This is a genomic window from Pedobacter sp. AC379 (assembly GCF_979258145.1).
In genome coordinates this window covers 3,863,808-3,921,478 of sequence record NZ_OZ409839.1, presented here as the reverse complement: position 1 = coordinate 3,921,478, position 57,671 = coordinate 3,863,808, and the positions used below count along the sequence as shown (strand labels likewise).

The following is a 57,671-nucleotide window of genomic DNA, read 5'->3' as shown; positions in this document are numbered from 1 at the left end:
TTTTAACACGGTCGTCATTCTCGCGTATGCGGGAATCTTAATGCGATTGTTATTTTGCTTTATCACATCCGCCACTGTGAGGCAAAATGTAATCTCATTAGTTATTTTGGTTGGTTTATAACACGGTCGTCATTCTCGCGCATCCGGGAATCTTAATGCGATTGTTATTTTGCTTTATCACATCCGCCACTGTGAGGCAAGAAACAATCTCAGCAGTTATTTTGGTTGGTTTTTAACACGGTCGTCATTCTCGCTCATGCGGGAATCTTAATGCAATCTTTATTTTTTCCCTTTAATACATCCGCCACTGTGAGGCAAGAAGCAATCTTAATGCAATCGCAACGTTCCATATACTTTCAAAAAAAGCCATAAATAGCAAAATAGTGTTCTTTCGTATTATAATTCTGACAAATTTGCTTTATTCTGTTAAATATGAGCTCGTTTTGACTAATAATTCTGCTTAATTTGTAGATTTGACGAAATGTCACCCGACAAACTGCGCGATAAGGAAGAATTAAAGTATCTAGAAGACCTTAAAAATGGCCATCGCCATGCTTTTGACTTTATTTACGCCAGGTATAGTAAAATGTTGTTGCCAAAAATGCAGCGCATGATTAAGCTCAATGAAGTCGTTGATGAGCTTATGCAGGATGTTTTTTTAAAAGTTTGGACGAGCAGGGAAGAAATAGACCTTGATAAATCTTTCAAAGGTTGGATTTTTACCATTGCACAAAATGTTATTTACGGCTATTACCGAAGGTTAGCACTTGATGTAAAAATGCAAAGGCACTTGATTAAAACTTTTGCTGAATTTTATAACCAAACGGAAGATTACATTTTCAACAAAGAAAGAATTGAATTACTTAATCAAGCCATAGAAAAACTCCCTGCGCAACGTAAAGAGATATTTAAACTTTGCAAAATAGAAGGTAAAAGCTACCAGGAAGCTGCCGAAATCCTATCATTAAGCCCATCTACCGTAAGCAACCAATTGGTTAGTGCTACAAAATACATTAAACGTTACGTCTTTTTTCACGCTCAAGAATTTATTATTTTCTGTATTGCAGCCTATTTAAAGGGTTAAAGAAAATATTTTTAAAAAAAAAATCAAGGTGCGATAGTGTGTTTGTCCAGCTCGTGCATATTATATATTGACAACGATGGAAAAAAAACCTTTAAGCCCAGAATTATTTGAAAGATTTATTGCCAACAAAAGCAATGCTGCAGAACTTGAGCAACTGTTTGATTATTTTGGAATTGCAGAAGAAAGGGAACTGCAAAAACTGATTGGTGCTAGTTTTGAACAAAACGACACCTTGTTTGATGGTGCTGAAGATGAACGCCTTGCTACCATCCATGCCGGATTATCTGATAAACTTTTTCCAAAGCCTGAAAAAAACAGCTTAAAAGTGTTTAAACCTAACCGCTTTATCAGGGTGGCAGCAGCAATTCTGCTAGTGGTTTCTGTTACTTTGCTCATTGTTAAGTTTTGGAATTCAAACCAAATGGTTGTTCCGGGTTCGGCTAAGGCCATGTTAAACCTTAGCGGAAAAGCAGTGTTGCAAGCTGGTAAAAAAGACACGGTATTGTACCACGGCGTAGGGATTACAGTGAGCACAAAAGCAGATGGAACAATGGTTTTTATGGCCAATGGTGCAGATTCTACCGAAGCATCGAAGCTGAACACCTTAACTACTCCAAACGGTGGCGAGTACCGTGTTACTTTGAGCGACGGCTCAATTGTGATGCTGAACGCTGGCTCGAAACTTAGTTTTCCAACTGATTTCCGCGGATCAGAAAGGAGAGTTTACGTAGAGGGCGAGGCTTTCTTTAATGTGGCCAAAAATCCGCTCAAACCTTTTGTTGTTAGTGTGGCAGGCAATGAAATCCGAGTGCTGGGTACGCAGTTTAATGTAAGCAGTTATCCTGAAGATGAAGGTACGCAAACCACACTGCTGGAAGGAAGCATCCGTTTTACAAATCCAAACAGGGATGAGGTGGTTTTAAAACCAAATCAACAGGTTATTTCTCAACATGGCAAACTCGCGCTTTACAATGTTTCGGCAAAAGACTTTAATGCCTGGACGAATGAGGAGTTTCTGTTTAATGATGTGCCTTTATCAATTGTGATGCAAAAACTGGCAAGGTGGTACAATGTAGCTGTAGATGTGAAATCTATCCCACAGAAAAACCTGTACCTGAAAATATCCCGTAAGGCGGATATTGATGCGGTATTGGATGCCATTTCTACAGCAACAGCTTACAGGTTTAAAATCAGAGAGAATAAAATTGTGCTTAAGGAATAAGGTTGCTCCAACGTTGATCAATTAACCAACCAAACTAAATTTTTATGACAAACCATTACTTTCGCCTCGTCCGATCTGGATGCAGGTATTTACTGAACTGGCCAATTGTTTTTTGTCTGTTTGCAATGTTATCAATGCAGGCAAAAGCACAAAATATCCAGTACACTTTTAAACAAGCCTCTCTAAATACCGTTATATCGCAAATTTCGGCTAAAACAAACTATGAATTTGTTTATGATGCAGCTTTGGTTAAACAAGCCAAACCCATCAGCTTTAACTTGAATACTGCCGATATTAAAACCATAATGGAAGCGGTTGTTAAAGGCCAGGATTTCGATTATGAAATTAATAACAACCGTACCATCATCTTAAAAGTACCCAAAGCGGATACTGAAGATGAATATGTGCTGCATGGTATGGTTACCGATAGTTTAGGTTCTCCATTGCCTGGTGCCTCAGTAAAAATCAAAAATACCAACAAATATGTACTTACAGACGGTAACGGACACTTCAATTTAACTTTATCCAACCAATACAATACGCTCGAAATCAGTTATATCGGTTATCTTTCGAGCACCCGGCGGTTTGATAAAAATGCCGCTTTAAAGGTGGTAACTGTTAAGTTGGGTGCCAACGCATCTTTATTGGCAGAGGTTATGGTAAATGGTTTTCAGTCGCTTCCGCTTGAAAGAAATGCAGGCGCATTTGCGATTGTTGACCAAAAGAAGCTGAATGAGCAAATTAACCCTGATCTTGTAGGTGCTTTAGAAGGTCGTGTGGCGGGTTTGGCTTATAATAAAAATCCTTATGGTATAGGTGCCGATCAGCAGGTGATTAGGGGGAGAGGTACATTTTCGATATCCCAAACTGGGGTTAGAACTGATCCTTTGATTGTTATTGACGGATTGCCATCTGAAACCGCTTTGGAAGATGTTAATCCTTACGACATCGAATCGGTAACGGTTTTAAAGGATGCTGCAGCAGCCTCAATTTATGGTTCAAGATCGGCCAACGGGGTTATTATCCTAACCACTAAAAAAGGAAATACCCCTGCTAAAATTTCCTTAAACACCGATTTTTTTGTTGATGCTAAGCCGAGTTTTAATTCAATGCATTATGCTTCAACAAGTGATATACTCGATTTAGAAACCGATGTATACAATAAGGAACGTGCCAGGTACACTACAACAGAATCGATGTTTGCCGCATATGGAACCGCTGCAAATGGTTCGATTAAATATTACAGTCCGCTTTACCAACTGTACCGCGATCGTGACGCAGGTAAGGTTACAGCCGATCAGGTAAATCAACAATTGGCCTCCTGGCGCAATGCAGATTATTACGAGCAGTACAGAGATAATGTTTGGCAGAAAGCTTTCCGTCAGCGTTTTAACCTGTCTTTCAGTTCTTCTAGTGCAAAATCAAATACTTTCACATCGATAAACTTCGATAATTCGGCACAAAAAATAATTCATAACAATGATCAGAAGCTGAACATCTATTTTAAGAACACTTATAACGTAAGCAAGTGGCTAACCACAACTTTGGGCTTTAATGGCACATACACCAAATCGGTAACTACTGATGGTTCTTATGATGCTTACACCACGATTAGCCCACGTTATGCTTCTATTGTAAATGCAGATGGCAGCCTTGTTTATGCAGATTATGTAAACCTGCCAGATGGAATTGCTGGCGGAAATATTAACGGTGCTATGGTTGATGCGTTGAAAAATAATGCGCAGTTCCGTTCATATAGATTCAATATTCTGGAGTCGTTAAACGAAGGACTGGTCAATTCTACCAATATCTCATTAAGGGGTTTTGCCAATGTACAGGCCAGGCTTATGGAAGGTCTAAGTCTTTCAAGTCAGTTACAGATCGAAAATGAAAGTGCAAAAACGGATCAGTACTATGATGTTAATTCTTATAAAATGAGATCTGCCTACAATGCATTGGTTGGTTACACGCCTGCCACAAATGTATATGCTTTCGGACTTCCTACAGGGGGCAGGTATAGTCAATCGGATAGAGGAAGTAACAGTTATACTTTTAGAAACCAGTTGAGTTTCGACCGTTCTTTTGATAAAGGAAAGCATGCCATATCTGCCATTGCAGGCTTTGAGATGCGCCAAACCTTTTCGCCCAGAGGCATTGAAGATTTAAGGTATGGTTATGATCCGATAACGCTTACCTCTACACTGATTAATACGCAAACGGCAAGCCAAACAGGTTTTCCGAGCTACATTTATGGTGGTACCAAAACATTATCTACTGTAGGCCGTACACAGTTAGAAAGTAAACACCGTAACCTTTCTACTTATGCAAATGCAGGTTATACTTATTTAAATAAATATAATATTACGGGTAGTGTGCGGGTAGATCAGGCTGATTTTTTTGGTGTAGATCCTGAATTTAAAAACCGTCCGTTGTGGTCAGTTGGTGGAAGCTGGAATGCCAGCAATGAAGCTTTTATACAAGAGCAGAAATGGATCAATTTGCTAAAACTGCGCGCCACTTATGGCGTAAACGGAAATCAGAACTCCGAAAGCTCTAAATATTTAACTGCAAGAAGAAGAAGCGATAACCTTTTTACATCATTGCAATATATTGATATTACTGCATTACCAAATCCCAAATTGCGTTGGGAAAAAACAGAGACATATAATGGTGGCGTAGATTATGCCTTTTTATCGAACCGTTTAAGGGGAAGTGTTGATGTTTACTATAAAAAGAGTACCGATTTAATTGTAAATGCAGAGTTAGATCCTACTGTGGGTGTAGCCACACGGATGATTAATAATGGTACATTGATTAACCGTGGTATCGAATTCACCCTAAATGGCGACTGGTTAAAATCAGGCGATTTAACTTTGAGTTCTACCTTTATCCTGGGTTTTAACAGAAGTAGAATTGGTAAAGTTAACAGCTCACTTTCCAGCGCAGGCAATTACGTGTCATCTCCGGCAATTTATTACATAGAAGGTTCTGCCTATAACACTTTATATGCTTACCGCTATGGAGGGATGGTAAATGGCTATCCGTATTTTTTGGATGAAAACGGTAAAGCGAGTATCGATTTTGATGCAAACGGCAACCCCATTGTATCAAGCATTAAAAGCTTTAACAATTTTGGCAGTTTGGTAAACATGGGCAGCTTAACGCCAACGTATACAGGATCGTTTTCTCAACGGGTTTCGTATAAAAGTTTCGAACTAGCCGCTTTACTGGTATTTTCTGGTGGCAATGTAATCAGAAGAGATGTAACCAATATCAGTGTTTACGATGTTAATGATGAAAACATTACCCAACGTTTTAAAAATGGAAATGTACCTGATGTACCTCGCTTATTAGTCGATTATCCTGAAGCTTTAATTAACAGTGCCAGTACCATTAATACCATGTGGCAAGCTGCAGATGTAAATGTGGTGAAGGGCGATTACATTAAACTCAGAAATATTTCGCTATCGTACAATTTGCCTAAAAGCCTAACCGGCAGGTTCAAACTTCCATCTGCCAGGTTTACTGCGCAAGTAAACAATCTGTGGTATGCAAGTGCCGCGGGTGATGATATCGATCCGGAATCTTATTCGGGCATTACAGGTACCAGAGCCCTTGAAAATCCTAAATCATTTGTATTTGGCCTAAACTTAACCTTTTAACAAAATGAAAAGAAATATCATATTTATAGCATTTATCTTCCTTTTTGCAATGGGCGGATGTAAAAAATATACCGATTTAACACCAACAGGCTCATTGCTTGTAGAAAATGCACAGGATTATTACGACCTGGTTTCTTATCCAAACAGGGCTTACATCATCAGCAATTTCCAATACCTGGTTGATGACATGTGGATTAAGGAATCGAATTTTATTGGCGTAACACCTAATTTAAACACGGTACATTTTAGTTTTAACGAAAACATCGATCGTGTTTCGTTGATACAGAGTTCTAATTTTTATGAACGGGCATACGTATACATCAACCGTTGGAATACCATTATATCCCTAGTTGATGGCAGCAAAGGCGACGACCGGGTTAAAGCCTTGGCCAAGGCAGAAGCTAAAGTTTTAAGGGCTTTCGATCACTTTTTATTGGTAAACGTATATGCCAAAGCTTATAATGCGGCAACAGCAGCTACTGATGGCGGCATCTGCATTATGGATAAATACGATTTAGAGGCACAGCCGGTAAAATCGACTGTAGCCCAGGTGTATGATTTTATCCAAAAAGATTTAGATGAAGCACTTCCATTATTGCAAGAAAAACCAGCAGATCCTTACCACCCCTCATTGGCTTTTGCCTGGGCACTAAAGGCTAAAGTGCATTTGTTTAAAAAGGAAATTGCACAGGCTAAAGCAGCGTGCGAGAAATCACTTTCTTATAACAACCAGATTTTTGATCTCGTTAATTATACTACCAAACAAGGAGGCCCTTCGGTAACTCCAATTGTTGCGCCCAATAACCCTGAAGTATTAAGTTACATGTACATCCAGGGCTATAATGAAACCAATTTTGGTTATACCTGGCTAATCAGTCCCGAATTAAGAGCATTGTTCGGTACCAATGATGCACGTTTCAATATGTTTTTTAACACCACCAGTGCAAGCTTTTTAGATATTGGTGCTAATGCAGCATATTATAGTATAGCGTATACCAGGTTTTTTTATCCAACTGTTGGTTTAAAAACAACAGAAGTATATTTAATGCAGGCCGAATGTTTGGCCAGAGAAGGTGATTTTGCTGGTGCAATGGCAGTGGTAAACAAACTCCGCGAAAAGCGCATCCTTTCGGGTACAATTTTACTCCCGGTACCGGCAACCATGAAAGAAACCATGGATATTATTATAAATGAACGTAGAAAAGAGCTGTTTTTAGGTTTTAACAGGTTTATGGATTTAAAACGCTTAAATACCGAGCCTGAATATGCTAAAACGGTAGTGCGGAAGTACCCGATAGTAAATAAAACGGTTCCACAACAAACTTATACGCTATTGCCTACATCAAGGTTGTATATTATTCCTTTTCCGCTTAACGTACTCAAGAAAAATCCCAATCTTACTTTAAATACAGACGAAAAGCTCCCGTTTTAACATGAATATTAAACACATTATATTTCCAATCGCACTCTTACTCTCTATAACTGCTTACGCACAAAAAACACCTGTTGTTAAGGCTGATAGCACCAGCCGTAAAGCACCGGTTGATTACAGCAAGCTGATTCCTGCAAATTCTTTTAGCGAAACAGGGCTTTTTGATGTTAAGCGTGTAGAGCAGAAATGGTATTTCGAAATACCAGATAGTATGCTTAACCGCTACATTTTAGCTGTTACACGTTATGTAAGCACGCCACAGGGCATGGGGAGTTTTGGTGGTGAAGCGGCCAATGAGCAAACCATTTATTTTGAAAAAGGGAACAACAATAATTTATTGCTAAGATCGGTGCTTTACAGGCAGGATGTTAAAAGCAATGATGAAGCCATTTACAAAGCGGTGCTGCAATCGCAGGAAAACCCAATCGTTGCTGCTTTCGATATCAAGGCAAAAAATCCCTTAACAGGAAATTATGTAATTGAGGTTACCGATTTTATTAAAAAAGACAATCCTGTTATTTCAATCGCTGCTGATGAAAAATCGAACAAGAAACTGGGAAGCGTGGCTGATGACCGTTCTTTTATCGAGAAAATAAGCACTTATCCCATTAATATTGAGATTAAGAGTACTAAAACCTATTCTACCTCTGCAGGCATCATCCCATCAGGTGCACTTACGGGGGTTGTAACACTAAGGTTGAACACCTCTTTTGTGCTTTTGCCTAAAATACCCATGCGCAAACGTTTTGCAGATGACCGAGTAGGTTTTTTTAACAACAAGTACATTCTTTTTGATGAGGAAAGGCAACACGCTGATGTTAAATATTTTATTGAACGTTACCGCTTGGAGCCTAAAGCTGAGGATTTGGATAAGTATAAAAAAGGCAAACTTGTTGAACCAAAAAAGCAGATTATTTATTACATCGACCCGGCAACACCAAAAAAATGGCGACCTTATTTAATTGCAGGCATTAACGATTGGCAAAAAGCTTTCGAAAAGGCGGGTTTCAAGAATGCCATAATTGGCAAGGAATGGCCAGAGGCAGATACCACCATGAGCCTTGAAGATGCACGTTTCTCGGTAATCAGGTATTATGCTTCTGAAACGCCAAACGCTTACGGACCAAGAATTAGCGACCCCAGAAGTGGGGAAATTATAGAAAGTCATGTAGGCTGGTACCACAATGTAATGAAGCTGGTGCAAAGCTGGTACATGATCCAGGCGGGTGCGCTTGATGAGCGGGCAAGAAAGATGAACTTCGACGATGAGCTGATGGGCCAGCTGATCAGGTTTGTTTCTTCACACGAAATTGGACATACACTTGGCTTAAAACATAACATGGGAGCTAGCAGCCAAACTCCCGTTGAAAAACTTAGGGATAAGAAATGGGTAGAGGCAAACGGACACACGGTTTCTATAATGGATTACGCACGGTTTAATTATGTGGCGCAGCCCGAAGATCATATTTCGCCTGCTGGCATTTACCCGCGTATTGGTGCTTATGATAAATGGGCAATTAATTGGGGCTACCGTTATTATGCTGGAATTAAAGATGAATATTCGGAAGAAAAAATCACTAAGAAGATGATTCTTGATTCGCTTTCTGCCAACCCTAAACTTTGGTTTGGTGGCGAAGGGAAAGAAGAAGATCCGCGCAGCCAAACAGAAGATATCGGTGATGATGCCATTGCCGCAAGTGATTACGGGATAAAAAACTTAAAGCGCGTGGTGCCCAACCTGGTTAAATGGACTTATGAACCTGGCGACCTTTACGATAATTTAAGTGACATGCATAAAGCGGTTGTTCGCCAATACAGCAGGTACCTTTATCATGTAATGAAAAATATCGGCAATAGTTATGTAACCAAAAGAAGTGCTGATGAGGCTGGAGTTGTAATTACCGAAGTGCCAAAAAAACGTGTTAAGGCTGTTGTAGATTATGTAGGCCGACAGGTATTTGAAGCACCGTTGTGGTTGTACCCTAAAGATATTACCAGCCGGATTAATATTAAACCGATGGATGAAATGGTAGATCAGCAGAACCAAATGCTGAATATGTTTTTAAGTCAGGGGCTATTGTACAATTTAAGCCAAAAAGCACTTGCCTCAGCAAATCCTTATCCGGTAAAAGAATTTTTAGTGGATTTAAAGCATGCCACCTGGGTTAAGTTTACCGGAGTGGAAAGCAGTGATGTTTACCGCCGCAGTCTGGAACGCTCATACATTGAAAAGTTAAACACGCTGATTAATCCGAAAGATATAGCTGATGGCAAAGCGATGACTACAGCCCAAAGGAGCGATGTAAGGTTGGAAGCTATTGTACACCTTAATGATGTAAAGGAAACAATTAAGTTGTTAATGCCGCAAACTACAGGCATTAACCTGTTGCATTTGAAAGATATGCTTTTAGAAATAGAAAAAATTAACAAGAAATCAAACACAATCTCATAATATGAAAAGTTATTTAATTGCTTTGCTGGGTGCAGCATTACTTTTAAACTCAGGATTAAAAGCACAGGTTAAAACATCGGCTCAAGAAGTGGCCACGCCAGAACTGGCGCAGAAAAGAGAAGCTTTAAAAGAAGCGATCATCTCCAATTACCTGGGTATGAAAAACAGTCTGGTAAAATCCGATTCGGTACAAGCGGCTAAATCTGCCACAGAGTTTGTTGCTGTATTAAACCAGTTTAAGTTTAAAAAACTCTCGTTAGCTGAAATGAATGCGGCCACAACAACACGTGAAGAGATTAAAACACTTGCTTTGGCTATTGCTGCTACAAAATCAATCAATAAACAACGCAGCGAAATGGATAAACTTTCTGTTAAAATGTGGTCGATTATTGAAAGGTTTAAACCAGAGAAAACCACACTTTACAAACAGGTTTGCCCTATGATGGGTACTACATGGATTAGCGATGAAAAGGCGATACAAAACCCTTATTACCCAAAAAACATGCTTACCTGTGGCGAAGTAAAAGCAAGTATTTAATACGACATCAAAATAATAGTTAATGATTAAAAGCGGTTTCCCGGATAGGAACCGTTTTTTTTGTTTATCATAATGATGTTATTTGGTTGTTAATTACACTTTTATTAAAATAAGCTAATTCTTAAAAATTAGTCTTATAAACATCATCGAATATATATTATAACGTTTTGAGATTAAATGCAGCTAATTTTTCCCTATTTCTGAGCAAATGATGATGAAATTTTCAAAACCTTTGCGTTTTCAATATTATATAATCATTTTTATGGCTATGCTTTTATGCTGTTCCATATATAATGAGGTTATATGCTAAAATTTTTATCAGATTGTTAATATGACGGAAGAAAGCCCATATTTTACGCCTGATTATTCGGTTAATATTTATGGATTGAATGAGCAATCGGTTACCGTTGAGTTCGGAACAGTAATTAGTGAAGAAATATTGCAGCTTATTACAAGCTACAACCGTGTTTTAATGCAAAATCCTTTTCCAGGTTTAATCACTACGGTGCCTGCATATTGTACACTTACCGTATTTTTTGATCCGCTTTTAGTACACACATCCAATCTTCCGGGCGAAACTTGTTTTGATAAAGTATCGTACTTCCTGAATCACATTAAACAGTCAGAAAGCAGACAAGCTATAAATAAACCCGTTGAAATCATTATTCCGGTATGTTATGGAGGGAGTTTTGGGGCTGATATTGAAACAGTTGCAAAAATAAATCAACTTAGTATAGCAGAAGTTATCGAAAGGCATTCCTCCATGCAATACATTGTGTACATGATAGGTTTTGTACCTGGTTTCGCCTATATGGGTGGCATGGATGCAAGTTTACAAACCCCACGCAAGCAGGTGCCAGATGCAACAATACCAGCAGGATCAGTTGGTATAGCGGGGATGCAAACGGGTATTTACCCGATTGAAACACCCGGCGGATGGCAGATTATAGGGAGAACACCCTTAAAAATGTTCGATGTAAACAGGGCCGAACCTTCATTATTAAAAGGGGGCAATTTGGTTCGCTTCAGAGCCATCAATATTGATGAATTTAATACTTATGGCAAACAATGAGTATGAAAATCAGTATCCTAAAAGCAGGTTTGTTAACCACAGTACAGGATATGGGCCGATATGGCTACCTTTCACAAGCTGTACCCATTTCTGGTGCGATGGATCAACTCGCTCATCGGCTGGCCAATAAAGCGGTTGGTAATGATGATGATTTGGCAACCATTGAGTTTACTTATGCTGATGCTTCTTTTAAAGCAGAAACCGATCTTTTGCTTGCATACTCTGGCGATGGGGCATTTCTGGTTGATCATGATCAGGTGATGCCTGCAGAAAAGCCGTTATTTATCCGCGCAGGTTCGGTAATTAAATTAATCAATAACCCTGTAGGGATTAGAATTTACCTTGCAATTGCCGGTGGGTGGGAGGTGCCCGAAGTAATGGGAAGTAAAAGTACATTTCTTGCTGCTGGTTTCGGCGGTTTTAATGGAAGGGCACTAAAAAAGGGCGATGTATTGAGCAATAATCTTTGTTTAGCAAAGGTTTCGGAAGCGATATTTAAACAGCTTAAAAATAATCAGTTAAGCTATCCGAACTGGCGTATCTCCCGCGAAAGTTTAATACCCGAAAACAGGCACACCATTAGGGTGGTATTGGCTAACGAAATCAATTGGTTTGATGCCACATCCATTATCTCTTTCCTAACCAAAACATATCAAATAGATAAAAGAAGTAACCGGATGGGATACCATTTAAACGGCAAAGCCCTGGTTAGAAAAGTTAAAAAAGAATTGCTCAGTACCGCTGTAACTCCCGGAATAATCCAGGTTACAGGAAGTGGCGATTTGGTAATCCTCATGGCCGATTGCCAAACAACTGGCGGTTACCCGCGCATAGCCCATGTTGCTGCTGTTGATCTACCTTTGTGTGCACAGTTAAAGCCTGGCGATGAAATTCGCTTTTCTGAAATATCCAGAGATGAAGCAGAAGAGCTATATCTGGAACGCGAACATGATTTATCGTTGATTACCACAGCGATAGGCCTTAAATATTTAAATTTATGAAAACAATAGACCTCAATTGCGACATGGGGGAAGCATTTGGAAATTATGCCATGCCCAATGATGAAAAACTGATGGATTATATCTCTTCAGCCAATATTGCATGTGGTTTCCATGCAGGAGATGCATCAGTAATGCAGCATACTGTTGCTTTGGCGGTAAAAAAAGGAGTTGCAATAGGCGCACACCCGGGTTTGGCAGATTTACAGGGCTTTGGCAGAAGAGAAATGAAGATATCTGCAAATGAGGCTTACCAGCTTACCTTATATCAAATTGGCGCATTAAGTGGTTTTGTTAAAGCTGCAGGAGGCAAACTCCATCATGTAAAAACACATGGTGCATTGTATAATATGGCAGCAAAGGATGAGGTTTTGGCCAAGGCAATTGTTCAGGCAGTTTACGATTTTGATCCTGGTTTAATTCTATATGCACTTGCCGGTAGTAAAATGATCAGCGAAGCACATAAGAAAGGTATTGTTACTTCATCAGAAGTTTTTGCCGACCGTACCTACCGGGATGATGGTTTGTTAACCCCGCGTACAGCTACCAATGCGCTAATTACGAGTGATGAAGAGGCTGTTGCGCAAGCACTAGGTTTCGCCATTAAACAAGAGGTGAAAAGTGTAAATGGAAATAAGATTACTGTGAGTGCAGAAACACTTTGTTTGCATGGAGATGGTGAACATGCGGTTGCTTTTGCTAAATTAATTTCTGAACGCTTAACAAAAGAGGGCATATCTATTAAAGCACCCACGGCATGAAACCAAAATACAATTGGAGTGTACTTTTAGGAGCTGCTTTTTTAATGGCTTCATCGGCTATTGGTCCGGGGTTTTTAACGCAAACGGCCGTATTTACCCAACAATTGGGTGCCAGTTTCGCTTTTGTAATTTTGTTATCCATCATACTGGATGCCATTGCACAACTAAACATCTGGCGGATTATTGCTGTTGCAGATAAACCCGCACAAGATATTGCAAATAAGGTATTTCCTGGCTTGGGCTATTTTATATCATTCCTCGTTTTTTTAGGTGGCATGGCATTTAATATCGGCAACATAGCCGGGGCAGGTTTGGGTTTAAATGTGCTTTTTGGCATTAGTGTAGGTAAAGGTGCAGTAATCAGTGCTATAATGGCTATTGGTATCTTTATTTACAAAGAAGCCGGTAAAGCCATGGATGTTTTCGCCAAAACCATGGGCTTAATCAAAATCGTACTGGCTTTAGTTATCGCCTATACCAGCTCTCCGCCTTTGGCCGAAGCTGCATTAAGGGCGATAAACCCAACGCAATTTAGTTTTACCGCGGTATTAACCATTGTTGGGGGTACGGTTGGTGGCTACATCACCTTTTCAGGCGCACACCGTTTATTGGATGCCAGGCAAACAGGTATACAAAACCTGGCTGCGGTAAATAAAGGCGCATTAAGTGCAATCGGCCTTGCGTCAATTATGCGTTTATTGTTGTTTATTGCCGCTTTGGGGGTGGTGAGTAAAGGTTTAGCCTTAGATCCTGCCAATCCGGCTGCTTCGGTTTTTAAACTGGCCAGTGGTGAAATTGGTTATAAAATTTTTGGTGTGGTCATCTGGGCGGCAGGTATTTCATCTGTTGTCGGTTCGGCCTATACCTCCATATCTTTTATCAAAAGTTTCCATCCCATAATCTTAAAATACAACAGGGAAATTATTATTGCTTTTATATCCATCTCCTGTGTTATTTTTATCCTTATTGGCAAACCTGTTAAAATATTACTTACAGTAGGGGCCATAAACGGTTTTATACTGCCAATTGCCTTGGGCATTATGCTTATCGCTGCTTATAAAACCAAAATTATTGCCAATTATAAACAACCGCTCTGGCTTACGCTTACTGGTTTGGCTGTGGTACTTACCATGGTTTGGATGAGTTATGGCACCATTTTACAAATGGTTAACGGAGAATAAAAATTTATACGATGAATACGATTACAAAATATACCTGCCTTTTTTTATTATTGAGTGCTTCCTGCTTTGCGCAAAATAACACACCAGCTATCCCTGTAACACCAGGGGTTTCACTTGCGCTGGCAACATCAAGAAGTGCTTCCATCAGCAATATTCAGTATAAACTTCATTTTAACATTCCTGCAGAACAAACAGCAATAATAAACGCTACAGAAAGTATTGTTTTTAAGTTAAATAAGCTGGCTCAACTGCAAATAGACTTTAAGCAAAATGCCGATCATTTAAAGCAGGTTTTAGTTAATGGCAAAGAGATAACGCTTAATTTTAAGGAAGAACATATTCTGATCGATCAGCAATACCTAAAAGCCGGAAATAATACTATTAAAATCGAATTTGTTGCAGGCAATGAATCATTAAACAGAAATAAGGATTTTCTTTATGCACTCTTTGTTCCCGATCATGCCCGAACCGTGTTTCCCTGTTTTGATCAACCTGACTTGAAAGCTAATTTTTTACTTTCATTAACGGTACCAATTGATTGGAAAGTAATGGCCAATGCAATTAAAAAGGATTCACTGGTAAATGGAAATGCCGTTACGTATCATTTTAAAAATTCAGATAAACTGCCTACTTACCTGTTTTCTTTTACAGCAGGAAAATATGCTTTTATTAAAAATAAGATGAATAACCGCGACATGGAATTTCTGCACCGCGAAACCGATTCTGCTAAAATTAAACTCAGTGTAGATTCTGTTTTTGTGGCACACCGTGATGCAATTGACTTTTTGGAGGAATGGACGGGCATTAAATATCCTTTTCAGAAAGTGGGTTTTGTAGCAATTCCTGATTTCCAGTTTGGCGGTATGGAACATCCCGGAGAAGTACAGTATAAAGCATCGGCCCTGTTTCTGGATCAGGGAGCAACCAAAGATCAGTTTATTTCGCGTTCCAACCTCATCTCGCACGAAACGGCACACATGTGGTTTGGCGATCTGGTTACCATGAAATGGTTTAACGATGTTTGGATGAAAGAGGTTTTTGCAAATTTTATGGCTGATAAGGTGACAGAAAAACTGATGGGTAAAAGTACTTTTGACTTAAAGTTTTTGCAAGACCATTACCCCGCAGCATATGGCGTAGATCGAACATTGGGTGCAAATCCCATCCGCCAGCAATTGGATAATCTGCAGGAAGCAGGTTCAATGTACGGAAATATCATTTACCATAAAGCCCCGATTATGATGCGCCAGTTGGAGTTATTAATGGGAAAGGAGAGTTTTCAGAAAGGAATACGGGAATACTTAAAAAAATACAGTTATGGCAACGCTACCTGGAACGATCTGATAGCGATTTTAAGTAAATATAGTAAAAGCGACCTGTACAGTTGGAATAAGGTTTGGGTAAATGAACCTGGCAGACCAATTTTTAGTTATGATATTAAGTTTGATGGCGACAAAATAAACGATTTAACCATCAGTCAGAAAAGCGAAGTGGGCGCGCAAAGAATATGGCCTCAATCTTTCACAGTGAAACTGGTATATGCCGATAGCAGTAGGGTATTAATGGTTAATTCGATGAATGCAAAAACGTTTATAAATGAGGCAAAGGGACTTTCGAAGCCTCAATACATTTTGTTTAATGCGAATGGTGCCGGTTATGGTCTTTTCCCAATCGACCAGCCCTTAACCGCTAATCTTTATAGTTTGGTAGATCCTTTAGAAAGAGCATCAGCCTATATCAATGCATATGAGAATATGCTTTCGGGCCGCGGCAATAAACCTGATGCACTTTTAAATGTTTTGCTTAAAGGACTCAATGTAGAACAAAATGAAATGAACCTGAGGTTGCTTTCAGGGTATTTAACAAATATTTACTGGACATTTCTCACCCCAGCTAAAAGAAATGCCTTACATGTTGGTGTGGAGAAAACAATATGGACCGCCATGGAGAAGCAGCAAATGCAAAACAATAAAAAGATTTTATTTAATGCTTACCAAAATGTTTACTTGAGTGCCGAAGCAGGTAAAAAAATGTATAATTTCTGGCTAAAACAATCTGCACCTGAAGGAATTAAACTTTTGGAAGATGATTATAGTGCCTTGGCTTTAACTTTAGCCCTCAAAACGGATACAGCGAACAGCATTTTAAAAGAACAGTTGGCAAGGACTAAAAATGATGACCGTAAAAACCGCCTACTTTATTTAATGCCAGCACTATCAACCGATATTAAAGTAAGAGATGGTTTTTTTAATAGTTTGAAGGAGCGGAAAAACCGTAACAAAGAAGCATGGGTTACAACGGCGTTATTTTACCTTCACCATCCAATCAGGCAGGCTAGTTCAGTGAATTACCTTGCCGAAAGTTTAAATTTATTGGAAGAGATACAAAAAACCGGGGATATATTTTTCCCTCAATCATGGCTGGCTTCCATATTTTCGAATTACAATACCAAGCAGGCAAATAGAATAGTGAAAGATTTTTTAAACGCGCACCCAAATTACAACCCCAAATTAAAGGATAAAATTTTGCAGGCTACGGATAATTTAAGGCGAGCACAGTTTATCGTAAACTAAGTATGCTGTAATTAAATTATTCAAACGTTCTGAAATAAATTCAGGTTGATAAGTTAAATTTATTCAATTGCTGCAAGTCATTTCGAGCGGAGTGCAATGAAACCGAGAAATCTTTTAAATTAGATTTCTCCGTTCAGCTACCTAATGAAAAATCGACTTGCTAAAATCAAAATAATGATTCAAGTATTTGTTAAACCTAAAAGCTTGTTGCGCCCTAAATTTCACAAAATAAAACCTATGAATTACTCTCTAATTAATGATTCAGTTTCGCTGTTCAGGTTATCTAATAAACCATTTAATAAAATTTCTCTTTTGTCTTCGATCGAATGATCATCCTGGATATAAACGGTTAGGTTCGTGTTTTCTGTCGATTGAGTATACATGGCTTCGGTAATTTATGTTTGTCAATTAATTGTCTACATTTATTTAACGTAGCTTTTTAAATATAGTTTGTAACTTTTTTATTCGAACTTAGGGTGAGCACTTTCTTTCGATTAATCAGATAATAACTAGCCATGATCAAACATTGAGCTGGCTATTGAGGTTATAAGTGTCAGAACAAAACAAATCCTTTTAACCTAAGAATCAATGAAACATTATGATGCAATAATTATTGGAGCAGGGCAGGCTGGCACTCCATTGGCTAAAAAACTGGCCGAAGCGGGTAAAAAAACAGCCATTATCGAAAAAAGGCTTGTTGGCGGTACCTGTATAAACGATGGTTGTACACCAACCAAAGCTATGGTAGCCTCTGCAAGGGCCGTATACCAGGCAAAAAAAGCTATTGATCTAGGTGTTGAGGTAGGTACTGTAAAAATTGATTTTAAAAAAATTAAACAGCGTAAAGATGATATAGTAACACAATTTAGGTCTTCATCAGAAAAAGGCATTAAAGGCACTAAAGGACTTGACCTTATCTTCGGTACAGCCAGGTTTAGCGGAAAGAAAGAACTTACCATATCACTCAACAACGGCGGTGAAGAAAAACTGACTGCCGATTTAATTTTTATCAATACAGGAGCAAAAACCTCCATACCGGATATTGAAGGATTAAATGAAATTGATTTCCTCACCTCAACAACAATTTTAGATCTCGAATCCGTTCCAGCGCATTTGGTGGTTATTGGTGGAAATTACATCGGCCTCGAATTTGGACAAATGTTTAACCGTTTTGGAAGTAAAGTAACCATTCTCGAAAAATCAACCGGAATATTGGCTAAAGAAGATCAGGATATCTCATCAGCGTTAACCGAAATCTTAACTGATGAAAAGATTGAACTCATTACCGGGGTTGAAATCGATAAAATTGAAAAAGACAAAAATCAGATTCACATTGAGCTCCTTTCCGGTAAGCGCAAGAAAAAAATCAGTGCAACGCATTTGTTGGTTGCCGTAGGCCGAACGCCTCAAACAGCAGATTTAGGACTTGAAAACTGTGGCGTAAAGCTCGATGACCATGGACATATTCTGGTTAATGAAAAACTGGAAACCAACATAGAAGGAATTTATGCGCTTGGTGATGTAAAGGGAGGTCCGGCGTTTACCCATATTGCCTATAACGATTATACCATAGTTTACCGCAACCTGATTGAGGGCACCGATTATTCTATTCACGATCGCCCGGTGCCTTATTGTATGTTTACTGATCCACAACTTGGACGAATTGGCATCTCGGAAAAAGAAGCAAAAGAAAAGAAACTGAATTATAAAGTAGCAGTCCTTCCGATGACGAGCGTGGCCAGGGGCATAGAAACAGGTGAAACACTTGGCCTGATGAAAGCCGTGGTAAATGCCGATACAAAAGAGATATTGGGTGCTGCCATATTAGCTTCAGAGGGTGGAGAAATTATGTCGGTTTTGCAGATGGCCATGGAAGGCGGAATCACTTACGATAGGATCAGGTATTGTGTTTTTGCGCATCCTACCTATTCAGAATCGGTGAACAACTTATTTATGAAACTCGACAATTAAATATGATCGAACTCAAGGAGATAAGCAAGAAATTTGGCCATACTCAGGCTGTAAATACCATTTCATTTAAAGTAGAAGAAAAAGAAACGCTCGTACTATTGGGTACAAGTGGTTGCGGTAAAACAACTACCTTAAAAATGATTAACCGTTTGATTGAGCCAGATACCGGGCAGATTATCATCAATGGAGCCGACATTACCAATCAAAACCCTGATGAATTGCGGAAAGGCATTGGTTATGTGATGCAAAACATCGGGCTTTTTCCGCATTATACCATTGCCGAAAATATTGCTGTAGTACCGAAACTGTTGCGGTGGGAAAAGGAGAAAATCAAGAGCCGTACACAAGAACTTATTGGTAAACTTCATCTTCCTGAAAATGTACTAAAAATGTTTCCCCATCAACTCAGTGGCGGGCAGCAGCAACGGGTTGGCCTGGCACGTGCTTTGGTTACCAACCCGGCTGTATTGTTAATGGATGAACCCTTTGGTGCACTTGATAATGTAACCCGGAGCAGCATTCAGAAAGAGTTTAAAGCACTCGAGGAGTTAAAACGTAAAACCATTGTTATGGTTACACACGATGTTCAGGAAGCTTTCGAACTGGCAGACAGGATCTGTTTAATGGATAAAGGAAAAATTATTCAGATCGGTACACCAAAACAATTGCTCTATCAACCGGTGAACGATTTTGCGAAGAAATTCTTAGCCAGTCAAAAACTTGCTTTAGAATTTAAAGTGGTTAATATACAGGATATTTGGTCGTTTTTACCTAAAGGAACACTTCAAGATGGAAAAGCTTTTCCGGCAAACCTTAATATATGGGAAGCTATGGAGTTGCTGAGGAATACCGACAGGCATGAATTGTTAATATCTGCAGATAATAAGGAAAGCAAAACGGTTACTTTTGAGCAATTGACACAAGGTTTTAATCAGTTTCAAACTTCGCAACCGCATGAATGAACAACAGCAAACCTTATGGCAGTTTATGCAGGGGCAATCTGATAAATTGCTTAACCAAACCTTGCAGCATGTAGGTTTAACTTTTATTTCGCTTTTACTGGCCATAGCCATTGGTTTGCCCTTGGGTATCTTAATAGCACGAAAAAGAAAGCTTTCGGGTACAGTTTTGGGTATTGCAGGTGTGCTGCAAACCATTCCAAGTATTGCCTTATTGGGCTTTATGATTCCTGTTTTGGGTATAGGTGCCAAGCCCGCCATTGTGGCCTTGCTTATTTATGCCCTTTTGCCCATTATCCGCAATACTTACACTGGTATTATTGGTATTGATCAGCATATAAAAGAAGCTGCAAGGGCTATGGGGATGAGCAGAAGTCAGATTTTATTAAAAGTAGAATTGCCTTTAGCCATGCCGGTAATTTTGGCGGGCATCCGTACCGCTACGGTAATTAATGTTGGTGTAGCCACATTGGCCTCTTTTATTGCCGCCGGCGGATTGGGAGAGTTTATTTTTGGAGGCATTTCGCTTAATAATACCAACATGATCCTGGCAGGAGCAATCCCCGCGGCACTGCTTGCAATTATTCTGGATGCTTTACTTTCATTAATTCAGAAAATGGATTTTAAAAAGTTAAGGCGGGCACTCTATGTTTTTCCTGTTGTAATTTTAATTTTAGGTGGTTTTTACGCGCTCCCATCTGCTTATGGTTCTACGCTAACAGCCGGATTTACCCCCGAATTTATGGGTAGGCAAGATGGAGATCTAGGCTTAAGATCGGTATATGGTTTAAAGATTCATACCATCGTAATCAGTGATGCGGTAATGTATAAAGCAGCGTACGCTAAAGAACTCGATGTAATTAGTGGTTATTCTACCGATGGCCGTTTAAAAGCTTTCGACCTTAAAATTCTTAAAGATGATAAAAACATTTTTCCACCATATTACGCAGCACCAATAGTTCGGAACGAAGCATTAAAGCAATTTCCTCAGTTGGAGGAAACATTAAATCTCCTTGCAGATAAAATTACGGATGCTGCGATGACCGATCTAAACTATAAAACGGATTACCTGCACCAGTCTCCAGAACGGGTAGCTAAGGATTTCCTGATCAGTATCGGGTTATATAAAGCCCCTAAAAATGGCCATAACGGCACAATAAGAATTGGTTCCAAAATTTTTGGTGAGCAATATATCCTCGCAGAAATGTACAGTATGCTGATTAAAGGCTACACAGATTACGATGTATCAACCAAAACTGGACTTGGTGGAACAAAGATATGTTTTGATGCACTAACCAATAACCAGATCGATTTTTATCCTGAATATACCGGAACAGGCTTGCTGGTTTTGCTGCAGCCAGATGCAAAAGTAGCAAAAGAAATGGCCCACGATAAAGAAAAAACCTACAATTATGTATCGGCAGAATTTGAAAAGAAATTCAAAATCAAATGGCTTAAACCTATTGGTTTTAACAATTCTTATGCATTAATGATGCGGCGAAAACAATCAAAAGATCTGAATGTTAATACCATCACAGATCTTAAAAACTATCTAGATAAAAATTAATGACACTGGCAGAAGAATACTTGGAGATAAGGAAATGCTCCGAACAAATTTGCGAACCGCTGCAAACAGAAGATTATGTGGTACAGCCTGTGGCAGATGTAAGTCCTCCGAAATGGCATTTGGGGCATACCACCTGGTTCTTCGAAACCTTTATATTAAATCCGTTTGCTGTTAATTACCAGGTATATAACGATGACTATAGTTTTGTTTTTAATAGTTATTATGAAACTGTAGGCAATCGGGTAATCCGTACAGACCGCGGAAATTTAAGCCGCCCGAGTGTAAATGAAATTTACCAGTACAGGGCTTACGTGGATGAAGCCATGGTAAAATTTTTAGCTCAACCAATCGCCGATGAAATTAAAGCTTTATTGGTTTTAGGTTTTAACCACGAACAACAACATCAGGAACTTTTGCTTACCGATATTAAATACATTTTAGGCAATAATCCACTCTTTCCGGTATATTCTACGCTTAAAAAGGAAGTTTTGCATCACAGTAATGGGGATGATGGTTTTATTGATATTAAAGAAGGTATTTACGAAATTGGCTATAACGGAAATGATTTCAGTTTCGATAATGAACTGAACAGGCACAAAGTTTACCTGCAAAATTTCTCCATCAGTAAAACACTGATAAGCAATGCCGAATTTATTCGATTTATTGAAGCCGGAGGTTATGAAAACTTTAATTACTGGCATGCTGAAGGTTGGGATTGGTTAAAAACCAACCACATTGCCTCACCCATGTATTGGCACTTAATTGATGCAAAATGGTTCAATTATACATTAAGCGGCCTTTTACCTGTTGATCTAAATGCCCCGGTAACGCACATTAGTTATTACGAAGCCTATGCTTTTGCAAGCTGGAAAGGAATGCGTTTACCCACAGAGTTCGAATGGGAAATTGCCGCACAAAACTTCAACTGGGGCGAACGGTGGGAGTGGACAGAAAGTGCATATCTGCCTTATCCCGGTTTTAGCAAAGCACCAGGCGCAATAGGCGAGTACAATGGTAAGTTTATGGTTAACCAAAAAGTACTTCGGGGCGCATCAATAGCTACACCCGATAACCATTCGAGAATCACTTATCGAAATTTCTTTCACCCACTTTTAAGATGGCAATATACAGGCCTCCGCCTGGTAAAATAGTATAGATATGACCACCACCACTATCGAAACAACAACCGACCAAAAAACACAGTTTCTCCAAGAAACCTTAACGGGTTTGCAATCTGAACCGAAATTTATGCTTTCCAAGTATTTTTATGATGCTACCGGAGACCGTATTTTTCAACAGATTATGGATATGGAGGAATATTATTTAACCAATGCCGAAATGGAGATTCTTCAATATCAGGCCGATCAGCTTTCGCAGGCAATTGCTGCAGATGGAAGTTCTTTTGATCTGATTGAATTGGGAGCCGGGGATGCCACAAAATCTATACATCTGCTTAATTCATTGATGAGCAGTAATTTGGAGTTTAGTTATTTACCCATCGATATTTCAGCGCATGTAATTGATGATCTTGAAGAAAACCTTCCGAAAAAGCTTCCGGGCTTAAATATGACTGGCTTAAATGGCGATTATTTTGACATGCTCAAAAGGGCTGCAGAACTATCAAACCGTAGGAAAGTAGTATTGTTTATGGGTGCAAACATCGGAAACATGAATATCGCCGATGCAGAAAAATTCTGTATTTCATTAAAAGAGATACTTTCGCCTAACGATTTTTTAATTATTGGTTTCGACCTGAAGAAAAACCCGCAAAAAATCCTTGCAGCCTATAATGATCAGGCGGGTATTACAAAATCGTTTAACCTTAACCTGCTAAACCGCATTAATAAAGAACTCGATGGTAATTTTAATCTTGAATATTTTGATCACTATGCAAGTTATGATCCTGCATCAGGTGCCTGTAAAAGTTACCTCATCAGTTTAAAAAACCAGATTGTGAACATTGGGAACCAGGCCGTACATTTTGCTGAAAATGAACATGTTTACATGGAGATATCACAAAAATATTCACTTGCTGATATCGATCAATTGGCTGAGAAAACAGGTTTTAAGCCGCTTCAACGCTTTTTCGATCAAAATCAATACTTTGTAGATGCCATTTGGAAGGTAGATTAATTTCTGCCATCCAAAACTGTTAAAAGGCGGTTTAAATCTTCCTCTGTATTGTAAAAATGGAACGAAATCCGGGTTCCCGTTCCCCTGGGTGAACATATTATTTTTGCCTCGGCAAGTTGGTTTACTTTGTTTTCATGCAACGGCATACTCATAATAGTTGATTGGTATTTTCTATCCAGCATCCAGTCTGGAATTAACCCCCTCGAATTTAATTCGAATCTGGCTTTGTTGCTTAACGTTTGTGTCAGTTTCTCAATCGAATCGAAACCGATTGCAGCAAGCTCCGCTAAACTTTCGTTTAATGCACCAAAGTTTAACGTATCCAAATGCCCCGGTTCAAAACACATTGATAAATGGGTTTTTCCCTTCAAAAATGGAGTATTTGGTAATTCTGCCAGTTTCTTTTGGCTGTAAACTGCCTCTTTCATTTGATCGGAAAGAAAAACATATCCATTTCCAAAGCCACCTAAAAGCCATTTATAACCACTTCCAATCAAGGCATCCAATCCTGATTTTTCAAAATCAAACGCTGTTGTGCCTGTAAACTGTGTGCCGTCACCAACTAATAAAAGTTTAGGGTAGTTACTTTTAAGTTTCTGAATAAACTCATCGTCCATTCTTAATCCGCTGATGTACTGCACCATGCTAAATGAAAATACTGTGGGCTTAAAAGTATCAATTGCATGGATAATATTTTCCTCTAAATTTTTATCAATTGCCACTGTACGGTATTCGAAACCACCACTGCGCACAGGATAACTCACTGATGGATATTCTTCTTCCAATAGCAGAAAACGATGGTTTTTATCCAATCCGGCCAACAAAGTATTAAACCCGACCGAGAAATTTTGAACAAGAAAGGTGTTTTCAGTTTTTGATCCGAAAAGGCCGCTTATAGTATTTCTCAGCTTATCGATTAATGGCAGGTTTTCCGTTCTGAACATGCTTCCTCCGGCAATAAAATCGTCATCATGTTTGGTTCTCCAATCAGCAATATTTTGAGATAAGATACCAGCGTTTGCAGTATTGAGGTAAGTATAGGCTTCGAGGATCGGAAAAGATAGGTTCATGCTCAAAATTAGCAGAAATACGTATAAAACAAACAGTCTAAGTTTTTAAACTGAATTTTATACAAACCTATGAGAAACACGATTGTTATTTATACAATTCGAGACGTTACTATGGACAATCAAACATCAATACTGATTACAGAACTGAAAAAGCTATTAAATGGAGGAGGGGCCCATGTAGGTTTTAAAGATGCCGTTGCCGATCTGCCATTTAATTTATTAGGAGAAAAGCCCCATAATTTGCCTTATAGCATTTGGCAACTGGTAGAACACATAAAAATTGCCCAATGGGATATGCTCGAATTTAGTAAAGACGGTTCGCACCAATCGCCAAAATGGCCCGATGAATATTGGCCTAAAGCACTTGCTCCAACAGATAAAGCAGCCTGGAACAATACACTGAAGCAGATTGATAGTAATTTAAATGAATTTATTGCGCTTTTGGATGCTGCTGATTTATTTGAGGCAATTCCACATGGCGATGGACAAAGTGTATTGCGTGAAGCTTTGCAGATTGCTGATCATAATGCTTATCATGTTGCTGAAATTGTAGTCATCAGGCGTTTATTGGGGACCTGGAAAAGTTAGGTGTTTCAACACGGATTTACATGGATTTAAATTTGTTTGTATTTCACAACAACATCGCTGAGAAAGATGTCTCATTCAGGCCTTATTATTGACGCTTATGCAACCAAAATTTGTAAAAATAACCCGCTACATTTAATCATGCGATTTTACATAACTGAATTAATTAAATAACTATGTTACAAAATTCCAAAGCATTCAGCTCATTTTCTGTAGATGATTTACAGAAAGCAAAAGATTTTTACCAGGGTATATTGGGTATTGAGGTTAAAGATAACCCGATGGGATTGATTGAGTTAGTAATATCGGGCTCAACTAATGTATTACTATATCCAAAGCCCAATCACGTTCCGGCAACGTTTACTGTGCTTAATTTTCCGGTTGATAATATAGATCAAACAGTGGATGAACTTATAGCAAAGGGGGTGCAATTCGAGATTTACAATCAGGACACGATTAAAACAGATGAAAAAGGTATATCCCGCGGAAATGGAGGACCAAATATTGCCTGGTTTAGAGATCCTTCCGGTAATATATTATCTATTCTGGAAACGGCTTAAAAGCTTTAACACTTCCGAAGTTCGCACAAGGCCAACTTCGGATTCATTATGCTAAAAGTTCAAAACACTGATAAGCAATTTCATATTCTTCATTTGTGGGTATTACCAAAATCTTAACTTTCGAATTAACAGTATTAATTTCTTTTAATTCGCCTTTGTAGGCAATATTTTGATCTTGATCCAGTTCAATACCAAGGTAATTGAGTTCAGCACATACAGCCTCTCGCATATTGCTATCATTTTCGCCAACCCCCGCAGTAAATATCACCGCATCAATACCATTTAACACTGCTGCATAAGCACCAATAAATTTCCTAATCCTGTAAGCGTACAGTTTTAGGGCTAAAACAGCCGCTTGATTTCCTTCGCTTACCAATTTTTTGATATCACGCATATCGCTCGAGCCACCTACACCTAAAAGCCCTGATTGTTTATTAACCAGTGTGCTCAATTGCTCCAATGTATAACCCGCATGCTCCATTAAATGGAAAATAACCGAAGGATCAATATCTCCGGAACGTGTACCCATCATTAATCCACTTAACGGGCCAAAACCCATACTGGTATCGATAGATTTACCGTCTTTTATGGCTGTAATGCTGCAGCCATTGCCCAGATGGATACTGATAATTTTACTGTGCAACTTGTTTAACCATTTTATAGCCTGTTCGCTTACATATTTATGGCTTGTACCATGAAAACCATACACCCTGATGTTATGCTCTTTATAATACCATTCCGGAATGGCATAGCGGTAAGCCTGCTCGGGTATGGTTTGATGAAACGCAGTATCAAATACTGCAATTTGCCTTGCATTAACAAAAGTTTGTTCTGCTACCTCTATGCATTTGTAATTAACAGGATTATGGAGCGGTGCCAGCGAAAATAGCTTTTTGATCAGCTTTTTTACATCATCAGTTATAATTACCGGACCCGAAAAGTTTTCGCCACCATGTACTACACGGTGTCCAACGGCATCAATATCATCCGGACTATTAATTACCGCATGTAATCCTTCCGTTAATAAGGAGAGCACTTGTTTTAAACCTTCTCCATGGTTGGCAATAAAACCAGTTTCTTCAATACTGTGTTTTTCTGCTCCCTTGTAAACGGTGTGTTTTATAAATGAACCTTCAATGCCAATACGTTCTACTAAACCACTGCAAACAGGGGCTTTTTCTGGCATTTTAAAAAGCTGGTATTTTAAGGAACTGCTTCCTGAATTAATTACTAAAATGTTCATGTTAAATATCTTGACATTGGATCGCTGTAATTACAACGGTATTAAAAATATCATCTACAGTACAACCACGGCTTAAATCGTTTATTGGCTTGTTTAAACCTTGCAGCATAGGGCCAATGGCCAATGCACCGGTTTCGCGTTGTACGGCTTTGTAAGTGTTGTTACCCGTATTTAAATCAGGGAAAATGAGTACACTTGCCCGTCCTGCAACCTCCGATCCCGGAAGTTTTTGCTTACCCACGAGTGGATCAACCGCGGCATCATATTGTATTGGGCCTTCTATTTTCAGTTCCGGATGTTTTGCTTTAACAATGGCGGTGGCTTCGCGTACTCGTTCTACATCTTCACCCTCACCAGATGTTCCGGATGAATAAGAAAGCATTGCAATGCGCGGCTCAATGCCAAATTTCGCACTGCTCTCTGCTGACGAAATGGCGATTTCTGCCAGTTGCTGCGCAGTAGGATTGGGGTTTACCGCACAATCGCCAAATATGGCCACACGCTCGGGTAAACACATAAAGAATATCGAAGAAACCACTGAAACTCCCGGTTTGGTTTTAACAAATTGCAATGCAGGCCTGATGGTGTGCTGGGTAGTATGCACCGCTCCGGAAACCATTCCATCAGCATCACCTTTGTAAACCATCATGGTACCAAAATAAGAAACATCAGTCATCATATCCCTTGCCATTTCCAGGTTTACATTTTTGGCCTTACGCAACTCATGCAGCGTATCTACATAATCATTGTAATGCGCAGACTGACCGGGATTATGGATTTTTATCGCATTGGTATCTAAATTCAATCCCAATCGTTTAATGCTATTGGTAATTTCAACCGGATCGCCCAATAAGGTAAGGTCTACAATGTCTTGCGCAATTAATTTTTCTACCGCTTTTAAAATGCGTTCATCATTTCCTTCAGGCAAAACAATATGTTTTTTATCACGTTTGGCCCATTTAACCAATTGGTATTGAAACATATGCGGCGTAATGCCCTGATAGCTAAAGGTGATAATTTTATCGTCTAAAGCTTTTATATCTACATATTTTTCGAAAAGCTCAATCGCTGTGGCAATCTTTTTCTTGTTTTCAATCGTTATTTTTGAATGGATACCACCAATTGTAGTGGTGGTTTCGAAAGTGCCTTTCTGTACCGAAACAATCGGAATAATGGTTTGTAAACCTTCAATCAGTTTAATAATCGGTTCATCAGGTAAACTGCCCGCTGTTAAAACAATCCCTGCAATTTTTGGGTAATTGGCTGATAAATTAGCCTGTAAAGCCCCAATAATGATATCACCACGATCGCCGGGCGTTACAATCAAGAGATTATCTTTAATGTGCCTTAAAAAGTTTGGCAACATCATGGCTCCGGTAACAAAGTTATCAACCTGGTTATCGAGCAATTCAGATCCGAAAAGTACCTCGCCACCCAAAGCCAACGCAATTTCTTTCATGCTTGGGCTTTGCAGTCCTGTTTCGGTAGGGATTACTGCAATTAGCAATTCAGCAGGCAATTGGTTGGTTAAAGCCTGTTTTATCCGATCGGCTTCCTCAGGATTTACCATATTGGCCACCACGCCCAAAACCTGTACATCGCGCAGTAAAAAGTTACGGTAAATGTTAATGGCAGTTTTAAAAAGCTGGCTCGCCGTTTTGTTTTTTCCCGATACCACAATTAATACAGGAGCACCAAGGTTTTTGGCCATTAAAGCATTCGATTCGAATTCGAAAGCCATGCCTTCGCCTAAAAAGTCGCTACCCTCAATTACTGTAAAATCATAATTATCTTCTAGTTTTTTATATTTACTAATGATGGTATTGATAATTATTCCGCTATCTTCTGATTGATGCAGCATTTCTTGCCGGGTAAAAGCAAAAGCATCCTCATATTTAACAGGAAGCGAAAAATAATCAAGCATGGCTTCTACATGTTCATCTTTTTGATTTGGGTCATCCTGTGCTATAATAGGCTTAAAATAGCCCACTTTTTGAGTTTTTGCCAACAACATGTTAATCATGCCGAAAGCGATTACTGATTTTCCGGTGTAGGGTTCGGCTGAAGCAATAAAAATATTTTTAGTCATAAAATAGGGATCAATTATAGGAATAACCAACAATGGCCAATATAGTTGGAAATATTTATTTTAAAAACTAAAGCAGCTTAAGTTTTAAATGCAAATGAAAAACTGCCGTTAAAATGACTTTAAAGATATCGCCACAACAATAGATTTAATGATCAAAAAGGGGAGAAGCTATACCTTTAAGCGTTCGATTCGATAAGTAACTTCAGCATTTTTAGCCTGTGAATAAGCGGTAAATTCACTTTTGCATCCGGATTAAGCCGAAGCGGCATAAAATGGCTTTCCAGGAAATGTTCATAATCTGTAATTATGGTAGCTTGGTTAAGATAAATAGGAACCTGTTGTTTTCCGGCCTGTGTAAAAAAATCCTCTAACTGCTGTACTTCTTGGATGGTCATAACGCAAAGTTATCATTATGAAACAACTGATGTGAAATAAAATGAAGCTTTATCGCTTATCTGTCTCGGGTTCATCTAAATAAATTTTAACAGGAATTCCTGTTCTGAGTGATTGCTCTTCTAATGGTTATTTTTTTTAAATGTTGTTTGGTGCTAAAAATTTTAGTTTAAATTTGCAATTCCCTAATTAAATTATCCAGCATTCTAATCCTTAATGAAGAATGAACAAAAGTGAAGTGAATAAAAATATCCCTCATCCTGAGATCATTCAGGATGTTTCATCACTTGGAAAAGTATATTACCGCAAAGAAACCGCCTGGCACCGCGATTGGAAACTGGCTTTTCCACCCTCATTCAGAGAAGTTGCTTTTTATGATGCCGCCAATACCGATATTCATCGCGCAGATGTTTTTACACCATCAGGGTATACCATCGAATTTCAAAATTCGCCAATTACAGTTGCCGAATTAAATAGCAGGGAAGCCTTTTATCCAAATTTGATTTGGGTATTAAATGGCAAAAAGTTTAAAGGATTTAAAATTTTGAAACATTTACCTGATGTAGATGATCCGAAACTTGCCGATTATGAATTTTGCCATTCCGATCATTTATCGATGGTAAGGAAAAACGATGTATTACAGGGTGTTATAAATCCTAAAATACTCAATTTTTATCATCCGGAACTGAAGGATATTAAATTCACTTCTGATTTATATTCTTTCTGTTGGAAACAACCGCATAGTGTATGGTATTTAGCTACTGCGAAAATAATTGTAGACTTAGGTGGACATTTTTTATATGAACTTAGACAAAGAAAGCAATCAAATGGAAATTATCCATATTTAAAAATGATTAGCAGAAAAACTTTTATCAATTGGCATACCCCTCCCGAACAATAAGAAATGATCGTGTTAAGGTGTATTAATACAAATTTGTAATTTTTTAAGTACATAATTATTCGGTAAAAATGACTTTTAACAGAATTTTTAATGGATTCGATTTTAATAAATAACTATAAAATCGAATTTTAAAATTATTCTTTACACCTACAGGCTTTTTTGAAAAGATTTAGGCATGTTTCTTGGCTTATTAAGCAAAACGCTTAATCATAATGCACTCAATTAATGCCGCTCAACAAACATGCATCATTATAGATGATGACGAAATTAGTATCAGTATTTTAAATAATTTTATCGATCGAATTGAAAACCTAAATGTTACCGCCACTTTTACAGACCCAATTGATGGGGTTTTAGCAATTAGAGAAATGCAGGAGATAGATTTTTTGTTCCTTGATATCGGGATGGAAGTTTCAGGATTGGATATTGCGAAACTATTGAGGGATCATGTAAAATACCTTGTTTTTATTACCTTCCACGAAAAATATGCGCTTGATGCCTTTAATGTATATTGCGACAGGTTTATTGTAAAACCCATAACCTTTGAGAAAATAAATTCGACAATTTTGGAACTGACGAGGAGAGATAAGCGATAATAAAAATTAAAGTGGTTGTAAACAACCACTTTAAAAGGTAAGAATAGCCTATTTCATGCTATCATTAATTTTGTTAATCATCACCAAGTGGGTTTGTACAATTGGTGCTGTTTTGGTAGCAAATGCTTTTAGGTCGGCATCTTTTCCATTTTTGGATTCATCTTCCATTAATTTAAGGGTCGATTTGTGTCCGTCTACCATTGCACTTACATAAGCTTTGTCAAAATCTGCTCCTGTTTTTTTACTCAGGTCGTCCATTTTTTTCTTATGCTCATCATCAACAGTACTTGGTAATGTAATGTTTTTTTGTTTTGCAATGGCCATCAGTTCTGTATTTGCCATACCATGATCTTTAACCATCATGGTTGCAAACTCTTTAACCTGTGGGTTGCTGCTTTTTTCTAATGCCATTTTACCTAATTCCACTTCGGCCATACCACCTACGGCTGCCTGAGTGGTAAATTTAGAATCGGCTTCATCTACCGCAATTCCGCCTGTTGCAGCAGCATTGGTGGTGGTATCTTTTGCCATATTCAAACTGTCGGCACTTTCTTTGGCATCTTTATTTCCGCCGCCACAGGCCTGAAAAGCCAGGGCAGAAATTGCCATTACATACATTAACTTTTTCATATTTACTGGTTTTGTTGTATGTACATAACATACACATGCTGTAAACGGTTTTTAACTTTTTTCTAATTATTTAAGGAGGAGTAAAGTTCAGTTTATCAGCTGTATATAATCTTTTTCGCAGGTAAAAGGCTTAAACAAAACAGATATGTTGCAATTGTTATTTGGACTTGATCTAAATAGAGGCTATATTTGCCAAAAATAAAAATGCCACACGGTTCGGACCCGTGTGGCTAACCGGAAATCCGGCTCACCTTTAATCTCCATTAAAAGCCATGCAAATTAAGAAAATTTTGCTATTGGGCATGCTATGTGCCTGTGTAATTTTTGCTTCTGCCCAAAATCGACTCTCGGGTATCTCGGGGCAAATCAAAACCAGTGATGGAACTCCGCTTCCAGGGGCTACAATTAAAATCCACAAAAGCAATTATGGTACTTTAACGGATCAACGAGGTGAGTTTAAAATCTTAAATATCGTTTCTGGTCGCTATACGCTACAGGTATCTGCCATTGGATTTAAAACGCAAAAAAAGGAAATCACTATTACTGAAGGACAAACAATAGCTTTAAATTTTAGCTTGTCAGAATCCTCAGAGCAGATGGAAACCGTAAACGTTATCGGCAGAACATCCAGTCAGGAAGTGAACAGGCAGGCCTTTAACGTAACAGCTGTCGACGCTAAGAAGTTGTACAACACCACGCTTGATATTTCTGGTGCATTAGATCGTGTAGCGGGTATAAGGGTGAGGGAATCGGGAGGCGTTGGTTCGAATTTTAACCTTTCATTAAATGGTTTTTCAGGTAATCATGTGCGCTATTTTATCGATGGCATCCCGATGGATAATTTTGGCTCATCATTTCAGATCAATAATATTCCAATCAACATTGCTGATAGAATTGAGGTGTATAAAGGTGTGGTGCCGATGTGGCTGGGTTCAGATGCTTTGGGTGGTGCTATTAACATTGTAACTGGCGATCGTTACCGCAATTATATCGATGCTTCTTACTCTTTTGGCTCATTTAATACGCATAGGAGCGTAATTAATGCAGCAGTAACATCAAGAAGTGGCTTAACTTTTCAATTAAACGCTTTCCAGAATTATTCGGATAATGATTATAAAGTGAATGTAGAAGCATCTGACATTTATACTGGAGCTTACGCGCCAAAAGCTGCTTTAAGAAGATTTAATGATACTTACCATAACGAAACCTTAATTGCAAATGTAGGTGTTGTGGGTAAAAGTTATGCAGATAAGCTTTTGTTTGGCATAACAGTAGGTCAAAATTATAAGGAAATTCAAACTGGCGCCAGGATGGTTTCTGTTTTTGGTGGTTGGCACCGCAGGGGCAACATTCTTATGCCTACACTAAAATATAAAAAAGAGAACCTGATTAAGGGTTTAGACCTAACAATTAATGCCAATTACAATTTAGGTACCGAACAAAATATAGATACTTTAAATGTACGCTACGATTGGTACGGAAACAGTAAACCAAACGGAACAAATGGCGAGCGTTCGCGCAGTTTATACAAATACAAAAACAACAATGGCCTGGCAACAACCATGTTGAATTATAAAATAGATGATCACCAATCGGTAGCCTTAAGTAATGTATTTACAACCTTTAACCGTAAGGGAAGTGATGAGTTAAATCCCACAAATGCAGATTATGAAAGGCCCCGTAAAACCAATAAGAACGTATTGGGCCTTGGTTATAGTTTCGATGTTAGAGACCGTTGGAGTGCAACATTGTTCGGGAAATACATTAACCAGGCGAATGTTAATGGAAATGGCAGCACAGCTGGTAAAAACAATATTGAGCGGTTGGGTTATGGTACAGCGGTAACTTATTTTGTAAACCGGAATATGCAGTTAAAAGCATCCTATGAGCTTACCAACCGGATGCCGGAAGCGCAGGAGATTTTTGGTGATGTAGAAAACCAGGATGCAAACCCAGGTTTAAAACCAGAAAAAAGCGACAATTTTAATTTAGGCCTCAGCTATGGCTTTGCTTTAAATAAAGATCACAATTTCTCTTTTACCGCCAATGCCATATACCGCAATGCCACTAATTTTATCTACAACAGGTTAAATCAGAATCAATCGAAATTGGTAGCCGATAACCGCGATGGGGTAAGAACGGTAGGTGGTGATGCCGAAATCAGGTATTCGTATAAAAACTGGTTAAGCGTTGGTACTACCGTAACCTATCAGAATCTTAAAAATCTGCAGAAGTATGAAATTAATCCAAGCACAGGCGAAAAGTTTACCAATGTAAGTAATGTGTATCTCGATCAGATGCCAAACATTCCTTACCTGTATGGCAATAGTGATGTTTCTATTTCATTAAAAAACGTTGGCCACAAAGGCAATAACCTCTCTATTGGCTATAACCTGTTATATGTTCATGCTTTTTGGCTTTATTGGCCAAGTCAGGGAGCTGTAGGTGATAAAAAAGTGATCCCACAGCAGTTTAACCATGATTTAAACTTTGTGTACAGTTTAAAACAAGGCCGCTATAATATTGGCCTTGAAGCCAAAAACATTACCAATGCCGAACTCTTCGATAATTTTAGTCTTCAAAAACCAGGTAGGGCATTCTACCTCAATCTTAGATATTTCATTAATAAAATCAATAATTAAAATAAAATCAGTTCATATGAAAACAAACTTTACAAAAGCGTTTATTGCGCTTGCTTTCGCTGCGGTACTTAGTTCTTGTTCAAAAAAAGAAGAAGGTGAAAATGTACCCGAAAACCCTGGGAATTATATTTTGGCGGTAACTCCTGTTGCTTCTACCGGTGTTGCAGATTACTTGCTTACTGCCAGCGATTTGGATAAAGGAACCATTTCTACTGCCGGAAACGGTGTAGAACAAGATGGAACTTACCGTTACTATGTTACCCACAACAATAAGTTCTTCAGTATGCTTTACGGACAGGGAAATCCTGGAGCAGTAACCACTTACAATATTTTAGCTGGTAAATTAAATAAGGTTTCAAATTTCCAAACCGAAACCGTACAGGCTTTTGCACCGGTTAATGATGACTTATTATTGGTTAAAATTCCCAGAAACCTAACCGCCCCAACAGCTAATTTTTACCGTGTAAATACCAACAGCCTTTTAATTTCAGGCGAAGGTACACTAGATGCCCTGGCACCTGCAAACAATGGAGAAATTGCTCACTTTAGCTGGATTAAACAGGTTGGAAATAAGGTTTATGCGCCGTTTTTCTGTATTAACGGAAGCAGATTCTGGACAAAATATCCAAATACGGCATGGATAGCTGTTTATTCTTATCCAGATATGAAATTGGAGAAAGTAATTAAAGACGACCGTACCAGTTTTATAGGAAGATATTTTACCGATGGATTGGGTGTAGTAGAAAATGGAGACGTTTATGCGTTTTCGAGCTCAGTAGCTGTTGACGATAATACTGAAACCCCTGATGTGCTTACTGATTCTAAAATCACCTCTACCAAACCATCTGCCATTACAAAAATCAAAGCTGGTACAACCGAATTCGATTTAACCTATTTCCTTGATTTCGAATCTGTATCAGGTGGTTATGTAATTACCAACTGGATTTATATTGGTGGTAATAATTTCATCGTAAATGCGGTATTAAAAGCCAACAAAGGTGCCTATGTAAATGGAAAAACGATTGGCGTTTTAAACGTGGTTGATAAAACCTTCAAAAAAGTATCTGGCCTTCCTGCAGAAACAGCCATATCAAGCATTACTACAAACAACTATACCCCAAAAGATGGAAAACTGGCCTACCTGGGTTTCAATTTAACAGATGGTACCAGCTACGTATACAAAATAGATGCTGCTACAGCAACTGCAACCAGAGGCTTAAAAGTTGAAGGCGGAGTAATTACAGCTGTTCAACATTTAAAATAACCGCAAAATTATCACCTCAACAAACAAAACAGAACAATGGCAACGGTAAACAAAACTACTCCAGCAAAGAAAAAAAATAAAGATTCATTATTTAACCGGATCAATAAATGGCTTCACCTCTGGCTTGGCCTTATATCCGGAGTCATTGTTCTTATTGTTTGTATAACAGGCTGTATCTGGGTTTTTAATGAAGAAATTACAGGTTTTTTAGAACCCGAAACCAAAATAGAAAAGCAGGATAAGCCTGTTATTACACCTTCGCAGCTCAGTGCGATTGCTTTTAAGCTTTATCCTGAAAAAGTTCCTGCTTATGCACAGTATCAGCAGGGTAGAGCAATTAACTTGAATCTAAGAGGGAAGAAAGACGAAGGAAGAAGAGGCGGTGGCACAAGTTTGAAGATTAATCCATATACAGGGGAAGTAATCAGCAAAGTGGTGCACAAAAAAGGAGAGGTTGATTTTTTTAGATTTATCCTTAACGGTCATCGATTTTTGTGGTTACCTTTTGGCATCGGGCGGCCGATTGTAAATTACGGCACCATGGTGTTTGTTGTTTTATTAATTACCGGATTGATTTGGTGGTATCCAAAAAAATGGAACAAATCTACCCGTGATAAGAGCTTTAAAATTAAGTGGGGTGCTTCATTTAAAAGGGTAAATCTTGATCTGCATAATGTTATGGGCTTTTATTCTTTGATTTTTTTGCTTTTTATCGCTTTAACCGGTATGGTATATGGCATTAAATGGTACAGTGAAGGTTTATATTGGGTAACTTCAGGAGGCGAAAAACTAGGCGATTTCCAACGTTTGGAATCTGACTCTTTAGCACTTGGAAAATTCTACACACCACAAAAAGCAATGGATTTGGCCTGGCAAAAAGTGATTACCCGTCATCCTAAATCGCAGGGATTCTATTATACATTTCCAGATACATCAAAAGCAAAAGCAACGATTAACATTACAGTTTATCCCAATACCGGCCAGTTTTACAACAACCAGGGTTATACTTTTGATCAACACACTTTAAAAGAATTTAAACGCGAAGGGGTTTATTCAATTCCTTATGAAGAAGCAGATTTTGGTGGCAAACTTAGAAAAATGAACTACGATATTCACGTAGGAAGTATTTTAGGCTTTCCAGGCAAAGTACTGGCATTTTTAGCTTCGCTTATTGGTGCAAGTTTGCCAATAACGGGTTTCCTGATTTGGTATGGTAGAAAATTTAAGAAAAAAAAGAAGAAAGAACCCGTTTTAACCGAAGGTGATAATAAAACTGGGGGTTTTAAGCCAAGGGCGAAAATCCCAGTTAAAAAGGTTGAAGAAGTTTTGCAATAATGTCTTTTGCATTTATGCAACCGTATTGTTGTTGCGAATAATCGGGATCAGCATATTTCTCGCTGGAACCTTAAATAAATTCAAAGTGATTAAAAAAGAAAACCCGGAAATGATTCGGGTTTTCTTTTTTAATGTTTTTTACAATTTTACCTTTTTTGCTTTAGGTTCAGGTTTTTCGGGTAATTGGATTGATAAAATTAAATCAATGCTTTCCGAATTGGTTTCATAATCGGCTGCAATTTTTTCCCATCTTTTTAATTCTGCCTGTAAGGTTTCAATTTCCTTACCTAAGGATTCGATCTTATTTTGGATTGATTTTCTAACATTTGTATTTGCCATAACACAAAATTATGATTTGGAGGCTTATGTTTAAACTTCTTTATGCAAATTATGGATGTAAATAACGCTAAGTGTTCTATTTCAATGAGTTTTATTCTTAAAAAATTTTCAACAATAGTGAAGAACAGATAAAAAGCACAACCCAGGATAAAAATGTGCAATCATTTGTTATTTTTACCCTACATCCCTAACAAACATGAAGAAAAATAACAGCTGCGATCTTAAAACCTGTTTTATGTGCCAACTTTCTTTAAAAGAATGGCATCCTGCTATTGCAAATCATAAAAGAAATTTCATTGCAAAAAAAGGGGAGGTTATAATCAGGGAAGGCGATCCGGTAAGTGGGGTATATTTTGTTACTTCAGGAAATGTAAAAGTGCATAAACAGTGGGGCGACAAAGAATTGATTTTGCGTTTTGCCAATGATGGGGCTATATTTGGTCATCGGGGAATCAGCAGCAGCATTGATATTTATCCAATTTCAGCAACCGCTTTAGAAACCACTAAACTATGTTTTGTTGACATCGATTTTTTTAAAGCCACAATAAAGGTAAACCAGGAATTTGCTTATAGTTTATTAATGTTTTATGCTGATGAGTTACATTCTTCAGAAAAGAAAATGCGTAACCTGGCATTAATGTCTGTTAAAGGCAGGTTAGCGGTTGCCATTTTAGGATTGAGGGATCAATTTGGCCTGGATGCAGATGGATTTTTAAACCTGGCATTAAGCCGTCAGGATTTAGCCGCATTTACCGGTGCAACTTACGAAACCGTTTTTAGGACGATGAATGAATTGCTTGCAGAAAAATTAATTATAGTGAACGGCAAACAGATTGGTATTTTAAATGAAGTTGGCCTGATTGATTTGAGTAGTAAATAACGATGGTTTTATATCTTTAGATTTTTAAATAGATTGGTGCCACACTGAGGGATAATTTATTTTATAAAAATCAAATTAAGTGATAGTTGCGCTTAAAAAATTAATTATCAGCATCTTATGTTAGGAATCATTTTATGTGGAGGGCAAAGTTTACGAATGGGCACTGATAAAGGTTTACTCTGCCATCAAAATAAGCTTTGGGCACAAATTGCATACGATAAATTGAGTACTATGAATTTATCGGTTCAATTTTCTGTCAACCCATTGCAGCAAGAAACCTATACCGATTATTTCGGAAAAGAAAATCTAATTGTAGATCACCATTTTTCTGATGTAAAAGGGCCATTATTGGGTGTGCTTTCCGCTCATTTATCCAATCCTGACGAAGATTTATTTCTCTTAGCTTGCGATATGCTGATGATGGAAACGCATTTATTGCAACAACTTATGCAAGCGTTTAAAACTGATGATGGTTTCGATGCTTACGTTTTCAGTAAGGATGCTCAGCAAGAACCCTTATGTGGAATTTATAAAGCTCAAGGCTTAAAAAAAATTATTGAACTATTTAACAGGAGAGGTTTAGGCAGGCACAGCATGAAATATGTTTTAAGCAAATTACATGTATGCGAAATTGCTATAGCAGATGAGGATTCCCATTATTTTGGAAATTTTAATTCAAAAGAGGAAATAAACGACCTAAAGTAATCCTGACTTTAGTTAAATGACTATTCATAAGAAAAATGCCAACTAAGTTTAAGTTAAACGTAATTTCATATTTACAAAATCTGCAAAACCGATTGATCAATTTTTGTGAAGTTATTTTTTTCACCTTCGCAAAGTGCACAGCAATAATGTGCTGGTAAATCGCTAAATGCGGTGCCAGGGGCAATGTTATTTTCAATTTCGCCAACGCTTTCGCTGTAAACAGTTAAGCAGCTATTGCATTGGTATAAAAAGCCAGCATCTTTTTTTTGATTTTCTTCTGCCTGGATACTTGGTACTTGTTTACCGGTTTTGATGGCATTTAAGCGGTATTTGTAAAATTTAAATATCGCACGCCTGAGTTGTTCGGGTAAGAGAAAACCGGGGTTGCTTCGGCTAAAAATTTCTCCTGTACGCTCATTCGGATTAAAATCCTTTGCACATAAAATATCATAAACGGCAAACAGTTTTAAGCCTAAAAAATTAATCAGATGGCGTTTTTGAATTAATATGCTGCTAAAAACCTCACTTTTTTTACGGGTTTTAATGCCAAAACAAATTCCAAACGTTCGGGTATCGTCGATACTTAAATGTTTAACCAGTACGCTTTTCAAAGCTAAACCTTCATTGCAGTTGTCTTCCACCTGAAAATTAAGCTCGTTGGCTGCATGCCGCATGTTAACCTCAAATTCTTCGAGCAAAGTATTCCAAAGGCTTTTATCTTTTTCATCAATCCCCTTTACAATGATTGTTTTCCATGAAGTGCAACACAATTGCCCCAGTTTGGTATCTAAGCAAAGCTGACAGAGTTTTTTTAAAAATGCAATGCTAAAAAGTTCATCGCGCCTGTAAATGCCCAACCAATATTTGTTGTTGTAGCGGTTTAAACCTTCGTAATAAGGCAAGTTGAATGAAGAGAGTGAAACCGTATTTTCAGCAGGTTTAAGGATAAAGTTTTTCGGTTCTAAGCGTGCAAAAAGATCTTCACCACTTGCTAAAGCATTATCCACAAAATCTGCTGCATTATTTTTAATGATGTTATCCAAAGCTTTGGTAACCTGCGCAATGTGATTGGTGTAACAGAGTTGGTTCCATTCGTAGGTTACATTGGTTTTTGGGAACCGGATAATTAAATGCCAGTAATGTTCTGATTTCGAAGAAGCAATCCAGTTGATGTTGCCAGTTAACATTGGCGTAAAACTCTGGTCGCTATCGCAAATATTCACCTTTATTGAAGGTTTAAAATCAATTTCATCTAAAATATCTTTATAAACGCCTTCAGTAAGCCAGGTTTTGCGGATAAAAATCTCTTCAGCAGGATAGGAGCTAATGATATTTGGATAATTGATGGCATCAACTTCGAAATCAACACCCAATTTATCCAGTTCGCTGGTAAAAATTTCTATGTTGTAGGTGGTGGTATCAAGTAAGAGTTGCTGCCGTAAACCAAAGCGCACATATTGGATCCTAGCTTTTGCTGCGGCCACAAGAATGTTGTAGAGGTTACCAGGGGAGATAATTCCGCCAGGGAAGTTTATAAAAACAGTTTGATACATAGCTTTAAGTATTTAGCAATCCAAATTCTGCTATGGCTTTAGCAAAATTTTTGTTTTCGTGCCCAGGTCGGCATAATTTCAAAAGTGCAAATCTTTGAATGTTAGTGAGTTTACGCCATTGTTCAATGGTTAACTGGAAGGCTAACGCTGCTGATTTATCTTGTAGCATTGCAGGGATTTGATGCAAATTACCCCAGTCGGGTAATAGATCGATAGGTATTGTAGTGGCCTGGTTTCCGGTATATTTAGCTATAAGCCCGATCAGATACTGATGATAGCGATCTGTTTCATCCTGTGTAAAAACAGGCATAAGTGCCAGCTTAACCCGCTCTGATGAATGGAATTTGCTCCATTCGGCCAATTTTAGCTTTATTCCCGCTGCATCCATCTTAAAACGGACTACCATAGGGATGCAGCGCATATTTTCTTCAATAAAATCTTCTTCGAACTGAAAATATTCAATCCCTTTAAGGTTTATAAATTCAGAAGGGGTGAGTTTTACTTTCATCATTTTGTTTAATTTTTAGGTTGTTTTTGGTCACTTTGTCTAATGCGATCTCAGGCTTAGGCTCTGTTTTTAATACATTTACAAACGAATCTAAAATCGCTTTCACTTCGGGGCGGCAACTGCCACAACCCATTCCGGCACCCGTTAACTGGCATAACTGCAAATGATCTTTACAGCCATCCTTTATTTTGTTAATGAGATTTCCTTCGCCAACATTGTTACAGCTGCAAACCGTTTTGCCAATAATTGGTTCAGTTGTTTTGCCGCTCCTTAAAAGTTGAAGCCGCTTTTCGCTAAGCTCCATTTTATTTTCAATCAGGTTTCTGAATTCCAAAAACTCACTTTTATCTCCAATCAGTATTGCGCCAACCAATTTGTCATTGTGCACAATACATTTCTTATAATATCGCTTTGCTTTGTCAATAAAAACAATTTCTTCATAGGTAGGATCGTTATTGGGTATTTCTGCCAAGCCCAAAGAGCAAAGTTCTAAGCTGTGCATTTTAAGAATGTTCATCAATAAGCTGCCTTGGTAAAATTTGGCAATATCACCACAGAGAAAGCGGGCAACAATTTCTGCCTGTTGTTCTGCTGCTGCGGTAATACCGTACATTTGTCCTTTAAATTCTGCAATTTCACCGATGGCATAAATGTCTTTTTCGCTTGTTCTCAAGTACTCATCAACCACTACTCCCCGTATACATTCAATACCTGCTTCTTTAATCAGTTCTGTATTGGGAACGGTGCCGATAGCAATTACCAGTGATTCGCAATTGAGCAATAAACCGCTTTTTAAACGGATGCCAGCAATACTTTTTTCTCCGATAATGCGGTCTACCTCATCATTATAGAAAATTTCGATGCCTTTGCTGATCAATTCTTCGTGCAATAACTGACTGCCAAGTGCATCTAACTGGCGGCCCATTAATCTTGATATCCTTTGAATAATGGTTACTTTTGATCCTGTTTCGGCTAGGGAAGTGGCCAGTTCTATCCCTAATAAACCTCCGCCAACAATTACCACTTTTCCGCTTGTGCTATCAACATGTTTTTTAAAACTGTCGGCATCGTTACGGCTGCGCATGGTAAATATTCCATTTATTTTAGGAATGTCTTTAAGCGCAAAAGCCCTGCTTCCGGTTGCCAGAAGCAGAATATCGTAATGATGGGTTTTGCCATTGCTATCGGTAACGGTTTTATCCCCTTTATTAATTTTATCAATGCCTAAACCGCGGTGTAACTTAATGCGGTAGTCGGTTTCTTCGCTATCGCTCATTTTTATGAGGTTATGCCAGGGCAGGGTGCCGATAATATAATCGGGAAGAAGTACACGGTTGTAAAAAGGAAAATTTTCTTTACTAAAAATCTCAATATCATCTTCGGTATTTAAGGCCCTGTAGCTTTTAACAAAACCACAAGCTCCGGCACCTGCACCTATAACAATAATTTTTTGCTTTTCTTTTTGATATAGTTTTACCTGTACCGCACTAAATTTGAAATCAGGCTCTTTGCTCTGCGGATCAACCAGGTTATTGGTGAGGTTATTTACACGATTTAAATCACTTATTAAGATTTTACCCCAATGCATGGGCATAAAAACAACTCCTGGTTTAATATCTACCGAAAATTTTGCCTTTACACGTACATTTCCACGTAAACTCGAAATTTCGACTATTTCATTGTCTTTTATGTTCCTGTTTTCAGCATCAATCGGATTAATTTCTAAAAAAGATTCACTGATGTGTTGATTCAGCTTATTTACCTTACCCGTTTTACTCCTTGTATGCCATTGATCTCGAATTCTTCCAGTAGTTAAAATAAGTGGATGTTCTGGTGTTAATGGTTCTGATTGGTTCTGGTCATCAAATGATAGGATATTTGCTTTTTTATCTGGAGTATAGAATTGATGATCGGTAAATAATCTAGCCGTACCAAAAGTGTTTTCTTCTTTGGTGTAGGGCCACTGAACGGCTCTTTTTTCTTTTAAGATCTCATAATTAAGGCCGCTGATATCGATATGGGTTCCGGCCGTTAAGGCAGCGTGTTCGTGATATATCTCAGCAGCATCTTTAAAATCGAAGCCATGGTAACCCATTTTTTTTGCAAAGCGGCAAATAATTTCAGAATCTGGTAAAGCCTCGCCCGGTGCTTCTATCACTTTACTGAGGTAAGAAATATAGCGGCCGGCATTGGTCATGGTACCTTCTTTTTCTACCCATGCAGCCGCAGGCAATACTACATCTGCATATTTTAGGGTTTCAACCGTATTGCTAATGTCTTGCACAACAACAAACTTTGCCTTTTTTAATCCTTCTTCAGCCTTCCTCACATCGGGTAAACTAATTAGCGGGTTGGTACACAAGATCCATATTGCTTTAAGTTTTCCGCTATTCAGTTCATCAAACATTTCAGTTGCGGATAATCCCGGTTTAGCTTGTATGGTGCCTAGTGGAATCTGCCAAAATTTTTCAACTTCATTGCGGTGATTTTCATCGCTCAATATGCGGTGTGCAGGCAATAAATTACTCAAGCCGCCAACTTCACGTCCACCCATGGCATTAGGCTGGCCGGTTAATGAAAAAGGACCACTGCCCGGTTTGCCGATGTGCCCGGTAATCAGGTTTAGGTTAATGAGCGAAAGGTTTTTATTGGTGCCTACTACGCTTTGGTTAAGTCCCATCGTCCACATGGTGATAAAACCCTTTGCTTGGCCAATGTAAGATGCTGCTAAGCGAATATCGCTTTCCGTTACCCCACAAATTGCAGCTGCCTCTGCCAAAGAAGTTTTAAAAACTGTATGATGGTACTTCTCATAGCCATTGGTGCTGTTTGTGATAAAATCTGCATCCACTTTTCCATCTTCAATTAAGCATCTGCCAATGGCATGGTGCAGCGTAATATCTGTGCCTGGATTAAGCTGTAAATGAACATCTGCCAGCGAGCAGGTTTGTGTTTTTCGGGGGTCGCTAACGATAATTTTCAGATTAGGATTTTTCTGTTTTGCGGCTTCAACACGGCGCCATAGGATAGGATGGCACCATGCCGGATTTGCTCCTACCACAAAAATACAATCGGCAATTTCTATATCATCGTAACTAATGGGTACGGCATCTTCACCTAAACTCATTTTATAACCAACAACCGCACTGCTCATACATAAGCGGCTGTTGGTATCGATGTTATTGCTACCGATAAATCCTTTAATTAATTTATTTACTACATAATATTCTTCAGTTAAACATTGGCCACTGGCGTAAAAAGCTACACTATCCGGACCATGTTTTTTAATCAGTGCTTTAAAAACTGCTGCTGTTCTTTCTAGCGCGGTATCCCAACTTACCCTTTGGAGCGGCATATTTTTATTATAGCGCATTTCCGGGTAAAGTAACCTATCGCTTTTATCATTTGCCGTATAGTGAAGGTTCATCCCCTTGCTGCATAACATCCCTTTGTTTACCGGATGGTTTTTATCTCCTTCAACTGTTATCCGCTCGTGGATATCCTTATTTACAACAATCCCACAGCCCACGCCGCAGTAGCAACAGGTGGTTGTTTGGTTGGGCGATATGTTTTTTTCTTCTTTCAAATCAGATCAGCTGGTAGGGTAATTTCGTTGGTGTTTTTTATTTGCTTGGTGTAAGCACCAAATCTTCAACTGCCGATCTTTTCTGCGCCATAACGGTTCTGAATATGAAAACCGCAATCCCGACCCCAAGTATAATAAAACCAAGAAGTGTAAATGCACTGGTATAATCAATCAGATCTTTTTGAACGTTAATTCCGTTTTCAATAACATTTTTGGTAGCATGATTGGCTTTGGCTTTAAACATGAAGGCTATTAGCATGGCACCAATGTTGCCGCCAGCACCAACAATACCAGCTACACTGCCCACAGCAAGTGGGTTAATGAATGGAACAAGGCTATAAGTTGCGCCATTGGCCATTTTTAAACTTAGGCCGAAAACAAACATCATGAAAATGGCCATTCCGATATTGCCTGATTTTGCGAACCAGATTAAGCCGATTCCCTCTACTAAAAGCAATAAAGCGAGTAAAAGTGTTTTGCCATCAAATCCCCAGGTTTTGCCAATTTTATCGGCAACAATTCCACCTAGTGGCCTGGCGAAAATATTAATCCAGCCAAAAATACCTGCAACCATACCTGCAATAGCTATTGTTGCGCCAAATGAGTCGGTAAAAAAGATCGGTGCAAAGTTATCTACGGTAATTTCTACGCCAAAACAGGCTGCATAAGCAATGGTTAAAATCCAGGTGCGGTAATCTTTTGCGGCTAATAAAAAAGTGTTTTTGGTACTTTTTACGGTTTCATCCTTCACGTCTTTAAAATCGCCCTGTGGTGTATCCAAGGTATACCGGTTGTATAAGAATGCACAGATAAGCAGCATTACACCAGGAAAAATCATGGCATATCTCCAGCTATCTTCTGTACTACAAAATCCCAGGGCTGTAAAACCAGATGCAATTAAAGGCATAAATAGATTGGCAGCACCACCACCGGCATTGCCAAAACCACCTGCTGTTGCATTTGCCGTTCCTTTAATACTGGAAGCAAACATTATTGAGGTATGAAACTGGGTGATTACGAATGATGCGCCGATTACGCCAATCGCTAAGCGGAAAAGTAAAAATGATGTATAAGAATGGCTGGTGCCGATTAAGAGTACCGGAATGGCGCAAAGCACTAAAAGCCAGGTATAAATCAGTTTAGGCCCAAATTTATCAATCAACCTACCTATAAGTAAACGGGCAATTATGGTGGCCGATACTGAGGCAATTTGAATATTGCCAACCTGATCTTTAGTGAGGTGAAGCTGCTCTCTTGCAATCTTCATCAAAGGGGCCATTCCAAACCAGGCGAAAAAACAGAAGAAAAATGTAAGCCAGGTAATGTGGAAGGTCTTCATCTGAACACCCTTAAGCGAAAATATATTAAGTTTATCCAGTGGTTTAGTTGTGGTATTCTGTATCATAATGTTCGGTTTTAGCGTGAAACGGTTCATGTTAAAATTTATAGCCTAAGCCTACACCCGCGTTCCATTTACCATTTTTTACGGCAGTTTTAGGATTATAATATAGCGGAACCTGTAGTGCGATATGCCGGAATGCTGCCGTTAAGCCAAAACCAAGGTTTGGCGTAAGGGCCGCATTTTTTGGGGCACCGGCAGCAACTTTATCTTCTTTGATTCGTAAGCTTGGAAGTAGCCCCAGTAATATGGTATAAGGTTTTTTGCTAAATTTTATACTCGGACCGGTACAGTTGATAAAAGCACCGTGATCAACATAACCTGCAACGATGGTACCATCGAATAAAACAGCTTTAGTTTGCGATTTTGCCGAAAAAAAGAACAAGGTAAGTGCGAGGCAGCCTGTTATGGCTACATAATTAGATATTTTCATAATGTTTTGGTTTGGTTAAATTTTTAATCCGGAAAAGTTTAAATCTTACTGGGTCAGGTTAAGATTTTGGCGTTGTGCCAATGTAAACAGTTCCGTTTTCTATCTTTACAGGATAGGTTTTTATGGCGCATTCATCGCCGCTTAAACATTCGCCGGTGCTCAATGAGAATGTTTTTTTGTGGAAAGGGCATGCTACCTTAGGTTCATCGGTAGTAGAGCCAATCATGCCACGGCTTAGTGCCATCTGCTTTTTATGCGGGCATTCATTTTGAGTGGCATACCACTCATTTCTTCTGGTGAAATAGAAAAGTGCAATCTGCTCTTCACCATGTTTTATACACACGCCACCGTTTTCAATGGCATCCTCGACTCGGCACGCTGCCAGCCAATTCGATTGTTCTTTCATAATTTTGGGTTTTATAAAGTTTGTAAAGGATTAGTTTATAAGGTTTTCCATTCTGCGGTTCTTTTTTGTCCGCGCATTTCAACAAATTCGATTGTTGGGTCTTTATCTTCAGGTGCGTTTACAAAATGAGAGAATCTTTTTCTGATTGCAGGGTTCTCAACAGCTTCTTTCCACTCACATTTATACGAGGCAATTAAATTTTCAATTTCATTTTCCCATTGGGCCGCCATACCCAAACTATCATTGATGATTACATTTCGCAAATAATCTATTCCACCTTCCATTTTGTTCAGCCAGGTTGCCGTACGGGTAAGTGGATCAGCGGTACGGATGTAAAACATTAAAAATCTGTCGATGTATTGGATGCAGGTTTCGCTATCCAAGTCTGTAGCCAGCAAAAGGGCATGTTGTGGTTTGCTCCCTCCATTACCACACACATACAAATTCCAGCCTTTTTCGGTGGCAATAATGCCAAAATCTTTACTTTGGGCTTCTGCGCACTCTCTTATACAGCCACTTACAGCCGACTTAAATTTATGAGGCGCCCGTATGCCTCTGTATCTTTCTTCAATCCTGATGGCAAAACTAACACTGTCGTGTAATCCAAACCTGCACCATGTGCTACCCACGCAACTTTTAACTGTTCTTAAACCTTTTCCATAGGCGTGCCCGCTTTCAAAGCCGGCCGCAATTAATTCCTCCCAAATGATGGGAAGATCGTTAAGGTGTGCGCCAAACATATCTATCCGTTGCCCGCCGGTTATTTTGGTGTAGAGGTTGTATTTTTTAGCAACTTCGCCAATTACAATCAATTTATCAGGTGTAATTTCTCCACCCGGCACCCTTGGCACTACAGAATATGAACCTCCTTTTTGGATGTTGGCCAAAAAACGGTCGTTACTGTCTTGCGCTACATCGTTTCCTTTTTTAAGGATCATTTCGTTCCATAAGCTGGCAAGGAGTGACGATACCAGTGGTTTGCACACTTCGCAGCCATCATTTTTGCCTAAGGCATCCAGCACCTCATCATAACTTTTTAATTCGTGGATATGGATCAGGTCAAAAAGTTCTTGCCGGCTATAATTAAAATGCTCGCAGATTACATTTTTAATGTATTTGCCTTGTGATTTTAAGGTGTAAGTCATTAAATCCTTTACCATTGGTAAACAACCACCACAACCGGTACCTGCTTTGGTGCATTTTTTCAGGTCATCGATGTTTTCGCAAGAACCATCTGCTACCGCAGCACAGATATCGCCTTTAGTAACACCTTCGCAACTGCATATTAATGCACTATCCGGTAAACCGGTAATTCCGGCCCCGCCAGCTGGTTCACTTCCTCCCCGTGCACCAAGTATCAGTTCTTCAGGGTTTTCTGGTAAAACAATTCGGTTATTAGAGGTTTGCAACAGCAGGTTGTACGCTGTTGCATCTCCAATTAATATACCTCCTAAAAGGTATTGCCCGTCATTACTAACATTTATTCTTTTGTAAACTCCTTTGTGTTTGTTTTCGAAAATGATGGTGCGGCAATCTGGTTCAGTAATAAAGTTATCGCCGAAACTCGCTACGTCGATGCCGATGAGTTTGAGTTTAGTGCTCATGTCAAATCCGGTAAAAGCTTTATCGCCTTGGCAAAGGTTTGTGGCCAATACTTCGGCCATTTCATAACCTGGGGCAATTAAACCATAAATCATTCCATCGTATAAAGCACATTCACCAATGGCATATATGGCAGGATCGCTGGTTTGCATTTTTTCGTTAACGATAATTCCCCCTCGTGCACCAACTTCAACACCGCAGGCTTTTGCCAGTTCATCACGTGGTTTAATACCGGCAGAAATCACCAGCATATCAACATCTATAACCGTATCATCGCTAAATTTTAATGCGGTAATGCGGCCGTCGCCTTCAATACTGGTGGTGTTTTTATTTAAGTGGATGTGTAAACCTAAATCTGCTAGTTTCGATTTAAGCATGTCGCTACCGGCCGCATCAATTTGCCTCGGCATTAAGCGGGGAGCAAATTCAATGATACTCGTTTTCTCAATTCCCAGATCGATTAACGCTTTAGCGGCTTCTAAACCCAATAAACCGCCTCCAATAACCGAAGCCGTTTTAGCCTTTTTTGCATAACCACTAATCAAATCCAGATCTTCTATTGTGCGGTAAACAAAAACGCCATCTTTTTCAATTCCGGGTATATTGGGTACAAAAGTACCAGAACCCGTAGCGAAAACTAAAATATCGTAACTGTAGTCTGCTCCGTTAGCGGTGTAAACCTTTCTATGTTCACGGTCTATTTGTGTTACCGGATTATTTAAAAATAAGGTAATATCCTGTTCTTGATACCAGTTTTCTGTAGAAAGTGAGAGATCATCAGCTGTTTTGCCGTTAAAGTATTCGCTTAAGTGTACACGGTCGTAAGCCCTGCGAGGTTCTTCGCCAAAAACAATAATTTTGAAAGATTTTGTCTTTGATCTTAACTTTTCGCAGAATTTATATCCCACCATTCCATTTCCTATTACGATTATCTGTGGTTCTTTCATAAATCTTAAAGGTATTTTGAGTTTGTTAGTTGTATCAGTCGTTTTATTTATTCAATTATTCATCACACTATGTTTTTCAACGTAAATAATTGGTTTTTTAAATCATGATATTGTTTTTATATGATTTTTGATATTCAAATATAGATTATTATTGAGTAAAAAGTTATTTAAAAGTGATATTTATCATAAAATATTTACTTTTTTAATAAAATTTAATCACTTTTATCATTAAATAGTTAAATCATTAAAATTATGGTAGAAAAAACGACTGATTTTGGGCTTTTTATAATGGGTGGAGGTCCTGGTGATCCAGAATTAATCACTATCAAAGCATTTAATGTGCTAAAAAGGGCAGAAGTTATACTTTACGACAACCTAAGCAACGAAGAATTGCTAAAAATTGCTCCAAAAAACTGTAAAATGATCTATGTTGGTAAACAACCTTATGGAAATTACACCCCACAGGAGAAAATAAACGATTTAATTGTAGAAAATGCTCAAAATTTTAAAGTTGTAGTGCGATTAAAGGGTGGAGATCCATTTATTTTTGGCAGAGGGTTCGAAGAATTGATTTATGCAGAAGCCAGAGGGATTACATGTCATTATATACCAGGAATAAGCAGTATGCAAGGTGCAGGTTTTATAGATGTACCTTTAACCCACCGTGGGATAAGTGAAAGTGTTTGGATTCTTACCGGAACCAAGAAAGACGGAAGCTTAACCAACGACCTAAAATGCGCCATGAAGAGTTCGGCTACAGTTGTGATTTACATGGGTATGAAAAAGGTTGGTGAAATTGTTAAAGCCTATTGCGATGCTGGTTTAGGTAATATGCCAGCTGCAATAATTCAGCATGCTACCTTGCCTCATCAGAAACAGGTAGTATGTACAGTGCAAAATCTGCAAAAATCGGCCGAAGAAGCAGGATTAACTTATCCCGCTATTATTATTATAGGTAATGTGGTGCAGGCCAAAGCTTATGCGAATTTAAACCAGGGTGAATTGTTATCTGCATAAATAATTTAGTAGTCCAATGTTTTATTTGTGATATACAACAATGTAAATAACCTTTGGGCTTCCCTAACCAACTGATCTTAGTAATCAGTTTAATAACTTAGCTAAAAGTACTTATCCAATGTTAAACCATAAGTAAGGTTTAAGTTTTCACTTTGGGTTATATTAAGCTTATTGTAAGTAAGCGCAGTTGTAAGGCTTATCCATTTGCGCAATTTTAAGCCAAGCGTGGTGCTTGATCGGATGATATAATCGCCTTTTCTGTCGAAAGAATTTTGTAAAAAATGATTTCCATCAATAGTAATCAATTCTTTAATAGCGAAATGATATTGTAATCTCAAAGAATTCCTATAAGTATGGTAACTATCGCCAACAATGAGGCTACTTTGATCAAAAAGCACACCGTTGCTTAAATTAATATAGGCATTTGTTCTATCTAAAATACTATACGCAATTCCTCCTCCGGCAAGCAGCTGATTTTTAAGTTTTAGCGAGTAGCTGGTATTGTAATTTACCAAACCCCAATAATAAAAGTGAGGAAAAGTTTTGTACAGGTTGAAGTTAAGCGTGGTAGAAAAGTCGTTATTGGTTAAATTGTTATTTTGTTTGCCATAAAGCCAGGCCGAACTGGAGTTTAAAACAAAACTTTTCTTTTTCATGCCGAAATTTAATGCGTTGTTTAGTAAATAGGCACGATCTTCATTTGTTCGGTTAATTGATCCTGTTGAGGTAAGCAATACATGGTAATTTGTACTATCTGTATACTGGGCAAAGGATGTTACATAACAGGAAAAGAATAAAATTAGCAGGACAATAAACTTCATAATTATTTTAACATCATTTGGCATCAATATGTTTAATATGATTTAATTCAGATCGTACCATTTGGGCACCGGGATATACTCCTGATTCCATGTAATTTCATTGTGCTCATTTTTATAACCTGCAGAAATCCATCCAATATTGGGTTCTTCCTCTGCAATTTCTCTTTTAAATTTGTAGGCATCTATCGTTAAATAGTGATAAAGTTTATCCTGATCTGTTTTGCTTTCGGCTAGGAGGATTAAAGCTTTTTCACCTGTTTCGAGAGGGTAAACAAATGCACCTTTTACTTTCATAATGTTTTTATTTGTAGACAATAAAATTCTGAGAATGTTTTGTTCATTTCCGGATAAGGTTTGTTATGCAGTTCAAAAAAAACAACCCGCAAGAATTAACTTACGGGCTTAACTTAAAAATAGGTAGATTAATTTAAAGTCAGTTCGATTACCGGAATCTCAAAATCAGGTTTCCTCTTCGGAAGTTTTAAAACAAGGTTATTCCCGGTAGATTTTTCCACATCGACCTGTATTTCTGAATTATCATGTAAAAACTGGGCATATTTTGTTTTGTCTTTATATCCCTCTAAGGTGAGGTATCCAGTGTTGGGGTATTCGAAAAGGTGTACATAAAGCTTTTTAGTATCCTTATTATAGGTTAGTTTTATTCCGTCGGCTGCTTTATATCCGGCAGGAGCAAAAGTGCAATGGTAAATAGATTTCGAGTTGGCATGCATCCATAAGGCCAAACTATCCAATGCGGTATTGGCTCTGCTATCGAATTCTCCGCGGGCAGTCGGACCAACATTTAACAATAAATTGCCGCCATTGGCTACTGAAGTAATGAGCAGATCCAATAATTTTCTGTTGCTTTTCCAGGTGTTTTCGTCGCGGTGATATCCCCATGAACCTGAAAAGGTTTGACAGGTTTCCCAAACTTTACCGCGGTATTTTTCCAATTCTTTCGGACCAACCTGCTCAGGGGTTTCAAAATCAGTACCATCTTCATAATCATTAAGGTCTAAACGATTATCTACTATAATTTGCGGTTGCAGTTTCCTAATCTGCTTAAGCAGTTCTACCGAACCCCAATCATCACGGCCTTTGCCATACTTGCCGGGATAAGAGAAATCGGCCCAAAGAATATCAATTTTTCCATACTTGGTTAGCAATTCTGTTACCTGATTGTACAAATACTTTCGATACTTTGCCATATCACGGTTTTTATTTAGGTCAGCGTAAGCTTCATCACTTTCTGTCTGTGGCCTTAAAGGATGGTATTTGTCAACCGGAAAATCAGGGTGGTGCCAGTCTATCAGTGAATAATAAAAGCCAACTTTAATACCCTCTGCGCGAAATGCATCTAAAAACTCTTTTACTAAATCTCGTTTAGCCTGAGTATTGGTGGCCTTATAATCGGTGTATTTACTGTCGAATAATGTAAATCCTTCGTGGTGTTTAGTGGTTAATACGGCATATTTCATTCCTGCCGCTTTAGCTTCCTTTGCCCATTTTTTAGGTTCAAAGAGATCGGGATTAAACTGATCGAAATATTTCTGATAATTTTCGTTTGTTATGCGTTCTGCATTTCTTACCCATTCGTGGCGCGCAGGTAAAGCATAAAGCCCCCAATGGATAAACATTCCGAAGCGAGCATCCGTCCACCATTCCATTCGTTTGGTTTTTTGAGCAGCAGTTTCGTTTCCCAATCGCTTTTGGGCCAAGCCTGGTAAGGCAAAACTAAGCAGCAGCAAAGCTGATAAAAATGTTTTTCTCATTTTGTGGTTTCTTTTGGTTAGGGTTTAAAAGACTAATTTACCGAGCAATTGGCATTAAAAATGTTGGTGTATGAGCAAAATATTAAGGGAAATTGGTTTAAATTTCCTTTAACTTTAACCAGAATTAACTGTTAATATGGCATCAAACCCCTCAAAAGATTGGCGTTTCAAACTACACGAAATCATTTACGAATCGAACACGCCCGCAGGTAAGGCTTTTGATGTTGGCCTATTGATTGCCATTTTTTCGAGTATTATTGTGGTAATGCTCGATAGTGTGGTGAGTATTCATCAGCAATATGGCAAATTATTCAATATTACTGAATGGGTTTTTGCATCGCTTTTTACTATAGAATATATTTTAAGGCTGGTAAGTATCAGAAAGCCAATTCGGTATGTATTCAGTCCGTTGGGTATTATTGATCTGGTTGCACTATTGCCCTCATATTTAAGTATCTTTTTTATCGGTGCGCAATCGTTATTGGTATTTAGGGCTTTGAGGTTACTTAGGGTTTTCAGAATATTTAAACTTGGCCATTTTTTAACCGAGATTAATTTCTTAACGCAGGCACTGAAAAATAGTGTTCGGAAAATAAGCATTTTTCTGCTCACTGTATTAACCATAACGGTTATTCTTGGATCGATAATGTACCTGGTAGAAAAACGTGAAAATGGTTTCTCTAATATTCCAGAAAGTATCTATTGGGCTATAGTTACCATAACTACAGTAGGATATGGCGACATTTCGCCCATTACACCGCTGGGCAAGTTTGTAGCTTCGGTTGTAATGCTAATCGGTTATGCAATTATCGCTGTACCAACCGGAATTATCACCCACGATATCGCAGTTGCTTCCAGGCAGAAAAAAGAACTACCAGAATCTTGTCCAAATTGCAGTAGGGAAGGGCATGATAATGATGCACTGTTTTGTAAATATTGTGGCTCATCTTTATTTAAATAAAAATGCCAGACTGGTTTTCAATCTGGCATCTTTTTAATGCTTTTTTTAATTTACAAAAGCTCACTGTCATCCTCATCATAAGCATTCGGATCTTTATCCAGCTCTTCTATATCTGATTCATTGTAGTCGTCGCCTTCTTCCACTACATCATCATCGCCCAAATCCTCATCATCTTCATCATCAGGCCCTTCAATTTCATCATTTAACAAAGTACCTTCTCCATCTGCAAACGGCACTTCATCTTCAGTGTATTCATCATCATCTGGCTCAGGAGTATTGTATCCTTCAGCTGCATTTCCTTCTGAGCGGTTAATCTGAAACTGCTCAATATTTTGAATTTCTTCCTCTTGGTGATTGTTCTCTTGATTTTCCATAATGTAAATGTTTTTATTATAGAACAGGATGAAAACAAATTAGGTTTAGGAAAAAATAAATTATTAAACCCTGTATGTTGTGCGGTATTTGAATCAACAATAGCAATCGATGAAACTTTTTAAGTATTAATCGGGTTATAGTAATGCATTTAACCTTAATTAATTAACCATGAAAAACCATTTTAATACCAAAAAAATAGCAGTAGTGGGAATGATTGTTTCAGCCACATCATTTAACGCAATTGCAAACACTGATTGGCACTATGCTACAACATTTGATTATATCCAGAAAGCGGATAGTTTAACAACTGAACAGTTTTTGCAACAAGCAGCGATTGCCGGAATGAAAGAGGTATTAACAGGAAAACTTGCTGCCGATAAAGCTGCCGATAAAAAAGTTAAGGCATTTGGCCGAATGATGGTGGATGATCATACCAAAGCCAACGAAGAATTAAAAGTTTTGGCAAAGCTTAAGAAAGTTAATTTGCCAAATAGCACGCCTGATGATGGTCAAAGACCTGATGGAAGGGTAGACTCGGCCCCAGAAAACTTGAAAGATACCTCAAGAGTGAAAAATACCGGTGGTGAAGCTGGCAATACCGGCCTAACTACTAAAGGAGGAAATGAATATGATGTAACAAATGCTACAGAACAACTGAACAAACTCAGCGGAACTTCATTTGATAAGGCTTATGTTCAAATGATGGTTACCGATCACCAAAATGCAGTGGCATTATTTGAAAAAGCATCGCAATCAACAGACGCGGCAGTTAAGGCCTATGCCAATAAATATTTGCCAGTTTTAAAAAAACACCTAAAAGAGGTTAGTACTTTAAATAAATAATATTGATTTAAGCAATTAAATGAAAGAGTCGGCAAACGCCGGCTCTTTTTTTTCGTGCGCCGGGCATGGCAATCGACTATAGGGTTCAAGTCCCGAACACGCTTAGCAGTAGGAAGTGTTAGCTCGAGACAAGGGTGTCGTGGGTGACTGCGAATCTGAAGGAAGTCCGCGGCAAATATGGGGGCTTACGAACAGAAACTGTATACGAGGCGGATTTAGTCCGGGTGATGTTGCGAAACAAACAGAAGCCCAATACTGCACGGGGACTATTACGCAGATACAGAGGCCACATCCATAGGAAGTAGATTGTCTTACCCCGGGAGATCTGAATGAGTTCTGTCAATTGTAAGCGCGATTACAGGAGAAGAAACATTTGGCAGAGATGTTAAATGCCTCAATCAGAAGTCAGCAGCGGTCGTAGTACTGCATTTTTCGGATGCAGAAAGGACCAAATGTTAGGATGGCAAAGGAAACAGGAAGTTTATGGCAGAGCGTTTACAGCGGAACCACATTAGAGAACTGCTTATATGAGGGTAGGACGGAATCCGAGAGTAAATTATAAGAGGAGCTGAGCCGAGCCGTGCAACCAATGTACACAATGCCTGGGAAGGAGTTTTTTTAGTATTATGCTTGAAGAAATATTAGACATCCGAAATGTACAAAGAGCCTTTAGGCAGGTTACTGCCAATAAGGGTGCTGGTGGTATTGATGGTATGCAGACCGATGAACTTCGCGACTACCTGAATGCTAACTGGCAGGCATTACGGAGTGATATTTTATCAGGCCATTACCGACCGAACGCTGTAAGAAAGGTAGAGATTCCCAAAGGCAGTGGTGGTAAGAGGATGCTTGGCATCCCAACGGTCATTGACCGGTTGATCCAGCAGGCCATCTCTCAATGGCTGAGCCCCAAGTACGAGGGCGACTTTTCCTCTGATAGTTATGGTTTCCGGCCAGATCGCAATGCCCATCAGGCAGTGTTAAAGGCTCAGGAATATCTTAACACAGGTTACACCTGGATTGTGGAACTTGACCTGGACAAATTTTTTGACCGGGTAAACCATGATAAACTTATGCATCTGCTGTCAGTAAAGATAAAGGATAAGCGGACATTGAAGCTTATCCGTCTTTATTTGAGTGTGGGGATCATGGAGAATGGATTGGTCAGCCCAAGAAAAGAAGGAACGCCACAAGGCAGTCCATTAAGTCCGTTACTATCAAATGTTATCCTTCACGAACTCGATGTTAAGCTCGAGGAGCGTGGGCACAGGTTCGTGCGATATGCTGATGATTGCAGTATCTATCTAAGAAGCAGGAAATCAGGACACCGGGTAATGAGAAGTATTTCAGTATATCTGGAAGACTGCCTGAAACTGAAGGTTAACAGGGAGAAAAGTAAGGTTAGCAGGCCAAGCCAAAGTAGTCTGCTCGGGTTTTCATTCTATGGTAGCAAAGAGGGATGGAAGATGCGAATTTCATCCAAATCTCTAAGAGCGATCAAGGAGAAAATCCGGGAGCAAACTAAACGTAGCCAACCAGTTCCATTCCAAGAAAGAATATTAACGCTTAAGGAAATCATTCATGGTTGGGTTAATTATTTCTCTATTGCAGAAGCAAAGAGTCATATGACCAGACTGGACGAGTTGATGAGGACCAGACTGCGGATTGTTCTTTGGAAGCAATGGAAGAGTATAACGGGTAGAGCGCGGAATTTAATGAAGATGGGGTTGGTAAAATCAAGGGCCTATCAATTGGCCAATACCCGTAAGGGGTACTGTAGGACTGCAAACAGCCCGATATTACTTACAACCCTTGACAAGAAGTTCTTTTTGAGGCATGGACTTGATGGATTTACCAATTATTACTATTGGAAAACGACACACCAAACGAAGTTATTCTAACAAACCGCCGTATACCGAACGGTACGTACGGTGGTGTGAGGAGACAGCAGGGAAACTAATTCCCTGCTTCTTACTCGATTTAACGTTTTTTAAAGCAGAGTTTTTCTTCAAAAATGTTGTTAAATCCAAAACTGTCATTAACTTTAACTTACTAAATCGTTTTATCGATTGATTTAATAACAATAACCAAGTAAATTCTCACAAAGAAAACCTAATCAAACATGAAAAAACCATTATCAATTGTTATTTTATTGCTGGTATTTGCCATTAAACTTTTTAGCGCGCCTATTGAGCTGGTATCGCCCGATAAAAGGATTAAAGTTGAGGTAAATATTAAGGAAAAGATTGCCTATTCGGTAACCTTTAACGGAAACCCTTTTTTAACCAATTCATATTTACAGTTAAACCTTGAGCAGGCAATGCTTGGCGATCATGCTAAATTGTTGAAGAAAACACTTTCTTCTGTAAACAGCAGTTCAAACCCAATTGTTCCACTTAAAAACAGTACTGTAGAAAATCGTTATAATTTGTTAAAGCTTGATTTTAAAGGTGATTTCAGTGTAGAATTCAGGGCCTATAACGATGGCATAGCATACCGTTTCATTACCAATAAAAAAGATTCGATTATTGTAAAAAATGAAGATGTACACATCAATTTTAATGATGCAGTTAAAGCGGATTATTTGGAAACAGGCGAATTTAAAACTTCT

The 57,671-nt window shown here is 38.5% G+C and carries 48 protein-coding genes (1 of these 48 only partly in view); 30 read left to right on the top strand and 18 right to left on the bottom strand.

Features of this window, described 5'->3' with window-relative positions; translation table 11 throughout:
* Positions 1 to 481: 481 nt before the first annotated feature.
* The 11 genes from ACZZZW_RS17125 (at position 482) to ACZZZW_RS17075 (ending at position 16,975) form a co-directional block, all read left to right on the top strand.
* Complete coding sequence (locus ACZZZW_RS17125) at positions 482 to 1,084, top strand: RNA polymerase sigma factor (RefSeq protein WP_055910309.1); 603 nt, start codon at positions 482 to 484, stop codon at positions 1,082 to 1,084.
* A gap of 76 nt (positions 1,085 to 1,160) precedes the next feature.
* Positions 1,161 to 2,306 (top strand): FecR family protein, encoded by a 1,146-nt coding sequence (locus ACZZZW_RS17120; protein WP_055910312.1) that lies wholly within the window; start codon positions 1,161 to 1,163, stop codon positions 2,304 to 2,306.
* A gap of 44 nt (positions 2,307 to 2,350) precedes the next feature.
* Complete coding sequence (locus ACZZZW_RS17115; protein ID WP_082458785.1) at positions 2,351 to 5,968, top strand: SusC/RagA family TonB-linked outer membrane protein; 3,618 nt, start codon at positions 2,351 to 2,353, stop codon at positions 5,966 to 5,968.
* A gap of 4 nt (positions 5,969 to 5,972) precedes the next feature.
* Positions 5,973 to 7,400 carry a RagB/SusD family nutrient uptake outer membrane protein gene (locus tag ACZZZW_RS17110; RefSeq protein WP_463495174.1) on the top strand — a complete coding sequence of 476 codons (1,428 nt, stop codon included), beginning with the start codon at positions 5,973 to 5,975 and terminating at the stop codon, positions 7,398 to 7,400.
* Position 7,401: 1 nt separating this feature from the next.
* Complete coding sequence (locus ACZZZW_RS17105; RefSeq protein WP_055910321.1) at positions 7,402 to 9,852, top strand: zinc-dependent metalloprotease; 2,451 nt, start codon at positions 7,402 to 7,404, stop codon at positions 9,850 to 9,852.
* Between the two features lies 1 nt (position 9,853).
* A complete protein-coding gene (locus ACZZZW_RS17100; RefSeq protein ID WP_055910324.1) occupies positions 9,854 to 10,390 on the top strand; it encodes a DUF3347 domain-containing protein in 537 nt (178 codons plus the stop codon).
* A 331-nt stretch (positions 10,391 to 10,721) separates the two neighbouring features.
* Entirely contained in the window at positions 10,722 to 11,462 is a 741-nt protein-coding gene (pxpB, locus tag ACZZZW_RS17095) for a 5-oxoprolinase subunit PxpB (RefSeq protein ID WP_055910329.1), read from the top strand.
* Positions 11,463 to 11,464: 2 nt separating this feature from the next.
* Positions 11,465 to 12,463: a 5-oxoprolinase subunit C family protein gene (locus ACZZZW_RS17090; RefSeq protein ID WP_463495171.1), complete on the top strand. Its 999-nt coding sequence runs from the start codon at positions 11,465 to 11,467 to the stop codon at positions 12,461 to 12,463.
* Positions 12,460 to 13,221 (top strand): 5-oxoprolinase subunit PxpA, encoded by a 762-nt coding sequence (locus ACZZZW_RS17085; RefSeq protein WP_055910333.1) that lies wholly within the window; start codon positions 12,460 to 12,462, stop codon positions 13,219 to 13,221. Before ACZZZW_RS17090 ends, ACZZZW_RS17085 begins: the two co-directional genes overlap by 4 nt.
* Positions 13,218 to 14,402 carry an NRAMP family divalent metal transporter gene (locus tag ACZZZW_RS17080; protein WP_055910336.1) on the top strand — a complete coding sequence of 395 codons (1,185 nt, stop codon included), beginning with the start codon at positions 13,218 to 13,220 and terminating at the stop codon, positions 14,400 to 14,402. Before ACZZZW_RS17085 ends, ACZZZW_RS17080 begins: the two co-directional genes overlap by 4 nt.
* An 11-nt stretch (positions 14,403 to 14,413) precedes the next feature.
* Positions 14,414 to 16,975, top strand: a complete 2,562-nt coding sequence (locus ACZZZW_RS17075) for a M1 family aminopeptidase (protein WP_055910339.1) — start codon at positions 14,414 to 14,416, stop codon at positions 16,973 to 16,975.
* A gap of 242 nt (positions 16,976 to 17,217) precedes the next feature.
* Here the strand turns inward: ACZZZW_RS17075 and ACZZZW_RS17070 are convergent, their stop codons facing one another.
* Positions 17,218 to 17,358, bottom strand: a complete 141-nt coding sequence (locus ACZZZW_RS17070) for a hypothetical protein (RefSeq protein WP_157255431.1) — start codon at positions 17,356 to 17,358, stop codon at positions 17,218 to 17,220.
* Between the two features lie 205 nt (positions 17,359 to 17,563).
* Between ACZZZW_RS17070 and ACZZZW_RS17065 the strand changes: the two genes are divergently transcribed.
* Genes ACZZZW_RS17065 through ACZZZW_RS17045 form a run of 5 tightly spaced genes read left to right on the top strand, consistent with a single transcriptional unit; the run spans position 17,564 to position 23,605 of the window.
* The gene (locus ACZZZW_RS17065) at positions 17,564 to 18,946 is read left to right on the top strand and encodes a mercuric reductase (protein WP_463495167.1); all 1,383 of its coding nucleotides are present in this window, start codon (positions 17,564 to 17,566) and stop codon (positions 18,944 to 18,946) included.
* Positions 18,947 to 18,948: 2 nt separating this feature from the next.
* Positions 18,949 to 19,908: an ABC transporter ATP-binding protein gene (locus ACZZZW_RS17060; protein WP_055910344.1), complete on the top strand. Its 960-nt coding sequence runs from the start codon at positions 18,949 to 18,951 to the stop codon at positions 19,906 to 19,908.
* Positions 19,901 to 21,472, top strand: a complete 1,572-nt coding sequence (locus ACZZZW_RS17055) for an ABC transporter permease/substrate-binding protein (protein WP_055910347.1) — start codon at positions 19,901 to 19,903, stop codon at positions 21,470 to 21,472. The genes ACZZZW_RS17060 and ACZZZW_RS17055 overlap by 8 nt, the downstream gene beginning before the upstream one ends.
* On the top strand, positions 21,472 to 22,623 hold the full coding sequence (egtB, locus tag ACZZZW_RS17050) for an ergothioneine biosynthesis protein EgtB (RefSeq protein ID WP_055910350.1): 1,152 nt from the start codon (positions 21,472 to 21,474) through the stop codon (positions 22,621 to 22,623). Before ACZZZW_RS17055 ends, egtB begins: the two co-directional genes overlap by 1 nt.
* 7 nt (positions 22,624 to 22,630) lie before the next feature.
* Entirely contained in the window at positions 22,631 to 23,605 is a 975-nt protein-coding gene (locus tag ACZZZW_RS17045) for an L-histidine N(alpha)-methyltransferase (protein ID WP_055910353.1), read from the top strand.
* On the opposite strand, the gene ACZZZW_RS17040 is transcribed toward ACZZZW_RS17045, so the two are convergent.
* Complete coding sequence (locus ACZZZW_RS17040) at positions 23,602 to 24,675, bottom strand: aminotransferase class V-fold PLP-dependent enzyme (protein WP_463495163.1); 1,074 nt, start codon at positions 24,673 to 24,675, stop codon at positions 23,602 to 23,604. The genes ACZZZW_RS17045 and ACZZZW_RS17040 overlap by 4 nt on opposite strands.
* A gap of 111 nt (positions 24,676 to 24,786) precedes the next feature.
* Between ACZZZW_RS17040 and ACZZZW_RS17035 the strand changes: the two genes are divergently transcribed.
* Together ACZZZW_RS17035 and ACZZZW_RS17030 are read left to right on the top strand one after the other, a co-directional pair.
* Positions 24,787 to 25,263 (top strand): DinB family protein, encoded by a 477-nt coding sequence (locus tag ACZZZW_RS17035; RefSeq protein WP_463495161.1) that lies wholly within the window; start codon positions 24,787 to 24,789, stop codon positions 25,261 to 25,263.
* A 173-nt stretch (positions 25,264 to 25,436) separates the two neighbouring features.
* Positions 25,437 to 25,820, top strand: a complete 384-nt coding sequence (locus tag ACZZZW_RS17030; protein ID WP_055910362.1) for a VOC family protein — start codon at positions 25,437 to 25,439, stop codon at positions 25,818 to 25,820.
* A 46-nt stretch (positions 25,821 to 25,866) separates the two neighbouring features.
* Here the strand turns inward: ACZZZW_RS17030 and ACZZZW_RS17025 are convergent, their stop codons facing one another.
* The 3 genes from ACZZZW_RS17025 to ACZZZW_RS17015 form a co-directional block, all read right to left on the bottom strand.
* On the bottom strand, positions 25,867 to 27,063 hold the full coding sequence (locus ACZZZW_RS17025) for an acetate/propionate family kinase (RefSeq protein ID WP_463495159.1): 1,197 nt from the start codon (positions 27,061 to 27,063) through the stop codon (positions 25,867 to 25,869).
* A gap of 1 nt (position 27,064) precedes the next feature.
* The gene (gene pta / locus ACZZZW_RS17020; protein WP_055910367.1) at positions 27,065 to 29,152 is read right to left on the bottom strand and encodes a phosphate acetyltransferase; all 2,088 of its coding nucleotides are present in this window, start codon (positions 29,150 to 29,152) and stop codon (positions 27,065 to 27,067) included.
* Between the two features lie 176 nt (positions 29,153 to 29,328).
* Positions 29,329 to 29,547, bottom strand: a complete 219-nt coding sequence (locus ACZZZW_RS17015; RefSeq protein ID WP_055910370.1) for a DUF6965 family protein — start codon at positions 29,545 to 29,547, stop codon at positions 29,329 to 29,331.
* Between the two features lie 221 nt (positions 29,548 to 29,768).
* On the opposite strand from ACZZZW_RS17015, the gene ACZZZW_RS17010 reads away from it, so the two are divergent.
* Positions 29,769 to 30,446 carry a competence protein CoiA family protein gene (locus ACZZZW_RS17010; RefSeq protein ID WP_463495156.1) on the top strand — a complete coding sequence of 226 codons (678 nt, stop codon included), beginning with the start codon at positions 29,769 to 29,771 and terminating at the stop codon, positions 30,444 to 30,446.
* Positions 30,447 to 30,658: 212 nt separating this feature from the next.
* Positions 30,659 to 31,042 (top strand): LytR/AlgR family response regulator transcription factor, encoded by a 384-nt coding sequence (locus ACZZZW_RS17005; RefSeq protein ID WP_055910377.1) that lies wholly within the window; start codon positions 30,659 to 30,661, stop codon positions 31,040 to 31,042.
* Between the two features lie 48 nt (positions 31,043 to 31,090).
* Here the strand turns inward: ACZZZW_RS17005 and ACZZZW_RS17000 are convergent, their stop codons facing one another.
* Positions 31,091 to 31,672, bottom strand: coding sequence for a DUF4142 domain-containing protein (locus ACZZZW_RS17000; RefSeq protein WP_055910380.1), 582 nt, complete (start codon positions 31,670 to 31,672; stop codon positions 31,091 to 31,093).
* Between the two features lie 272 nt (positions 31,673 to 31,944).
* Here ACZZZW_RS17000 and ACZZZW_RS16995 point away from each other — a divergent pair, with 272 nt between their 5' ends.
* From ACZZZW_RS16995 to ACZZZW_RS16985, 3 genes are read left to right on the top strand one after another with little or no spacing between them, the layout of a single operon-like run.
* Positions 31,945 to 34,314 carry a TonB-dependent receptor gene (locus tag ACZZZW_RS16995; protein WP_055910382.1) on the top strand — a complete coding sequence of 790 codons (2,370 nt, stop codon included), beginning with the start codon at positions 31,945 to 31,947 and terminating at the stop codon, positions 34,312 to 34,314.
* 16 nt (positions 34,315 to 34,330) lie between these two features.
* Positions 34,331 to 35,578 (top strand): DUF4374 domain-containing protein, encoded by a 1,248-nt coding sequence (locus ACZZZW_RS16990; protein ID WP_055910385.1) that lies wholly within the window; start codon positions 34,331 to 34,333, stop codon positions 35,576 to 35,578.
* Positions 35,579 to 35,614: 36 nt separating this feature from the next.
* Entirely contained in the window at positions 35,615 to 36,913 is a 1,299-nt protein-coding gene (locus ACZZZW_RS16985) for a PepSY-associated TM helix domain-containing protein (protein ID WP_463495152.1), read from the top strand.
* Between the two features lie 138 nt (positions 36,914 to 37,051).
* Here the strand turns inward: ACZZZW_RS16985 and ACZZZW_RS16980 are convergent, their stop codons facing one another.
* Complete coding sequence (locus tag ACZZZW_RS16980; protein WP_055910391.1) at positions 37,052 to 37,252, bottom strand: hypothetical protein; 201 nt, start codon at positions 37,250 to 37,252, stop codon at positions 37,052 to 37,054.
* A gap of 235 nt (positions 37,253 to 37,487) precedes the next feature.
* On the opposite strand from ACZZZW_RS16980, the gene ACZZZW_RS16975 reads away from it, so the two are divergent.
* Together ACZZZW_RS16975 and ACZZZW_RS16970 are read left to right on the top strand one after the other, a co-directional pair.
* Positions 37,488 to 38,132, top strand: a complete 645-nt coding sequence (locus tag ACZZZW_RS16975; protein WP_463495150.1) for a Crp/Fnr family transcriptional regulator — start codon at positions 37,488 to 37,490, stop codon at positions 38,130 to 38,132.
* A 117-nt stretch (positions 38,133 to 38,249) separates the two neighbouring features.
* Positions 38,250 to 38,837, top strand: coding sequence for a molybdenum cofactor guanylyltransferase (locus tag ACZZZW_RS16970; RefSeq protein ID WP_082458786.1), 588 nt, complete (start codon positions 38,250 to 38,252; stop codon positions 38,835 to 38,837).
* Positions 38,838 to 38,908: 71 nt separating this feature from the next.
* Here the strand turns inward: ACZZZW_RS16970 and ACZZZW_RS16965 are convergent, their stop codons facing one another.
* Genes ACZZZW_RS16965 through nirB form a run of 7 tightly spaced genes read right to left on the bottom strand, consistent with a single transcriptional unit; the run spans position 38,909 to position 49,271 of the window.
* A complete protein-coding gene (locus ACZZZW_RS16965) occupies positions 38,909 to 40,390 on the bottom strand; it encodes a rubredoxin (protein WP_463495148.1) in 1,482 nt (493 codons plus the stop codon).
* A gap of 4 nt (positions 40,391 to 40,394) precedes the next feature.
* Positions 40,395 to 40,901 carry a nitrate reductase associated protein gene (locus ACZZZW_RS16960; protein ID WP_200912310.1) on the bottom strand — a complete coding sequence of 169 codons (507 nt, stop codon included), beginning with the start codon at positions 40,899 to 40,901 and terminating at the stop codon, positions 40,395 to 40,397.
* Positions 40,873 to 44,484, bottom strand: a complete 3,612-nt coding sequence (locus tag ACZZZW_RS16955; protein ID WP_055910405.1) for a nitrate reductase — start codon at positions 44,482 to 44,484, stop codon at positions 40,873 to 40,875. Before ACZZZW_RS16955 ends, ACZZZW_RS16960 begins: the two co-directional genes overlap by 29 nt.
* 37 nt (positions 44,485 to 44,521) lie before the next feature.
* Positions 44,522 to 45,889, bottom strand: coding sequence for an MFS transporter (locus ACZZZW_RS16950; RefSeq protein WP_055910436.1), 1,368 nt, complete (start codon positions 45,887 to 45,889; stop codon positions 44,522 to 44,524).
* A 31-nt stretch (positions 45,890 to 45,920) separates the two neighbouring features.
* Positions 45,921 to 46,316 carry a hypothetical protein gene (locus ACZZZW_RS16945; RefSeq protein ID WP_235526097.1) on the bottom strand — a complete coding sequence of 132 codons (396 nt, stop codon included), beginning with the start codon at positions 46,314 to 46,316 and terminating at the stop codon, positions 45,921 to 45,923.
* Between the two features lie 58 nt (positions 46,317 to 46,374).
* Positions 46,375 to 46,722: a nitrite reductase small subunit NirD gene (gene nirD / locus ACZZZW_RS16940; RefSeq protein WP_463495144.1), complete on the bottom strand. Its 348-nt coding sequence runs from the start codon at positions 46,720 to 46,722 to the stop codon at positions 46,375 to 46,377.
* Between the two features lie 35 nt (positions 46,723 to 46,757).
* The gene (gene nirB / locus ACZZZW_RS16935) at positions 46,758 to 49,271 is read right to left on the bottom strand and encodes a nitrite reductase large subunit NirB (protein WP_463495142.1); all 2,514 of its coding nucleotides are present in this window, start codon (positions 49,269 to 49,271) and stop codon (positions 46,758 to 46,760) included.
* A 252-nt stretch (positions 49,272 to 49,523) separates the two neighbouring features.
* On the opposite strand from nirB, the gene cobA reads away from it, so the two are divergent.
* A complete protein-coding gene (gene cobA / locus ACZZZW_RS16930) occupies positions 49,524 to 50,288 on the top strand; it encodes a uroporphyrinogen-III C-methyltransferase (protein ID WP_055910410.1) in 765 nt (254 codons plus the stop codon).
* Between the two features lie 101 nt (positions 50,289 to 50,389).
* On the opposite strand, the gene ACZZZW_RS16925 is transcribed toward cobA, so the two are convergent.
* The 3 genes from ACZZZW_RS16925 to ACZZZW_RS16915 form a co-directional block, all read right to left on the bottom strand.
* On the bottom strand, positions 50,390 to 51,109 hold the full coding sequence (locus ACZZZW_RS16925; protein ID WP_055910445.1) for a DUF481 domain-containing protein: 720 nt from the start codon (positions 51,107 to 51,109) through the stop codon (positions 50,390 to 50,392).
* 42 nt (positions 51,110 to 51,151) lie between these two features.
* Positions 51,152 to 51,403: a hypothetical protein gene (locus ACZZZW_RS16920; protein ID WP_055910413.1), complete on the bottom strand. Its 252-nt coding sequence runs from the start codon at positions 51,401 to 51,403 to the stop codon at positions 51,152 to 51,154.
* 128 nt (positions 51,404 to 51,531) lie between these two features.
* On the bottom strand, positions 51,532 to 52,881 hold the full coding sequence (locus tag ACZZZW_RS16915; RefSeq protein WP_055910417.1) for an alpha-L-fucosidase: 1,350 nt from the start codon (positions 52,879 to 52,881) through the stop codon (positions 51,532 to 51,534).
* A 136-nt stretch (positions 52,882 to 53,017) separates the two neighbouring features.
* Here ACZZZW_RS16915 and ACZZZW_RS16910 point away from each other — a divergent pair, with 136 nt between their 5' ends.
* Positions 53,018 to 53,842 carry an ion transporter gene (locus tag ACZZZW_RS16910; protein ID WP_055910420.1) on the top strand — a complete coding sequence of 275 codons (825 nt, stop codon included), beginning with the start codon at positions 53,018 to 53,020 and terminating at the stop codon, positions 53,840 to 53,842.
* 50 nt (positions 53,843 to 53,892) lie between these two features.
* Here ACZZZW_RS16910 and ACZZZW_RS16905 read toward each other — a convergent pair whose 3' ends face one another.
* Positions 53,893 to 54,216 (bottom strand): hypothetical protein, encoded by a 324-nt coding sequence (locus ACZZZW_RS16905; RefSeq protein ID WP_055910426.1) that lies wholly within the window; start codon positions 54,214 to 54,216, stop codon positions 53,893 to 53,895.
* Between the two features lie 169 nt (positions 54,217 to 54,385).
* On the opposite strand from ACZZZW_RS16905, the gene ACZZZW_RS16900 reads away from it, so the two are divergent.
* From ACZZZW_RS16900 to ACZZZW_RS16890, 3 genes are all read left to right on the top strand, one after another.
* A complete protein-coding gene (locus ACZZZW_RS16900; protein WP_055910429.1) occupies positions 54,386 to 55,060 on the top strand; it encodes a DUF4142 domain-containing protein in 675 nt (224 codons plus the stop codon).
* A 626-nt stretch (positions 55,061 to 55,686) separates the two neighbouring features.
* Positions 55,687 to 56,961: a group II intron reverse transcriptase/maturase gene (ltrA, locus tag ACZZZW_RS16895; RefSeq protein ID WP_463492318.1), complete on the top strand. Its 1,275-nt coding sequence runs from the start codon at positions 55,687 to 55,689 to the stop codon at positions 56,959 to 56,961.
* Between the two features lie 221 nt (positions 56,962 to 57,182).
* Positions 57,183 to 57,671: the beginning of a glycoside hydrolase family 97 protein gene (locus tag ACZZZW_RS16890; protein WP_463495138.1), read on the top strand. Its footprint extends 1,461 nt past the window's final position; only the first 489 of its 1,950 coding nucleotides appear in the window; it begins with the start codon at positions 57,183 to 57,185; the stop codon falls past the right edge of the window.

What these genes read in the sequence shown, in the direction of transcription:
- ACZZZW_RS17070 (WP_157255431.1), bottom strand. Translation starts at nt 17,358, where the DNA reads ATGTATACTCAATCGACAGAAAACACGAACCTAACCGTTTATATCCAG.
- ACZZZW_RS17115 (WP_082458785.1), top strand. Translation starts at nt 2,351, where the DNA reads ATGACAAACCATTACTTTCGCCTCGTCCGATCTGGATGCAGGTATTTA.
- ACZZZW_RS17060 (WP_055910344.1), top strand. Translation starts at nt 18,949, where the DNA reads ATGATCGAACTCAAGGAGATAAGCAAGAAATTTGGCCATACTCAGGCT.
- ACZZZW_RS17000 (WP_055910380.1), bottom strand. Translation starts at nt 31,672, where the DNA reads ATGAAAAAGTTAATGTATGTAATGGCAATTTCTGCCCTGGCTTTTCAG.
- ACZZZW_RS17010 (WP_463495156.1), top strand. Translation starts at nt 29,769, where the DNA reads ATGAACAAAAGTGAAGTGAATAAAAATATCCCTCATCCTGAGATCATT.
- ACZZZW_RS16945 (WP_235526097.1), bottom strand. Translation starts at nt 46,316, where the DNA reads ATGAAAATATCTAATTATGTAGCCATAACAGGCTGCCTCGCACTTACC.
- ACZZZW_RS16980 (WP_055910391.1), bottom strand. Translation starts at nt 37,252, where the DNA reads ATGGCAAATACAAATGTTAGAAAATCAATCCAAAATAAGATCGAATCC.
- ACZZZW_RS17110 (WP_463495174.1), top strand. Translation starts at nt 5,973, where the DNA reads ATGAAAAGAAATATCATATTTATAGCATTTATCTTCCTTTTTGCAATG.
- pta (WP_055910367.1), bottom strand. Translation starts at nt 29,152, where the DNA reads ATGACTAAAAATATTTTTATTGCTTCAGCCGAACCCTACACCGGAAAA.
- nirD (WP_463495144.1), bottom strand. Translation starts at nt 46,722, where the DNA reads ATGAAAGAACAATCGAATTGGCTGGCAGCGTGCCGAGTCGAGGATGCC.
- ACZZZW_RS16965 (WP_463495148.1), bottom strand. Translation starts at nt 40,390, where the DNA reads ATGTATCAAACTGTTTTTATAAACTTCCCTGGCGGAATTATCTCCCCT.
- ACZZZW_RS17085 (WP_055910333.1), top strand. Translation starts at nt 12,460, where the DNA reads ATGAAAACAATAGACCTCAATTGCGACATGGGGGAAGCATTTGGAAAT.
- ACZZZW_RS17120 (WP_055910312.1), top strand. Translation starts at nt 1,161, where the DNA reads ATGGAAAAAAAACCTTTAAGCCCAGAATTATTTGAAAGATTTATTGCC.
- ACZZZW_RS16915 (WP_055910417.1), bottom strand. Translation starts at nt 52,881, where the DNA reads ATGAGAAAAACATTTTTATCAGCTTTGCTGCTGCTTAGTTTTGCCTTA.
- ACZZZW_RS16995 (WP_055910382.1), top strand. Translation starts at nt 31,945, where the DNA reads ATGCAAATTAAGAAAATTTTGCTATTGGGCATGCTATGTGCCTGTGTA.
- nirB (WP_463495142.1), bottom strand. Translation starts at nt 49,271, where the DNA reads ATGAAAGAACCACAGATAATCGTAATAGGAAATGGAATGGTGGGATAT.
- egtB (WP_055910350.1), top strand. Translation starts at nt 21,472, where the DNA reads ATGACACTGGCAGAAGAATACTTGGAGATAAGGAAATGCTCCGAACAA.
- ACZZZW_RS16910 (WP_055910420.1), top strand. Translation starts at nt 53,018, where the DNA reads ATGGCATCAAACCCCTCAAAAGATTGGCGTTTCAAACTACACGAAATC.
- ACZZZW_RS17030 (WP_055910362.1), top strand. Translation starts at nt 25,437, where the DNA reads ATGTTACAAAATTCCAAAGCATTCAGCTCATTTTCTGTAGATGATTTA.
- ACZZZW_RS17065 (WP_463495167.1), top strand. Translation starts at nt 17,564, where the DNA reads ATGAAACATTATGATGCAATAATTATTGGAGCAGGGCAGGCTGGCACT.
- ACZZZW_RS17035 (WP_463495161.1), top strand. Translation starts at nt 24,787, where the DNA reads ATGGACAATCAAACATCAATACTGATTACAGAACTGAAAAAGCTATTA.
- cobA (WP_055910410.1), top strand. Translation starts at nt 49,524, where the DNA reads ATGGTAGAAAAAACGACTGATTTTGGGCTTTTTATAATGGGTGGAGGT.
- ACZZZW_RS16920 (WP_055910413.1), bottom strand. Translation starts at nt 51,403, where the DNA reads ATGAAAGTAAAAGGTGCATTTGTTTACCCTCTCGAAACAGGTGAAAAA.
- ltrA (WP_463492318.1), top strand. Translation starts at nt 55,687, where the DNA reads ATGCTTGAAGAAATATTAGACATCCGAAATGTACAAAGAGCCTTTAGG.
- ACZZZW_RS16985 (WP_463495152.1), top strand. Translation starts at nt 35,615, where the DNA reads ATGGCAACGGTAAACAAAACTACTCCAGCAAAGAAAAAAAATAAAGAT.
- ACZZZW_RS17055 (WP_055910347.1), top strand. Translation starts at nt 19,901, where the DNA reads ATGAATGAACAACAGCAAACCTTATGGCAGTTTATGCAGGGGCAATCT.
- ACZZZW_RS16925 (WP_055910445.1), bottom strand. Translation starts at nt 51,109, where the DNA reads ATGAAGTTTATTGTCCTGCTAATTTTATTCTTTTCCTGTTATGTAACA.
- ACZZZW_RS16960 (WP_200912310.1), bottom strand. Translation starts at nt 40,901, where the DNA reads ATGATGAAAGTAAAACTCACCCCTTCTGAATTTATAAACCTTAAAGGG.
- ACZZZW_RS17075 (WP_055910339.1), top strand. Translation starts at nt 14,414, where the DNA reads ATGAATACGATTACAAAATATACCTGCCTTTTTTTATTATTGAGTGCT.
- pxpB (WP_055910329.1), top strand. Translation starts at nt 10,722, where the DNA reads ATGACGGAAGAAAGCCCATATTTTACGCCTGATTATTCGGTTAATATT.
- ACZZZW_RS16900 (WP_055910429.1), top strand. Translation starts at nt 54,386, where the DNA reads ATGAAAAACCATTTTAATACCAAAAAAATAGCAGTAGTGGGAATGATT.
- ACZZZW_RS16970 (WP_082458786.1), top strand. Translation starts at nt 38,250, where the DNA reads ATGTTAGGAATCATTTTATGTGGAGGGCAAAGTTTACGAATGGGCACT.
- ACZZZW_RS16950 (WP_055910436.1), bottom strand. Translation starts at nt 45,889, where the DNA reads ATGATACAGAATACCACAACTAAACCACTGGATAAACTTAATATATTT.
- ACZZZW_RS17105 (WP_055910321.1), top strand. Translation starts at nt 7,402, where the DNA reads ATGAATATTAAACACATTATATTTCCAATCGCACTCTTACTCTCTATA.
- ACZZZW_RS16975 (WP_463495150.1), top strand. Translation starts at nt 37,488, where the DNA reads ATGTGCCAACTTTCTTTAAAAGAATGGCATCCTGCTATTGCAAATCAT.
- ACZZZW_RS17080 (WP_055910336.1), top strand. Translation starts at nt 13,218, where the DNA reads ATGAAACCAAAATACAATTGGAGTGTACTTTTAGGAGCTGCTTTTTTA.
- ACZZZW_RS17040 (WP_463495163.1), bottom strand. Translation starts at nt 24,675, where the DNA reads ATGAACCTATCTTTTCCGATCCTCGAAGCCTATACTTACCTCAATACT.
- ACZZZW_RS17045 (WP_055910353.1), top strand. Translation starts at nt 22,631, where the DNA reads ATGACCACCACCACTATCGAAACAACAACCGACCAAAAAACACAGTTT.
- ACZZZW_RS16990 (WP_055910385.1), top strand. Translation starts at nt 34,331, where the DNA reads ATGAAAACAAACTTTACAAAAGCGTTTATTGCGCTTGCTTTCGCTGCG.
- ACZZZW_RS17005 (WP_055910377.1), top strand. Translation starts at nt 30,659, where the DNA reads ATGCACTCAATTAATGCCGCTCAACAAACATGCATCATTATAGATGAT.
- ACZZZW_RS17015 (WP_055910370.1), bottom strand. Translation starts at nt 29,547, where the DNA reads ATGACCATCCAAGAAGTACAGCAGTTAGAGGATTTTTTTACACAGGCC.
- ACZZZW_RS16905 (WP_055910426.1), bottom strand. Translation starts at nt 54,216, where the DNA reads ATGGAAAATCAAGAGAACAATCACCAAGAGGAAGAAATTCAAAATATT.
- ACZZZW_RS17025 (WP_463495159.1), bottom strand. Translation starts at nt 27,063, where the DNA reads ATGAACATTTTAGTAATTAATTCAGGAAGCAGTTCCTTAAAATACCAG.
- ACZZZW_RS17125 (WP_055910309.1), top strand. Translation starts at nt 482, where the DNA reads ATGTCACCCGACAAACTGCGCGATAAGGAAGAATTAAAGTATCTAGAA.
- ACZZZW_RS17100 (WP_055910324.1), top strand. Translation starts at nt 9,854, where the DNA reads ATGAAAAGTTATTTAATTGCTTTGCTGGGTGCAGCATTACTTTTAAAC.
- ACZZZW_RS17090 (WP_463495171.1), top strand. Translation starts at nt 11,465, where the DNA reads ATGAAAATCAGTATCCTAAAAGCAGGTTTGTTAACCACAGTACAGGAT.